Below are 56,674 nucleotides of genomic sequence, written 5' to 3'. Positions count from 1 at the left end.
GCACGGGCGCGCCATTGGTTAGCCGCTTGCCATGCAGCGTTGCGTTGGTCGCGATTCATCTGTGGCATGAGAGCCTCCATCGGTTATTCGCACCCATTGGAACACAGTAGCTCTAGCAAGTTCACTGCTTGGCCACAGTGCGATTAGATTTTTCAACTGTTACCATTAAGCTGTACAAGGCAGGTTTAGTTGTACAAGCATGCGCTTAATACGCAGTGCTTACCTAAACAGAGCTCATTTAACAGGACGGTTATATGGCTAATCATGGAGGCAAGTCGGTATTCATCGCATCGGTGGTGATTATTTTTGGCTTGGTAGTTGTTGGGGCGTCATTTCCTGAAGGATTTGCCAACGTTGCAGAGGGCGCACTGACTACTGTTACCGGGCTATTCGGGTGGTTTTATCTATTTTCGGTTTTTGGTTTTGTCATTTTTCTGTTTGGTCTGGCGCTAAGCAAGTATGGCAAGGTGCGCTTAGGCCCCCAGGACAGTCGACCCAACTATACATTCTTTTCGTGGATCAGCATGCTGCTGGCCGCAGGCTTTGGTGTCGGACTGGTCTTCTATGGCATGGCGGAACCCATGTTTCACTTCATTGAGCCGCCCTATGGCGACAGAACCGCCGAAACCGAAGCGGCCGCCCGCTACGCTATTCAATACAGCTACTTTAACTGGGGGATACACCAGTGGGCAGCTTTCTCGATTGTCGGTTTGATCATTGCCTATTTTCAGTTCCGCAAAGGGCAGGCAGGATTGGTGTCGTCCGTACTGTCATCGATAACGGCTAAGAATCCTAAAATTCGTCCCTACGCTTCCTGGCTGGATGTATTTGCCGTGGTCGCCACCGTAATGGGGGTGGCTACCTCGTTAGGGTTAGGCGTGCTGCAGATGAATGGCGGTTTAAACGCTGTGTTTGGCCTGCCGGAGAACGGTTTCTGGCAGTTTGTGATTCTTTTCGTGATGTTCTGCGCCTATATGGCTTCCACCTGGTCGGGTTTGGATAAAGGCATTAAACGCCTCTCTAACCTTAATATGATTTTATGTATCGGGTTGATGCTGTATGTGCTGTTCACTGGCCCCACCGTGGCGATATTAGAGACCATCACGGTGGGGATTGGTGATTATCTGCAGAATTTTATCGGCATGAGCCTGCGCATTTCTCCCTATGGTGACAATGAGTGGGCAAGCAACTGGACGATTTTCTATTGGGCCTGGGTGATTGCCTGGTCGCCGTTTGTAGGTACCTTTATTGCCCGGGTATCAAGGGGTCGTACCATCAAAGAGTATGTGTTTGGGGTGCTGTTCGTACCGCCGCTGCTGGCCTGTTTATGGATTGGCGTATTCGGTGGCGCGGCGCTGCACATGGAGTTGAACGGTACCGATATCGGTCTTGCTGCCGCAACCCAGGATAATATAACCGTCGCACTGTTTGAGATGTTTGAGTTGATGCCCTTTACCGGCGTGCTGTCGGTCGTTGCGATGCTGCTGATCTTTATTTTCCTGGTCACCTCCGCTGACTCGGCCTCGTATATCGTGGCGCAAATGACCGATAATGGTTCGATCAATCCGCCGCTCTATAAGCGCGTCATTTGGGGTGTGCTGATCGCCGCTATTTGCCTGACGTTAATTGCCTCAGGTGGCTTAACGGGGCTGCAATCGGCTTCGGTGCTGTCGGCACTGCCGTTCACCTTTATCTTGTATATGATGGTGTTCGTATTAGTTCAGGAACTACGCGCCGACCGCAAGGCGATGCTAACGCAGCTTTATCGCCGCCATGGCGAAACGCCGGTGGGTGCGGACGCCTTTGAAGCCGAGCTGTTAGGTGAAGAAGAGCGCTTGCGCCGTGCACCGAGTGTGGTCAATCGGCGCATTAATAGTTAGCATCAGTCATCAGCACTAATAAAAAGTAACCAAGCCTTCGATTGCGGGGCAAGGTAGTTGGGGAGCAGCGACACATGAAGCGAAAATGCTGATGGCGCGGCAAGGGCGCCATGGAGCGACACGACGGCAGGCTAAAGGAGTTGCTTTCGATCGCTGGCTAGATAGGGTAGTCACAGTAGCGGTGCTAACGGCGATGATCATTGGTCTGGCTGCTGTGGCCGCTCACTGGCTGCTTTAAAGTACCAGCTCTGTGCAATATGTGTGCTTAACGCCCGGCTTTATGCCGGGCGTTTGCGTGTTTCGACCCGGTTTCGGCCCAGCCGTTTGGCGTGGTAAAGGTGCTGGTCGGCACGCTCAATCAGCGCTTCAGCACTAATTGATAAGCCGGGCGACATGCTGGCAACACCCATGCTAACGGTAAGCTCTGAATGGGTGCTTGAAAAAGCATGAGGAATGGCCAGTGACAGCACTGCTTCGCGCAAGCAGTTGGCAACGCCCACAGCGTCGTCATGATCCTGACCTGGCAGTACACAGACAAATTCTTCGCCGCCGTAGCGGGCGAGTAAATTCCTGGCGGGGGCAATGCACTGATTGAGCGCTTTTGCTACGGCGCGCAGGGTGTCGTCGCCCATGGCGTGCCCATAATGATCGTTAAATTCCTTAAAGTTATCGATATCGATAAAAATCACCGATAGCGGCTGCTGGGTTTGCTGCGCCAAGTGCCAGTGTTGTTGATAAAACTCATCGAAGTGGCGTCGGTTCGCCACGCCCGTCAAGCCATCCATATTAGAGAGATGATGGAGCTGGTCGCGCTGCTCCAAGCCTTGCTGAAACGCGTTTAACAAATGATCCAAACTATCCACCAGATGCCCTAACTCATCATGCTGATGTCCTCGCAACATTGGCTTGGGCCACTGGCCGGGACGATTGGGATCGGTTTGGGCAATAGCTGCGTGTACCTTGAGCAATGGGCGAGTAATAAATAGATGAAAAAAAGCGATCACCACTAGGCTTAAAATAAACGCCTCTAAAATACTCACCCCGACCACCGTGTAAATACGCGCGAGGAACTGCTGGGTTAAGTAGCTTTCTGCCAGCATCAGCTCAATCTCGCCGACGACCGATTCCGGCATGTCGCTGCCCATGTAGTAGGCGAGGTCGGTTTGGTGGTGCAGTATATCGCCAAATAAATATTGGCTGAGCCAAGTCGAATCAGCCTGTTTTGGCCTCTCAAATTCAGCCAGAGCGCGCCCAAAATCGTCACGAATCGACACCCATGCGACCTCGTCAGCATTAAATAGCCCATAGGCGATTTGGTGGGCGAGGTCGGGGTTAAGCTGGAAAGCGGCCTCTGCTGCGGCGCCGTTAACGACCGCCAACTGTTGAGTAATGCGTTGCTCGGTTTCCTGGCGCATATTGGTAGCGTGGCTGAGAAGTTCAATACTTCCTGCTACACCACTAATCAGCATAGCAATGAGCAGGGTGAGTAGCGCTTGCTTAGTGGTCAGGCTGCCTTTTTTAGGCGCGACGCCAGTGGTCAACATAGGAAAGCGAGGGCGGGGACTTATCACTGGCTCTCCCCCTGCAGGGCATCCAGCTGGGCTTGCAGTCGCTCCAGCAGTGCTTTCGAAACGTTGAGGTGGCAGGCGAGATAAAGCGGTGCGCGATAAAAAGTAAATAAATGCGCTAGCGCGATGTCCTGTTCATGTGCCATAAATTCACCGGTTGCTTTGCCTGTCACAATCACATCTAGTAGCCCCGCCTTTAAACGCGCGATATTTTCTCGCTCCGAAGGAGCAAGTAGCACATTAATGCCGCTATCAGCGACGTAATCGCCTATGGCATCTTCCCTAAAACTGCCCACTCGCCAAGCGTTCAGCCCGGAAAGTGAATCAACATTGAGCCCACGCTCGGCTAAACTGAACGCTGCCCATTCATTGACGACCAGTGGCCCCACCCAGTGAAACAGCGCTTCACGCTCAAGGGTGCGGGTGGTGGAGTAGACGCAATGGTTCTCCCTTAAGCGTGCTTCGGTGTAAGCGCGTGCCCAAGGCAGCAGCCGAAAATTAGCCTCTATGTCAGCTTGGCGAAGCGCATCACGTAGCAGTCGCGTCGCACTACCGATTATTTGCCCTTGGTCGTCCGAATAATTGAACGGTGGATACTCTTCGGTATTGATCGTCAGCGGCATCGCATGAAGTGGCAGACTGCAGCTACCGATAACGGTGATCAGGGCAACGCCCATGCAGTATTGCCATCGGCGAGTTAGGTCGTTAGCCATCGTCAACTACCTCTCGACTCGTCCCGCTTGCACCCTGTTTAAGGCCTGCTGCATCAACGCTACCAGACGTGGATCCGTGGCTTTGTTGATGGCAAAGTATAGCGAAGATTTGCTGAGGGTGTGTGTGGGGATTAAAATATCTTTAGGATAACCTTCTGACTCCGCTATCCAGCCAGCCACATCCTGACTGTAAGCCCATAGATCAACTCGCCCGCAGGTTAGCATATTGAACGCGCTTCGGTTATCAATAGCGGATACGAGTAGGCGCTCAGGATAGCCAGCTTCCAACAGCGCCTGGGCGCCGATATCTTCCCGAATGACCGCTACGGTCAGGCCGCGATCAATCGCTTGAGCCAAAGAATCAACCACAATCGGTGCGTCGCGGTGGGCTAGCAGTACGACCCGGTCTTGAGCAATCGGCCCCACCCAGTGGAAATTGACCTCTCTTGAGGGCGTACGCGTAGTGGAAAATAGCACCGTATTAGGTTGGCTGCGCGCCAGCTCATAGCCGCGAATCCAAGGGTAGTGACGGACGTCATTACGGCTTAATGGTGTTTCTGTCGCCGCAAAAATAGCCTCCAACAAATCAATCGATATCCCGGTTAATTGCTGATTATCGATATAGTTATAGGGCGGGTACTCTTCAGTAATAAAGGTTAATGCCGCCAAGGTGTCGGGCTCATCAGCCTGTCCGCTTGCGACGATTGCCAGCCAGAGGCATAGCGTGGCCATCAACCTGGTTAAGGGTTGTCGGTACACTGGCCGTAGAGATGGCTGGGCTAATCCCATCGCAGTTCTATCCGTATTACTGATCAATCAATCAAACTTAGAGCAACGCTGGTCGGCTGTCATCTCTAATCTGCCAACGCAAGCCGTGGCGCCTTGGCGGTTCTATCTGCTAGCCTTACGGCTTCCCCTGTGAGAGAAAACTAATGCTGCCTGCTAACACTGCTAAGGCGACGGATGGCTACGCATCGCGTCGAGAAATTTTCGGCTGGGCGATGTTTGATTTTGCCAACCAGGCCTACACGCTTTTGATTATTACCGTGGTATTTGGCGAGCTTTTCACCACCGTCATTGTGGGGGATCGGGGCGATAATTTCCGGTTGGCCAACTTTTTGTGGAGCCTGGCCCTGGCGATTAGTTATCTAATGGTGGTGATTACCGCGCCGTTGTGCGGAGCGGTGATGGATTACCGGGCGGAGAAAAAACGCTTTCTGCTGATTAGTTATCTCGCCACCGTGGTCACTACGGGCATGCTCTACTTCGTTGAGCCGGGCTATGTCGTTATCGGCTTGTTATTGATCGTGCTGTCTAACTACGCGTACTCCATGGGGGAGTCATTTATTGCTGCATTTTTACCTGAACTTGGGCCGCCGCAGTCGCTGGGCAAAATTTCTGGCTTTGGCTGGGCGCTCGGCTACATCGGTGGACTGTTTGCGGCAGGTTTTACCCTGGTGGTGCTAGGCGAGGCCAGCGCGGAAAACTTTGAGCGCATACGCTGGGTGGGGCCCTTTGCGGCCGGCTTTTTTCTGATTACCGCTATTCCTACGTTTTTATGGCTAAAAGAGCGTGGCACCCCTCAGCCCCGTGGCGTCTCTTATCGGCATATTGCCCTGAACCGCGTCACCACCACCCTTCACGAGCTGCGCTATTTTAAAGATCTGACGGTATTTTTGATTTCACTGCTGTTCTCGATGGCCGGCGTCTACATCATCATCGCGTTCGCCTTTATTTATGGTGCTCAAGTGATCGGCTGGGATGAAAGCGTACGTAATATCATGTTTATTATTGTCCAAGTGACCGCTGCAGCAGGGGCTCTGGGGTTTGGCTGGATACAGGATCAGCTAGGTGCCAAGCGAACGTACCAAATGACCCTGGCGCTATGGGTGTTGGCGATTATTGCTATCTGGGCAACGCCGGAGATGACGCAGTGGGTAAACGGGCAGTTTGACCTGCAGTGGCAGGCACAGTACGTATTTTTGATAGTCGGCTGCCTGGCGGGGCTTAGCCTGGGTTCCAGCCAATCTGCCAGCAGGGCTCTGGTGGGGCTATTTTCACCCTTGGAGAAATCAGCCGAGTTCTTCGGCTTCTGGGGGCTGGCGAATAAGTTGGCAGGGGTGTTGGGGATCGTCATGCTGGGGGTGTTGCAGACGCTGGTTGGTTTGCAAGCGTCTATTCTATTATGTGTTGCCCTGTTCGTTATCGCGATGCTGATTTGCGCCAGGGTCAACGAGCGCCGTGGTCGGGAGGCGGCGCTCGCCTGGGAAGCCAACAGCTATAGCAACACTAATAACGCTAACGAGGCATCCTTACCTCAGTGAGGTGGAGCATGGCAACGCACCTGGCAGGTCAAACAGCGCAACGCGGTGGTATCGTTATGATGCTGCTGTTTTGGGTGCTGTTAATGGCGGTGGGCACTTGGTGGATTCACGGTGGTCTCGAAGAGATGATGCGCCCGAACGCGAATATTGTGCATACGCTACCTGCAGGTGAGCCGGTTACCTTAAAACGTAACCGGGCAGGGCACTTTGAAGCGCCGGGACGCATCAACGGCACGCCGGTGACCTTTTTGCTCGATACTGGCGCCACCTATGTCGCCATACCGGTCGATTTGGCTAGCGAGTTAGGCCTAAAACCGGGACGCCGCGCTTGGTTCAATACCGCCAATGGTCGAGTTGAAGGTACTTTAACCGAACTCGATGAGGTTTCTCTGGGCGGTCTAAAAGTGCAGAATGTGCAGGGGTCTATCAGCCCCGGCATGGAGCGTGACACCGTTCTACTCGGCATGAGCTTTTTAAATTTATTGTCGATTGAAATACAGTCGGGTGAGATGGTGTTGAGCCTTCCCGAGCAGTGAGTTCGGCTTGTGAATGTGCCACTGATATGATTGTCTAAATTAATACGAGTGCCAACATGCTAAGGAGTTGCTATGGGCATTGAAGTAGGTGGTTTATTAGGGCTAATTTGGCTCATCATTGTGATCTGGGCCATTGTGAAAGTAGCCAAAAGCGGCGCGGGTGGTCTTGCTAAGCTGATATGGATCCTGGTGCTGCTGTTTTTCCCGTTAGTCGGCTTAATTGCATGGTTTCTGTTTGGGCCCAAAGGGTAGCCGCTGAAAAGCAAAGCTGTTGAAAAGCCCGCCTCGTGCAATTGCGTCAAAATGTGTAGTCGAAAAAAGTAGTTGTAAAAAAGTAGCTAAGTAAAAAAAGGCAGGCCACTGGTGGTCTGCCTTTTTAAGTATGCTTTAGCAATAGATATACTTAACCAAACATTACTCAATGGTGTCGTTTTCTTCCCCTGGCGGCGCCTTGTAATGCCCTGGGATTTTTAACTTCTCCCCATTGGGCAGGTCGCGCACTTGGGCTGGAACGTAAACACGCTTAATGACACTTTTCGTTTTGCTACTTCCCATGGCAGGTTCCTCCTGTCAAATTGTCGACAGTTCGCGCCTTAACAGTAGCTTCCGCAGGTGCGAGAATCAAGTATCGGGCCTTGTCTACCGATCAATGCGCATGATTGTAACGACAGAAGCGGGTGTTTTGATAGTTTTGAGTTATCCTGAGTGCCAATCATAGGGCGCCTGCGTTGGTATTGGGTGAGCGGGTGAAAAAATAAACAGCCTAAGCGGAGTGCATAAAGAGGATGGTAGATCATTTGGAACAGCAATTTCAGGCGCTTGAGTCGCAAGAGTCTGTAATGCCTGACTATCCTGATCAAGATCATGTCCTGATCATTGAGGATGACCAGCGTTTAGCCGAGCTGACCCGTGATTACTTGGAAGCGAACGGCTTCCAAGTAACGCTGGAAGCTGACGGTGCGAAAGGGGTCGACCGTATTTTAACCCTACAGCCCGATCTGGTGATTTTAGACTTAATGCTGCCGGGGGAGGACGGCCTGGCGATTTGTCGTCGTGTTAGACCCAATTTTGCCGGCCCGATCATGATGCTGACCGCTCGCACCGATGATCTCGATCAGGTCTTGGGGCTCGAAATGGGCGCCGACGACTACGTGCCGAAGCCGGTTCAACCGCGGGTGCTATTGGCGCGTATGCGCGCGCTGCTGCGCCGTGCCGACGGGCCGGCACCAGACGGCGAAATGCGGCTGCGTTTTGAAAACCTGGAGATCGATAACGCCACTCGTGAAGCCTGGCTTTCAGGCGAGCGAATTGACTTAACCAGCGCTGAGTTTGACCTACTTTGGTTACTGGGCCGTAACGCTGGCCGAGTACTCACCCGCGAAGAGATATTCAGCGACTTACGGGGCATTAAGTACGACGGCCAAGACCGCTCGATTGATGTACGCGTATCGCGCATTCGACCCAAAATTGGCGATGATCCGAATCAGCCTCACCGGATCAAAACCGTGCGCAGCAAAGGTTATCTTTTCGTCAAAGACAGTTGATCATTCAGAGGGATGGCATCATGCGGCGGGTGCTCAGTAACGGCTCGTTTTTACGCTTCTATTTGCTGTTGGGCATCGCGCTATTAGTGGTTTTTGTGATCGCCTTAGCGGGGCGCTCCTTTATCGAACAGGTGCGCCGTGAAGACTATCGTGAGCAGCTCGCCGCGCTGCCTATGTCGTTGATGACGCAACAGCTCGCCGACGCACCGGTTGAACAGCGAAATGCTCTGCTTGAGCGTTTTTCGGAACAGCTCGATTTACAGCTGACCCTGCAGCCTATCAGCGATGCGGATTTGGGATTTTTCGAACGGTCACGCCTGGAGCAGGGCAAAATACTGGTGGCTGAAAGCCCCTGGCTACTGCAACAGCGTTTGCCCGGCGACACCTGGCTGCTGCAAGCACGACTCGATGACTGGAGTGAGCACCAGTGGCATGGCAGCATTGAGTTGCTTGGTGGGTGGCTCGCGGCAGCGCCCGCGGCAGAGCGTGATGGCCGCATTGCCCAATTGCGTCCAGGGAGTTGGCCGTTGCAGCTTTTGCCTTCGTTGCCTGCGGGACTAACGGCGGCGCAGCAGGCTCAGCTGGCCAGGGGCAACGTCATCACCCAACTTGTTTCTGATAAGCTTTCAATTACGCTGCTCTATCAGTTGCCAGGCGAGTCACAATGGCTGCAAGCGGGGCCTATTTCCCGCGGCGACACCTTACCGCTGAATTTGCACTTACCCCTTTTGATGGGGCTGATGATCGTTCTCAGCCTGATTATTTATTTGATTATGCGCAGTATCGAAGCCCGCATGGCGCGGCTGGAGCTGGCTGCCACGCGGATTGCCAGTGGCCGCCTGGAAACCCGGGTAAAGGTAGAGAGCGGCGACTTTTTAGGCCGCTTGGGGATGGCTTTTAATGGCATGGCCAATCAGGTGCAGAGCCTGCTGCGCGGTCAACAGGAGATGATTCGGGCGGTTTCCCACGAGCTGCGCACCCCGGTCGCGCGTATTCGCTTTGCCGTGCAGATGGTCGAGGATATGACCGACCAACCCGCCATTCGCCGCCAGCTTCAGGGGATCGATGCGGACATTGCCGAGCTTGATGAGTTAGTTGATGAAATTCTCACCTATGCGCGACTGGGTGGAGAAACGGTTAATGGCGCTGAGCTTGAAACGGCGCTGGTAGAGTGTCGGGCCATGGCGGAACGGGTGATTGATACGCTGTCGCCGCTGCATAGGGGCTTAGCGTTGGCGCTTGCGCCTGGTCCTGAAATCGAGCTGCTGGCGGAGCCGCGCTATCTTCAGCGTGCGGTGCAGAATTTAGTCGGCAACGCCTGCCGCCATGCCAAGTCCCAGGTGATGATTCACCTCTGGGATGAGCCCAATCTGGTGCGTATTGACGTTGAAGACGACGGCCCCGGCATTCCGCCGGAAGCGCGGGCGGATATTTTCAAGCCGTTTGCCCGTCTGGACGATAGCCGTGCTCGCAGCTCTGGTGGCTACGGGTTAGGGCTTTCGATTGTGCAGAAAATCATGGCCGGGCACGGTGGTAGCGTGACCATCGATACCAGTCCCTCTTTGGGCGGCGCGCGCTTTACGCTGCTGGTTCCGCGTCGCGATCCGCAGGCTTGACCCCGGATAGCACTGCAAAGGAGGTCTCCCGCGCCGTGCGTAAAAAATCCTGCATCCATGGCGCTTCGCGGGTCTCTTCGCGAATCGCCGCATACAGCGTGCTCCATACCCCATGCTCGCCTAGCTTCACCGCGCTAACGTAATCGCGCTCTAAATACTCGGTGAGTGCCCAGTTGGGTAGTGCACACACGCCACGCCCGCTGGCCACCAGCTGCATCATCATAATCGTCAATTCGGCGGTACGAATCTCCTGAGGACGCACGTTCGCCGGTTGCAAAAACTGGGTGAAAATATCCAATCGCGACTGCTCAACGGGGTAGGTAATCAACGTTTCCTCAGCCAGTGCCTGGGGCTCTATAAACCCCCGGCCAGCAAAAGGGTGCTGGCGGGCGACGGCCAGTAACCCTTCATAGCGAAACAGCGGGGCGTAGTGAATGCCCTCAAGGGGCTGGGGGTCAGCGGTGATCACCAGATCCAGCTGCTCTCGGGCAAGCGCCGGAAGCGGGTCAAAGTGGTGTCCACTGGGAATGTCGATTTCCACTTCCGGCCAGTGATCGCGAAAATAGTCCACTGTGGGCATTAGCCACTGAAAGCAGCTGTGGCACTCAATGGCCATATGCAAACGCCCCTGCTCGGTGCCTGCCAGGCGCGCCAAATCACGCTCCGCCTTGCGTACTTCAGGCAGTACCTGGTCGGCTAGGGCGAGCAGCCGCAGCCCCGCGCGGGTGAATTCCACCGGGCGGGTTTTACGCACAAAAAGTGCGCTGTCCACGCGGCTCTCAAGATCTTTAAGCTGGTGCGAAAGCGCCGATTGGGTCAAATGCACGCGATCGGCAGCATCGACCAGGGAGCCGGTTTCGCGCAGAGCCAGCAGCGTGCGTAGGTGTCGTAACTCAATCATGTAGTGGCTCAATCATCGTGAGTGTTTTTCATCTTTACTATTAGAAACTTTAGTTTGATTCATCAAAGCCTGGTGCCCAGACTGTGTGAATTATTTCACGTTGGTAGGGTTCATCATGACAGTTTCTCATATTCTCGGCTATCCCCGCATCGGCGCTCAGCGCGAGCTAAAAAAAGCCACTGAAGCATACTGGAAAGGCGAGTGTACGCGTAGCGAGCTGGAAAACACCGCTCGCGAGCTGCGTTTGCGCCACTGGCAGGCACAGCAGGACGCGGGTTTGGATTTCGTTAGCGTGGGCGATTTCGCATTTTACGACCAAGTGTTGAACGTTTCAGTGGCGCTGGGGGCTGTGCCTGCCCGCTTTAACGCCAATAATGAAGTGGCAGGTGGCGATATCGATCTCGACACCACCTTTCGTATGGCCCGCGGTAGAGCCCCCAGCGGTGAGCCCGCCGCAGCCTGTGAAATGACCAAATACTTCGATACCAACTACCACTACCTCGTCCCCGAACTGCACGAAGGGCAAACCTTTACTCTGGCATCCAACCGGCTGTTTGACGAAGTGGATGAAGCGTTACGTGCGGGTTTTACCCCGAAAGTAACGCTGACGGGGCCGCTGACTTGGCTATGGCTTGGCAAAACCAAGGGCGGTGATTTTGACCGCCTGACGCTGCTCGACAGCGTACTCGACGTGTATGGCGAAATATTAGCGCGGCTTGCCACCCAAGGCATTGAGTGGGTGCAACTGGATGAGCCTGCGCTGGTGCAGGATCTGCCGCTGGCATGGCAGCAGGCCTATGAGCGTGCCTATCATCGCCTTCAGTCTGCGCCGCTAAAACTATTGCTAGCCACTTACTTCGGCGGCTTGGGCGATAACCTATCATTGGCGACCCGTTTGCCCGTGGCAGGGTTGCACATTGATGCCGTGCGCGCCCCCCAGCAAGTCGAGGGTGTGATTGACCGCCTTGGCCCCCATCAGGTGCTATCGGTGGGGTTTGTCGATGGTCGCAATATCTGGCGGGCCGATTTGGCTGCCTTGCGAGAACGCCTGCTGCCGTTGAAAGTGCGCCTGGGGCAGCGGCTTTGGTTGGCACCCAGCTGCTCGCTGCTGCATGTGCCGGTGGATTTGGCCCAGGAGACGGAGCTTGGTGATGAGCTGATCAGCTGGCTGGCTTTCGCGCGGCAGAAACTTGACGAGGTGGTCACCTTGGCGCGCTTGATCGATAACCGCGCCACGCCTGCCGATGAGCAGCGACTGGATCAGGCCACACGGGCGCTGGATGCCCGGCGTGAATCAACGCGTATTCACCAAGCTGAGGTCAGTGAGCGTTTGGCGGCGGTTCGCCCCGCCGATAGCCAGCGCCGGGCGCCTTATGGTGTGCGTTCTGAGGCTCAGCGTCGCGCGCTTAAGCTGCCGCTATTCCCCACCACGACGATTGGTTCTTTCCCGCAAACCGATGCGATTCGTGCCGCCCGGCGTGCTTTTAAGGCCGGTGAATTGGCATTAGCCGACTACGAAGCCCGTATGCAAGTTGAAATTGCCTACGCCGTTGAGCGCCAGCAGGCGCTGGGGATCGATGTGCCAGTGCATGGCGAAGCCGAACGTAACGATATGGTGGAGTACTTTGGCGAGCAGTTGGAAGGCTTTGCGTTTACCCGTTTTGGCTGGGTACAAAGTTACGGTTCACGCTGCGTGAAGCCGCCGGTGATCTTCGGTGACGTATCGCGCCCCGCCCCGATGACGGTGCGCTGGAGCGAGTACGCCCAAACTCTGACCGATAAGCCCATGAAGGGCATGTTGACAGGGCCGGTGACGATTCTACAGTGGTCGTTTGTGCGTGATGACCAGCCGCGGGAAACCACCTGCCGCCAGATTGCTTTGGCACTGCGCGATGAGGTGTTGGATCTGGAAAAAGCCGGGATCAAAATTATTCAAATCGATGAGCCAGCGCTACGCGAAGGGTTACCGCTGCGCCAACATGAGTGGCAGTCGTACCTTGATTGGGCGGTAGAGAGCTTCCAGCTAAGCGCTGCAGGTGTGGCCAACACCACCCAGATTCATACCCATATGTGCTACTCGGAATTCAACGACATCATTGGCGCGATTGCAGCACTTGATGCCGATGTCATCACCATCGAAACGTCGCGTTCGGATATGCACCTGCTGGATGCCTTCCAGGACTTCGCTTATCCCAATGAAATCGGCCCAGGGGTTTACGATATCCACACCCCCAATATTCCCGAGGTGAGCTGGATGGTCGATTTGATGGAGAAAGCCCTGGAAAAAATCCCCGTCGAACGGCTGTGGGTGAACCCGGACTGCGGCTTAAAAACCCGTGGTTGGGCGGAAGTAGAGCCAGCGCTGGCCAATATGGTGGAAGCGGCTAAGGTGTTACGTCAACGCTATGCGTAAACGGGCAGAGGGCAGAATCCCTCCCGCTGCCCTAAGCAGCGGGGGAGTGCTGACTTTTCGATGCCTAGCTTTTTGATGCATAGGCGTAGAGCAGGGTTTCCTGGGCACTAATGGCATCGCTGTCGCCCGGATTCTGGAGTAGGTAGCTGCCGTCGGTCTGGAGCAGCCAGCTCTGGCAGTTATCCACCAGGTAGGTCTCCAGGTCTTTGCGTACCCGGGTGGCGAGCTTCTTATCCAGCAGCGGGAAGCACGTCTCCACACGGTGGAACATATTGCGCGCCATAAAGTCCGCGCTTGAGCACCAGGTCTCCGACTTGCCATCATTGTGGAAGTGGAACACCCGAGTATGCTCCAGCAGACGACCAATAATCGAGCGCACGCGAATGTTGTCGGAAACGCCCGGTACCCCTGGCTTCAAACAGCACATACCGCGAATAATCAAATCGCACTCTACCCCCGCCTGTGAGGCCCGGTAGAGCGCTTTGATAAGCTTGGGCTCGGTTAATGAGTTGCACTTAATAATGATGTGCCCGCGCTTACCCTTACGCGCTATCTGTGCTTCCCGGTCGATCATTGCCACCAACCGCTCATGCAGCGTGAATGGCGCGTGCAACAGCGTGTCGATTTTGCGTGCGCGGCCCATTCCAGACAACTGTTGGAACACTTTATGAACATCGGCACACAACGCTTTGTTAGCAGTCAGCAGACTGTAGTCGGTATATAGCTTGGCGGTTTTAGAGTGGTAGTTACCGGTGCCCAGGTGCGCGTAGTAGCAAAGATCGCCTTTTTCACGGCGCACAATGTGCAGCATTTTGGCGTGGGTTTTGTACGCCATAATGCCGTAGACAACGATTGCCCCCGCTTCCTGCAAGCGTGAAGCCAGCTGTAGGTTGTCGGCCTCATCAAAGCGCGCGCGCAGTTCAATGACCACAGTGACTTCTTTGCCCTGGCTGGCCGCTTCCACCAGTGCGTTAACAATGGCCGAGTCTGCGCCGGTACGGTAAAGGGTCTGCTTCACTGCCAGTACATTTGGATCCCGGGCGGCTTCGCGCAGCAGGTCTTCAATCGGTGTAAACGACTGGAAGGGGTGATGGAGTAAAATGTCGTTCTTGGCGATGGCCTCAAACAGGCTACCCGCTTTGAGCGCTTTGGGAATGCTGGGGGTGAACGGCCGATAGAGTAGTTCGGGGCGATCCACATCCCCCAGTACCGACATCATACGGGTTAAATTAACCGGCCCTTTGACGCGATATAAGTCGTCACTTTCCAGTTCAAACTGGCGCAGCAAAAAGTTGGTCAAGTCATCAGGGCAACTGTCGGCGACTTCCAGGCGCACACCGCTGCCGTAGCGGCGTGCCAGCAGCTCACCGCGCAGCGCAGAGGCGAGATCCGAAACCTCCTCTGGGTCAACGCTCATATCCGCGTTGCGGGTCAGCCGGAATTGATAGCAGCCGCGTACGCTCATGCCAGGAAACAGCTCCTCGGCATGGGCATGAATCATCGAAGAGAGGAAAACATATTCCGAGAATCCCTCCTCGCATAGCTCCTTGGGCAGTGCCATCAGACGCGGTAGCGAGCGCGGCGCGGGAAGAATCGCCATCCCCCCGGCGCGACCAAACGCATCTTTGCCTTCCAACTCAACAATAAAATTGAGGCTTTTATTCACCAACCGCGGGAAAGGGTGCGAGGGGTCGAGGCCGATCGGGCTAATGACCGGCATAATTTCATTATCGAAAAACGCTTTAACCCAGGCTTTCTGCTCATCAGTCCACTGATCGCGGCGACGAAAACGCAGTCCATGGGTTTCCAGCGCGGGTAACAAGGTGTCGTTGAGTATCTGATACTGGCGATCAATTTGCGCGTGGGCAAGCTGCGAGATCTCCGCCAACACCGCTTTGGGCAGGCGGCCATCGGCGGCGGTGGTGTCGTCGCCCAGGGCAATTTGATGCTTCAAACCCGCCACTCGAATCTCGAAAAACTCATCCATGTTGGAGGAGAAGATCAGCAGGAACATTAGCCGATTGAGCAGTGGGTGGGCGTCATCTAAAGCCTGCTCCAAGACGCGGATATTGAACTGTAGATGCGACAGCTCGCGGTTGAAGTAGAGCTGGGTATCGTCGAGGTCGGTTTCAGGCTGTGCTTCACGTGCCTGGACGCCGGTTGGGGTACGGTTAATCCGTAGCGGCGTATCGCCGTCGCTGCTGGTGTGATCGGTAGACGACAGTGGTAAGGAATCTGAAGCTTGCTCGTCCATAGTGGATCTCCCCGCGTTGATAGCTCGAAGGTATCATAGCCTGATACTGGTATATCAGTGCAGTATGCGGGGAGAAGATGACAAAAAGGTGTCACCAGGTTGTCATCTTTAGCGTTGCTGAAGTAACCGCGCTGCATCTAGGGCGAAGTAGGTCAGAATGCCATCTGCGCCTGCCCGTTTGAAACACATCAACGACTCCAGTATCACCGGCTCCGCTTCTAGCCAGCCGTTGTCGAAGGCCGCGCGGTGCATGGCGTACTCGCCGCTGACTTGGTAAGCGAAGGTGGGTACCTGTAGCTCGCTTTTTACCCGCCGCACGATATCTAGGTAGGGCATGCCGGGCTTGACCATCACCATGTCGGCGCCCTCGGCGATATCCATGGCTACTTCGTGGAGCGCTTCATCGCTGTTAGCGGGATCCATTTGGTAGGTGCGCTTGTCCGCTTTGCCCAAGTTAGCAGCCGAACCGACTGCATCGCGAAAAGGCCCGTAGTAGTGCGAGGCGTACTTGGCGCTGTAGGCCATAATACGCACGTTATGCAGATGTTCCTGCTCCAACACCTGGCGAATCGCACCAATCCGGCCATCCATCATATCGGAAGGGGCGACCACATCGGCCCCCGCTTCGGCATGGGAGAGCGCCTGCTTGAGCAGGGTATCCACTGTGCGGTCATTCTGGACATAGCCGTGTTCGTCAAGAATGCCGTCTTGACCGTGGCTGGTATAAGGATCCAGCGCCACGTCCGTGATAATGCCTAATTCGGGTAGCGCTTCTTTAAGGGCACGCACGCTGCGCTGAACTAAACCGCTAGCGCTATAGGCCTCTTCAGCAAACTCACTCTTGTGCTCGGAGCCAACCACAGGAAAGAGTGCCAGTGCTGGAATGCCCAGTTCATACGCTTCGCGAGCTTGCTCAATCAGCAGATCAATAGACAGCCGTTCAACGCCGGGCATGGAGGCGACGGCTTCGCGCTGATTGATACCTTCCAACACAAAAACGGGCAGAATCAGGTCGGATGGACTCAGGCTGTTTTCCTGCATCAATCGGCGTGAGAAATCGTCGCGGCGCATACGGCGCATGCGCGTGGCGGGAAAGTGGCGGGCAGTGGGTGTACTCAAGAGGGCTCTCCATTAGAGGTCGTAAAAATCAGTGATCGTGAACATTAAGGATCGCAAATCAACATGCCCGAAGGCCTGGAATCAGTATATCAGCCATGCCCTGCGGCGAAAGCCGTCTTGTGGCGACACGGCAGACTGACTAAAGTGAGCGACAGCTTTGCTGTATTGCGTTCGGCAGACCCTGGGATAAGGAGATAGGCATGACCAAACAGGTGGCAGTGATTTTAGCTGGCTGCGGCGTTTACGATGGCTCGGAAATATATGAGACCACGCTAACCCTGCTGCGCTTGGATCAGTTGGGCATTGGATACCGCTGTTTTGCCCCCGATATTGAGCAGCACCATGTGGTTAACCACCTCACCCAAGAAGTAGTGGAGGGCGAGCAGCGTAACGTGTTGCTGGAGTCCGCTCGCTTGGCGCGAGGGGAGATCAGCCCACTGAGTGAATTAGTGGCTAATGATTTTGACGCAGTGATTGTGCCCGGTGGTTTTGGCGTTGCCAAGAACCTTTCGGACTTTGCCAGTGCCAGCGACAATATGCAGGTGTTAGAAGCGCTAAAAGAGGCGCTGACGGGCTTTCACCAAGAGGCCAAGCCGATTGGTTTGATGTGTATTTCCCCCGTACTTGTGCCACGCCTATTGGATGAGGGCATTGCGGTAACGGTGGGCAATGACCCGGCGGTTTCCGGGGCGATAAGCGCCATGGGTGGGCTACACCGCACCTGTAGCGTAGAAGATATCGTGGTGGATTTTGAGCACCGGGTGGTCACCACACCCGCTTATATGCTGGCAACGCGGATCAGCGAAGCCGCAACTGGTATTTTTAAACTGGTGGATCGCATTGCAGAAATGATGGATTAAGCTCGCCACTGTGCTGATACAAAAGCCGCCGCCATTGATCATGGCGGCGGCTTTTAAATATCTGGACGTTGATCCCAGTGCTTAGAGGTCTGCTTCTTGCTCTTCGGCAGTCTCTTTCTCCTCTTTGCGCTTGCGCACCAGGCGACCAAACAACAGCCCGACTTCATAAAGCAGATACATCGGTACCGCCAGTAGGCTCTGTGAAATCACATCCGGGGGCGTTAGCAGCATGCCGACAACAAAGCAGCCTAGTAGGATATACGGGCGCTTTTTAGACAAGCTTTCCACCGACGTAGCGCCAGATAAGATAAGCAAAAAGGTCGCAATAGGAATCTCAAACGCTACACCGAAGGCAAAGAACAGCTTAAGAACGAAGTTCAGATATTGGTTAATGTCGGTCATCACGGCGACGTTTTCCGGCCCGGTTTGGGTGAAAAACTCAAACAGCAGCGGAAAAACAACGTAATAGGCAAACGCCGCGCCGCCGTAGAAAAGCGCAATGCTCGAAACCAGAATCGGAATCGCCAGCGCTTTCTCATTGTCGTAAAGCCCCGGGGCGATAAACGCCCAGGCTTGGTGTAGCACAAACGGAATAGCGATAAATACCGCGACTACCAGAGTGAGTTTGAACGGCGCTAAGAATGGCGAAGCGACTTCCGTAGCGATCATCTGCGAGCCTTCGGGCAGCAGCGCCATCAACGGCTCGGCAACAAAGGTGTAGATATCATTGGCAAAGGAGTAGAGGCCCAAAAAGACCACCAGGATAACGATCACGGCGCGCATTAGTCGTGAGCGCAGCTCGATCAGGTGCTCAATCAGGGGGGCTTGGCTCTGCTCTTCCCGCGGCTCCTTTGAATCGCCAGACATGCTCATTGGTGATTACGATCCTTATTAAGTGCAGCCGACTCAGGGTTAGGCGTTTCAGGTTCGGCCTCGCGGGTGGGCGCAGTCGAGGCAGATGATGACGGAGGTGTTTCTTCACGCACCGTTTCCTCTCGCACCGTTTGCAGGGCGTCATCCAATCGAGAGCTGGCCTGGGCAACGCGCTGCTCAGTGTCACTCTTATCAGTGTCGCTCTGCTGCGCTGGTGCAGCGTCTGACGGGCTATCGGCAATGCTCTCTACGTCCAGCTTCGCTTTCTTCAAGCTGTCATCGAGCTTCTTTTGCTGTTCATTGAGCTTTTGGCGCAGCTCTTCTGCTTCCAGTTGGGCGCTGATTTCACGCTGCATACCGGATACCGTACGCTTGATTTTACCAATCCACATGCCCGTCGTACGGGCGGCGCGGGGCAGCCGCTCCGGGCCAAGCACCAACAGCCCGACGACCCCAATCAGCATCAGTTCAAGAAAGCCGATATCCAGCATGGTTTATTTGCGCTCTTCGTTGCGGTCGTGGGCGGCTTGTTTCTCTTCGGCTTGAACGTCGTAAGTGTTGCCCGGCTCTTCATGGCTCACTTTGGCATGGGGTTGGTCGGCGTCCTCTTTGTCCGCCTCTTTATTTTTCTCCTCGTCGTGCATGGCTTTCTTGAAGCCCTTGACCGCCCCGCCTAGGTCGGTGCCCACGTTACGCAGTTTTTTGGTGCCGAAAACCAGAATGATGATGCCCAGCACAATCAGCAACTGCCAAATACTAATACCACCTAACATATGCGTGTCCTCTTGCGAGCAGGTTAACTATCGATTGAGTGCTATCTATTTTAGTGAGTGCTACCTATTTTAGCGCTATCTCTTTTACCACTGAGCCAATGAATACAAGCCCTATGGCTAGGAGCAGTACTACAGTACGCGCGTTACCACTATGCGACAGCCATATGTGGCAACTATGGTTGGCGGGCGGCTTTTTCCTCGTGTCCGGAAATGCCGAAACGCCGTGCCAGTTCGTCTAAAACGGCCTGATGATCCATCCCCAGGTGTGACAGCATCACCAGGCTATGAAACCACAGGTCGGCGGTTTCAGAAATCAATGCTTGGCGTTCAGCCTCGCTACCATGCTCGGCATCTTTTGCCGCAAGCACTGTTTCTGTTGCTTCCTCGCCTACCTTTTCGAGTATCTTGTTCAAACCCTTATGATGCAAGGAGGCAACATAAGATTCTTCTGCCGCTGCATGGCGTCGCTGCTTTAGCACCTCATTGAGCGTATCCAGCACATCAGTATGGCTAGTCGAATTGTTAGGCGATAATGCGTTGCTGTCCATGGGAATCCTCGTAAACGTTTAGTGCGTCACTCTATTGCCATACCAGCAACAGTAGGCCAATGGCGGCGGCCGCTAGTATCGGCCACTCCTGAAGTGCAATCCAGCCGCTTAAGGGCTGCCAAGCCAGTGCCAGCGCCAGCAGAATCAAGCCAAGCCGAAGGCGGTAGAGGCGTTTGCCCTGGCGCGCCATCTGCACCCGCATGTCGTTGATCGATTCGACTTGCTGGTGGCGCTGGCGATGCTCGTGCTCCATACGGCTTAGCGCCTGGTGAGCCAGTACGGGCAGTTCGGGCAACTGGTGCGAAAGCTCCGGCGCCTGGCGCTTCAGCGACTCCCATAAACCGCTGACCCCGGCACGCTCTTTCATCCACTGCTCTAAATAGGGCTTGGCGGTACTCCACAGATCTAGATCCGGATAGAGTTGGCGTCCCAGGCCTTCAATATTGAGCAGCGTTTTCTGCAACAGTACCAGCTGCGGCTGTACTTCCATATTAAAGCGCCGCGCGGTTTGAAACAGCCCCAATAGCACCTGGCCGAAGGAGATATCTTTCAACGGCTTTTCTAAAATAGGCTCACAAACGGTGCGAATCGCCGCCGCGAATTCGTTAGCGCGGGTGTTTTCACCCACCCAGCCGGATTCGATGTGCAGCGCAGCGACTTCGTAATAGTCCTGGTGGAAAAACGCCAGTAGGTTACGCGCCAAGTAGTCCTGATCTTCCCGGGTCAGGCTGCCGACAATGCCGCAATCGATGGCAATGTACTGGGGATCTTCGGGGTTGTCACAGTTGACGAAAATATTGCCTGGGTGCATATCCGCGTGAAAGAAGTTGTCACGGAATACCTGAGTAAAGAACAGCTCAACGCCGCGCTCGGCAAGCTTCTTCAAATTAGTGCCACGAGCAATCAGGGTATCTAAATCGGCGACCGGAATACCGCGAATGCGCTCTTGCACCATCACATGGCGGCGTGTGAAGGGCCAGTAGATGGTGGGCACAAACAGCAGCGGTGAGTCTTTGAAGTTGCGCTTGAGCTGCGAGGTGTTGGCGGCCTCTTTGTAGAGATCCAGCTCGTCAAACAGCGTGGCTTCGTAGTCGCGAATGACTTCCACCGGACGCAGGCGACGTGCCTCGGGGATTTTGGAGAATAGCTTGGCGACTTGGTACATCAGCGCCATATCCTGACGCATCACGCGATCAATGCCGGGGCGAATGATTTTCACCACCACGTCTTCACCGCCGTGCAGTCTTGCCGCGTGCACCTGGGCAATCGACGCCGAGGCCAATGGCACTCGGTCAAACTCAGCAAAGGCCTCTTCCAGCGACATTTCCAGCGCTTTCTCGACCCGGTCGGCGGCTTGATCACCTGGAAAGGGCGGCACCTGATCCTGCAGGCGTTTAAGCTCATCGGCGATATCCGCTGGCAGCAGGTCGCGACGGGTCGAGAGCATTTGGCCGAATTTAATAAAAATCGGCCCCAGTGCTTCCAGCGACAAGCGCAGACGTTCGCCCCGTGAGCGCTTGCCAACAGGAATCAAACGTAGCGGAGAAAACCATAGCAGCGCCCGGAGCCACCAGGGCAGCCGCTCTAGCGGCAGCAGTGTGTCAAGCCGGTGGCGACTGATCACCCAGCTTATCCGCAGCAGGCGCAGGCTCATGGGCGCGACTCCTGTGGTGCAGGCTGAAGCTGTTCTAGTCGTCGCTGTAAGCGGTTTAGACGTGCTTCCAGGCGATCGGTTGCCACCTCTAACTCGGTCAGATGCTCGCGCAGTAGGCTACGCTGCTGCCGCCCTGGCAGCAGGCGTGCCTCTTCAAAGACATATTCAGAAACATCCTGCATCAGCTCGTCTTTGGCGCGCAGCCCCCAGCGGGCAGCGCGGCGCAGGCCCTCGGCCAGGGAGTGGGCGGGCATATCGCCCAGCCAGCGGGCCAGCTCGCTCTCCCAGTCGATGTCCAGGTCGAAGAGCAGGTCTCGAGTGGCTTCAAGCAGATGGATACGCCCGCGCACCGCCAGCTTGCCGTCAAACATAAGGCGTTCAATCGAAGCACCGCTGATCCACTCGGAAAACGTTTCCGGGGTGAGCTCTACCACTGCGTCTACGTCGGTTTCATCAACGTCATCACCGCGCATCAGGTCGAGCCCGGCGTGATGGTAGTGAATGACCAGTGCTAAATGGGGCTGCTCAAGGCGCACCAGTAGACGGCTGCCCGCCAGTGCCGCTAGCCGTTCAGGGGCAGCGGGGTCGCGGGCGAGCAGGGCGTTGAGCGTGCGTTCACAACCGGCCAGCAGCAGGGTCGGGGTTACCAGCATGCTGACCTCTTGGTAGATAGCGTCTGAAACCTCATAACTTAATGCCGCGGTGCAGTGCAACGATACCGCCGGTCAGGTTGGTGTACTCAACCCGCTCAAGCCCTGCCTCTTCCATCATGGCTTTGAGCGTTTCCTGATCCGGGTGCATGCGAATCGACTCCGCCAGGTAGCGGTAGCTGTCGCCGTCCCCCGCCACCAGTTCACCCATTTTGGGCAGCAGGCGGAAAGAGTACTCATCGTAGGCCTTGGAGAGCAGCGGGTTGTTGGGCTTGGAGAACTCCAGCACCAAAAGGCGGCCACCGGGCTTGAGCACACGGGCCATGGAGCGCAGCGCGGCGTCTTTGTCGGTGACGTTACGTAAACCAAAGGCAATAGTGATGCAGTCGAAGCTGTTATCGGGAAACGGCAGACTTTCGGCATTGGCTTGAACATACTCGACGTTGCCGCCTACACCGTTATCCATCAGTTTGTCGCGGCCCACTTTGAGCATGGAGGCGTTGATGTCGGCAAGTACGACTTTGCCCCGGGGGCCAACCAAACGGGAGAACTTAAGCGTTAAATCCCCTGTGCCGCCCGCGATATCCAGCACGTGGTGACCAGGCCGCACCCCTGCGCGTTCAATGGTAAGACGCTTCCAGACTCGGTGGATGCCCATGGACATCAGGTCGTTCATCACATCGTAGCGGGCAGCCACAGAGTGGAAAACATCGGCCACTCGTGAGGCTTTTTCATCAACTGGGACTTCCTGAAAACCAAAGTCAGTGGTGCGTTTTTCTGTGGGGCTCATTGGGCAGTAGCTCCCGAATTCGAGGCGATGGCAAATCGACCTTAGGTCTTTTGACCCTGAGATCGACGCGATTAAAAGTTAACGCCATTGTAGCCTTGTCCACCCTGGCTTGTCTGCCTGGCTTCTTGTATAGGATCTGAGTCAGGTAGTCACAGTTGCTTGAATTGAATGCTGGCGGGCTCTCGCGAGGCACCGGCCTCTTTTAAACGCTGCAAGTAGTTGTTCCAGTAGGCTTCTTGATGAGTCGCGAGGTCATACAGGTAGTTCCAGCTAAACAGCCCGCTGTCATGGCCATCATCGAAGTGCAGTTTCAGTGCATAGTTGCCCGCCTGGGTAATATTTTGCAGGCCGACATCTTTTTTACCCACTTGCAGTACCGCGGTGTCGCCGCCGTGGCCACGCACTTCGGCGGAAGGCGAATAGACGCGTAAAAACTCAACCGGGAGGTGAAAACTCTCCCCATTGGCGTAGCCAAGCTCCAGCTCGCGGGCCTGTTTATGGTAGTGAACCCTAGTGGGGGTGGGCGCATTCATGATGAAACCTCATCGCTAAGTGTCCATGGCTTATGAACATAGCAGCAAGCCCGCAAAGAGCGGGCTTGCTGTTGCTGACGGTACCAATGCTGATAATAACAGCAGACGCAGCTTACAAAATATACCGCGACAGGTCTTCGTCGACCGCCAATTCGCCAAGCTGAGCATTGACATAGTCGCCGTCAATTACCAGCGGGCTCTCCATATCGCCGCCTCGGAAAGAGGCTTCTTCTAATAGCCGCTCCATCACTGTGTGTAGGCGGCGGGCGCCGATATTTTCAGTGCCTTCGTTGACCTGCCAGGAGATCTGAGCGATGCGCTCGATACCGTCGGGGGTAAACTCTACGTCCAGCCCTTCGGTGGCCAGCAGCGCTTGGTACTGCTTGGTCAGCGAGGCGGAGGGCTCGGTGAGAATGCGCTTAAAGTCGTTGGGCGTTAGCGCGTCAAGCTCAACCCGGATCGGCAAGCGGCCCTGTAGTTCAGGGATCAGATCCGACGGACGCGACAGGTGGAAAGCACCGGAGGCGATAAACAGGATGTGATCGGTTTTAACCATGCCGTACTTGGTCGAGACGGTGGAACCCTCTATCAGCGGCAGCAGATCACGTTGGACGCCTTCACGGGAGACTTCGCCACCGCTGGACTGGCCGCTACCCTTGGCGACTTTATCGATCTCATCCAGGAACACGATGCCGTGTTGCTCGACCGAGTAGACCGCGCGGGATTTGATCTCTTCCTCATTGACCAGCTTGCCAGCTTCTTCATCGCGTAGCAGTACCAGCGCCTCTTTAACCGTTACGCGGCGGTTTTCACGCTTCTGCTGGCCCATATTGGAGAACATGCTCTGCAGCTGGCTGGTCATCTCTTCCATGCCTGGTGGCGTCATGATATCGATGCCTTGGCCCTGGGAAGAGATTTCGATATCGATCTCTTTATCGTCCAGCTGCCCTTCGCGAAGCTTCTTGCGGAAGGTCTGGCGGGTGCCGCTGTCTTCACGGGGTTTATCTTCTTGACCTCGGGGCGGCGGCAGCAGGGCATCCAGTACGCGGTCTTCTGCAGCATCTTCGGCGCGGTGGCTAACTTCTTCTTTGGCCTGTTCGCGCACCATCTTGATCGCCGCTTCCATCAAGTCGCGGATAATCGACTCTACATCACGGCCTACATAACCAACTTCAGTAAACTTGGTCGCTTCGACTTTAATAAACGGCGCTTTAGCCAGCTTGGCCAAACGGCGGGCAATCTCGGTTTTACCCACACCGGTGGGGCCGATCATCAAAATATTTTTAGGGGTGACTTCTGGGCGCAGGTCGTCATCTAGCTGCATACGGCGCCAGCGGTTACGCAGAGCGATTGCAACGGCGCGTTTGGCATCCTGCTGGCCAATAATGTACTGGTCTAGAGCGTGAACAATTTCGCGGGGTGTCATCTGAGTCATATAAGTAACCTTAGTGTGCAGTGAGCGGCGCTTGGGGATCGCGTGAGTTGATTAGCGATCGTCAATCGACAGCTCTTCGAGGGTCACGTGGTGGTTGGTGAATACACAGATATCACCAGCGATCGAAAGCGACTTCTCGGTAATTTCACGCGCCGACAGCTCGGTATTTTCCAGTAGCGCCCGGGCGCTGGCTTGGGCGAAGTTGCCGCCAGAGCCAATGGCAATAATGCCGCGCTCGGGCTCGACTACGTCACCGTTACCGGTAATGATCAGCGAGGCGCTGTGATCCGCAACGGCGAGCAGCGCTTCCAGGCGGCGCAGCGCCCGGTCAGTGCGCCAATCTTTGGCAAGCTCAACCGCTGCCTTGGTCAAATGGCCCTGGTACTTTTCCAACTGCGCTTCAAAGCGCTCAAACAGCGTGAACGCATCCGCCGTGCCACCCGCAAACCCGGCCAGTACCTTACCGCGGTAGAGGCGGCGTACTTTGCTGGCGTTACCTTTCATTACGGTATTGCCCAGCGATACTTGGCCGTCGCCAGCGAGGGCGACCTGATTACCACGACGAACGGAGACAATAGTGGTCATGGAGATAACTCCTTGGGGGAGGCGAGCTCCCGATGACTGGCAGGCCACTCAATAAGCGACCATTGTTTAAGCGTTCACAACAAAATGCGGGCGGCTGATAAAAAATCAACCGCCCGCAGGGTAATCCAGGAGGGATTATTAGTTTTGCAGTTGGATAAGCAGGGGCTCGATACCTTGGGTGTTCATTAAATCCTGGGCCCGGTTCAACTCACGGGTGTCCTCGTAAGGCCCCACTTGTACCCGGTGCCAGGTATTGCCATCCGCCTTTACTTCGCTGATTTCCGCCAGCAGGCTTAAATTGCGCAGTCGGCCGCGCAGCTGTTCGGCGTCGCTGGCTTCACGAAATGAAGCCGCCTGAAGCATATAGCGCCCTGGGGTATTGGTGGCCGCTTCATTCTCCTGAGCCGCCGATACCTGATCTTCAGGTCGGGTGTTGGCGGCAATCACCTGGGCGATGGGGTCGTCGCCTGCAGCGCCAGAGGCCGCAGCACTATCGGCTGTCGGTTCGGGAGCCTCCGGGCGCACAACGCTTGAAGGCAGAGAGACGCCGGGGGCAATGACCTCGGTTTCCGGCAGCAGGGTATAAAACTCAAACGTCGGCATCGACGGTTCAGCGGCTTCCTCGGTTTCCCGAGCGGCGGCGCGTTCTTCGCTACCCGAGGGCTTGGGCAGTACCGTGGCTTGAGGTGCTTCGCTCTGCTCTTGCCAGGGGGCGGTGCCGTGCTGGTGCTGAGCCAAAAAGAAGCCCGCCGCCATACCGGCAAGACCCCACAGCCAGCCGGGTAGGCGGAAGCCGCCGCCTGAGCTGCGTTTGGACTTGCGCTGCGATGTGGCTCCGCGGCGGGGGGCGGGCTTTTTGCGCGGGCTAGCCATTGCTTACATCTCCTCTGGGGCGCTAACCCCCATTAAGTCAAGCCCGTTGCGCAGCACTTGACGGGTGGCGAGGCCCAGCGCCAGGCGCGTATTGCGCAGGGTGTCGTCTTCGACCATTACTTTGACGGCGTTGTAGCAGGTGTGGAAATCACCGGAAAGGTCGAGCAAATACTGGGCAACCTGCTGTGGCTCGCGGTTTCTGGCGGCGGTTTCCACGACTTCAGGGAAGCGCGCTAGCCGGTTAAGTACGGCTTTCTCCTGGTCGCTGTCCAGCAGCGCTAGGTTGGCCAGTGCCAAGGCGTGATCAAACGGCTGGTCTGCATCCTGGGCTTTGCGCAGCATGCTGCAGACCCGGGCGTGGGCGTACTGGATGTAGTAGACCGGGTTGTCATTCGACTGGGAGCGGGCCAGGTCGATATCAAAGGTGAGCTGCGAGTCGGCGCGGCGAGCGGCGAGGAAGAAGCGCGTGGCGTCGCGGCCCACTTCGTCGATCAAGTCGCGCACAGTGACATAGCTGCCGGCGCGCTTGGAGAGTTTTACCTCGACGCCTGAGCGGGTAACCATGACCATCTGGTGGAGCACGTAGTCGGGCCAGCCTTTGGGAATGCCCACTTCCAGTGCCTGTAAACCGGCGCGTACGCGGGTGACGGTGGAGTGGTGGTCGGCACCCTGCTCGTTGATCACGGTTTTGAAACCGCGCTGCCACTTGTCCAGGTGGTAGGCCACATCAGGCAGGAAGTAGGTGTAGCCACCCTCGCGTTTGCGCATTACGCGGTCTTTGTCATCACCGAAGTCGGTGGTGCGTAGCCACATGGCACCATCTTCTTCATAGGTGTGGCCTGCGCTCACCAGTTTTTCAACAGTGGCGTCCACCTTGCCATCTTCATAGAGTGAGGACTCTAGGAAATAGACGTCAAACTCCACACCGAAGGCTTTTAGATCCAGATCCTGTTCGCGACGCAGCCACGCCACGGCAAACTCTTGAATGGCGTCTAAATCATCCGGGTCTTTTTTGGCAGTGACTTCGCGGTCATCGGCACTGACCGTTTTGCCTGCCAGGTAGTCGTTGGCCACATCGACGATATACTCGCCGCGATAGCCGTCTTCGGGCCAGCTATCGTCGTCAGGGCCTAAGCCTTTCACCCGCGCTTGTACCGAACGCGCCAAGTTGGCGATCTGGGCGCCCGCGTCGTTGTAGTAGAACTCGCGGGTGACATCAAAACCGGTGGCTTCGAGAAGGCGGCATAGGCAGTCGCCAATCGCTGCGCCCCGACCGTGACCTACGTGCAGCGGGCCGGTGGGGTTGGCGGAAACGAACTCGACCTGCACTTTCTCACCTTTGCCCATCATGCTGCGGCCAAAGGTGTCGCCGCAGTCGAGTACCTGGGCAACGATTTGCGCTGCGGCATCGGCGGCGGCGAAAAAGTTGATAAAGCCGGGGCCCGCAATCTCGGTTTTTTGGATAGCGTCGCTTCCGGGTAGCGCTGCAACCAGCGCGTTGGCTAATTCACGCGGATTTTTGCCTGCCGGCTTGGCTAACATCAGCGCCAAGTTGGTGGCGTAATCGCCGTGGGCCTTGTCTTTGGTAGGATCCACTTTGATGGTGGGCTGAAGGTCGTTTGGCAGCACGCCTTGGTGCTTGAGCGCGGTGATCGCGCCTTCGAGCAGAGAAACTATCGTATCTTTCATGTGGGTATCCGGTTACGTCTGTGGCGGCGTGTGCTAACGCGCAGCAGTAAAGGTGCGTCGGCAAAGCGGCTATTATCGGCAATTGAGCCGCAGTTTCAAAGGCGTGTTGCTAAACAAGTGCCAAGAGATAAGCGCTAAGCGAGGGTTTGTGGGTCGATATCAATCGACCAGCGTACCTTGCGGGCCTCTCGATTGGCTTCAAGCCACTGCACCAGCCAGCTAACGGCCGGGTGTAGTTGGCTGCGTTTATCGGCTGCCAGCATAACGTGTAAATGGTAGCGGTTCTGGCGTCTTTCCATCGGTGCGGGCACAGGCCCCAGGCAGCGGGTGGCTACGCCGCTCTCTTTTAACCATTGGCGCAGGGCTTGAGCGGCCTGTTGCGCCATGGCCAAAGCGGCCTCCTCTTTGGGGCTTTCGATGCGTAGCAGCGCCATAAAACAGAACGGGGGCAGCTGGGAAATGCGCCTTTCTTCCAACATATTGCGCGCAAGGGCCCCGTAGCCATGTTCAGCCAATTGGCCCAAGTGTGGGTCGTCGGGGTGGAGGGTTTGCACCAGCACTCGGCCTGGGTGGGCGGCGCGACCGGCACGGCCCGCTACTTGTTCAAGTAGTTGGGCGCTGTGCTCCAGAGCGCGAAAATCAGCGGCGTAGAGGCCGCCGTCGGCATTGACGACCACGACAAGTGTGACGTGGGGTAGGTGGTGCCCTTTGGCGAGCATTTGAGTACCGACCAACACGCAGGGTTCGCCGCGCTGAATCTCTTTTAGTACCTGTTCAAAACTGTCCCTGCGCCTAGTACTGTCGCGATCGATGCGGTGGATAGTGGTTTTCGGGAACAGCGTTTGCAGCGTTTCTTCAGTGCGTTCTGTACCACTACCCAAGGCGCGCAGATCGCCGCTGCCACACTCGGGGCAAGCGTCCGGTAGGGCGCGGCGGCTATCGCAGTGGTGGCAAGCCAGTAGGGGAGGCTGGCGGTGTAGCGTCATGCGTGCGTCGCACTGGCCACACTCTGCCATCCAGCCGCAGGCGTGGCAGGCAAGTGTCGGTGCAAAGCCGCGCCGGTTGATAAAAATCAGCACCTGCTTGCCAGTGCTCAAGGTGCTTTTAATCGCTTTGATGGCACCGGGTAACAGGCCGCCCTGGCGGCGTTGGTGGCGTAGATCAATCAGCTCCAGCTTGGCTGGCGGGTGCTGGCTGGGGCGCTGGGTCAGGCGTAGGTGGCGGTAAGCGCCGCTAAGCGCCTGGTGCAGACTCTCCAGGGAGGGTGTGGCACTGCCCATCAGTAGCGGGATTTTATGGTAGTGGGCCCGGGCCACGGCTAAATCGCGGGCGTGGTAGCGCAAACCGTCGTGCTGTTTGTAGGAGCCGTCGTGCTCTTCATCGACAATAATCGCGCCGGGGTTGGTCAGCGGGGTGAAAATCGCCGAGCGGGTGCCGATGATAATGAGCGCCCGGCCGCTGGCGGCGGCTTCCCACACATCTAGCCGTTCGGGGTCGGTGAGGCTTGAGTGCAGCGCCACCACGGGTACCCGAAAGCGGCTTCTAAAGCGGGCGAGTGTCTGTGGGGTTAAGCCAATTTCCGGTACCAGTACCAGCGACTGCTTGCCCTTGGCGGCGACGGCTTCAATAAGCTGCAGGTAGACTTCTGTTTTGCCGCTGCCGGTGACACCCTCGAGTAAGCAGGGGTGATAGCCATCGAGTTTTTCATGCAGTGTGGCCAGCGCCGTCGCCTGTTCACGGTTAAGCGGCAGGGCCGGTGTTGCCAGTAAGTTGCCGCTGGGTGGCGTTGGGGCAGTGAGGATGTGTTCCTGGCTGGATGCGAGGCCTTTCTTCTCCAGCGCTAATAGCTGGTCGCGGGCAAAGCCGTGGGCGCTAACCGCACGGCCAGGCAACCCATGAGGGTGTTGGCGCAGCAGCGCATGCAGCTCGGCTTGCTTGGGCGCTCGGCTGAGTATTTCTTCTGCGCCTTCGCCTTGGGCAAGCCAGAGAGTCTGGGTGCGCCCAGCCATGGGGTGCCCCTGGCGTAGCCGTGCAGGCATGGCGTGGTGCAGGGTGTCGCCTAGGCTGTGTTGATAATAACGGGCGGCAAAACGGCATAGCCATAGCCAATCCTCCGGCAACGGGGCATCATCCAGCGCTTCGCTGATGCTACGCAGTTGGCTGCGCGGAAGGTCGCTGTGGTCAGCCAATTCGACGACCACGCCGACGACTTCGCGGCGCCCAAAGGGCACTCGCACTCGCAGCCCCGGCTGCCAGCCGCAGGGAGGCGTTTCCCTGGAAGGCAGGTAGTCGAACAGGCGGCGCAGCGGCGAAGGCAGCGCTACCTTGAGCACTTGATCGAGTGCTTGGGAAGATCTTTGGGACGGTCTTTGAGACTGTCCTTGAGAGTATGCCTGCGAAGAAAAAGAGTCAGCCAATTGGCCTCCGGCGTTAGTTTTGCTAGAATATGCGACCGCTCTGAATCCTAACGATCTTTATCGATCTATTTGTAAAGACCTATCGTAACGACAGAGCGGCTAACCGGTTAGTCGTTTTTTCCAAACCCGTATGCGGTACCTGGCACGAGATCAGGTGGCGGCATATAGCTTCGTGAGGCTCGAAATGAGACAAGGTATTCACCCGAATTACAACACGGTCACCGCCAGCTGTTCTTGCGGCGCCACTTTCCAAGTAGGTACGACCTCTGGTCAGGACTTCTCCTTGGATGTGTGCTCTAACTGCCACCCGTTCTACACTGGTAAGCAGAAGCAAGCGACCACTGGTGGCCGCGTAGAGCGTTTCAACAAGCGTTTCGGCGCTGCTGTTAAGCGCGGCTAATCCCAGTCGGATAGCCATATCGCCAGCATGCCTGTTCCTATCAGGCTATTCCTATAAGGCTATGCTCGCGCAAAACCCACGCCTCGGCGTGGGTTTTTTGTGAGCTGGATATGCTTGCTGCATGAGTTTTATGTGAAAAAAATTTCCATAAATTCTGTTATGCAGCAATAAGTAAAGCATTATGAGTAAAGCCTGTTTGCATAAGTTTCTGCAAATAGTGGCTAAAAGTGACGAATGTGAAGATAAAATTCGGTTAAACGAGCGTTTTGTCGTAAGTTGACGGCGCGCTTGAGGCGCTATGGTTTTTTCTATATTCTGAAACGACTTATCTACTTTATGTTAACTGGACTCTGACCATGACGGATGCAAATAAGCAGGCTGCTTTGGATTATCACGCGAAACCGATTCCCGGTAAGCTTTCGGTGGAGTTGACCAAACCCACCGCGACAGCACGGGATTTGGCACTGGCGTATAGCCCAGGCGTGGCTGAGCCAGTACTTGAAATCGCCAGGGATGCGGAAAATTCTTACCGCTATACCGGCAAGGGCAATCTGGTCGCCGTCATTACCGATGGCAGCGCTATTCTGGGGTTGGGTAATCTGGGCCCGCTGGCGAGCAAGCCAGTGATGGAAGGCAAGGGCGTGCTGTTTAAGTGCTTTGCAGGCATCAATTCGGTGGATATCGAAGTGGATGCGGAAAGCCCGCAGGCGTTTATCGATACCGTCGCGCGCATTGCCGATACCTGGGGCGGGATTAACCTTGAAGACATCAAGGCGCCGGAGTGTTTTGAAATTGAGAAAGCACTGGTTGAGCGCTGCAGCATCCCGGTCTTCCACGATGACCAGCACGGCACCGCAATTGTGACAGCGGCCGGCATGCTTAATGCCTTGGATATCGCGGGCAAAAAAATTGAGAACGTCAAGATCGTTTGCATGGGTGCAGGGGCGGCGGCGATTGCCTGTATGCGGCTGCTGGTCTCCTGTGGTGCAAGTAAAGAGAATTTGGTAATGCTGGATCGGCGTGGCGTTATTCATACTGATCGCGAAGGTATCAACGAATATAAGGCTGAATTCGCCCGCGATACCGAGATGCGCACCTTGGACGATGCCATCGACAATGCTGACGTCTTTATCGGCCTGTCAGGCCCAGGGCTGCTGTCTGCTGAGCAGGTGAAAAAAATGGCGCCAGATCCGGTGATTTTTGCCTGCACCAACCCGGATCCGGAGATCCATCCTGACGTTGCCCGGGAGGCGCGCCCGGATGTGATCATGGCCACCGGCCGTTCAGACTTCCCGAACCAGGTCAACAACGTGCTGGGCTTCCCGTTTATCTTCCGCGGCGCTTTGGATGTTCGCGCCACGCGCATTAATGAAGAGATGAAGCTGGCCGCGGTGCATGCCTTGAAAGACCTGGCCCGCGAGCCGGTTCCTCAGGAAGTGCTGGACGCCTACGAGCGCACCGAGATGAGTTTTGGCCGCGAGTACATCATCCCCACGCCGGTCGATATTCGCTTGCTGGCGCGGGTTTCCTCGGCGGTGGCGCAAGCCGCGGTTGATTCTGGTGTCGCCCGTAAGCCTTTCCCGGCGCACTACCCGCTGCAGTCAATTAATGACGTTTATGGCGGTTAAGGCACTGCTCCCTGGTTAGTCGATTTACGCCCGCTGCTTAGCGGGCGTAAATGTTTTGAGAGATTATTTATTTAGCTTTGAGAATAGCGTGTTAACCCTTCCTGAGCGGTGGAGGCCACTAAGCGGCCATCGCGGCTGTAAATATGCCCCCGCGCCAGCCCGCGAGCGCCGCCTGTCCAGGGTGAGTCGATGACGTATAACAGCCAATCGTCCAGGCGGGTGTCCTGGTGGAGCCACAGGGCATGGTCAAGGCTGGCAATGCGTAGCTTGGGGTCTCGGTACTCAATGCCATGGGGAATCAGGCTGGTGGTCAGCAGATTGAAGTCAGAGGCGTAAGAGAGCAAGTGGCGGTGCAACGCCGGGTCGTCTGGCAGCGTGCCGGAAAGACGAAACCATAAGCATTGGCCAGCAGGTGTACCGTTGTCGGGGTTGCCGGGTAGATGCACAAACTCAATCGGGTGACCGGGAAAGCGGTCATGCTTGGCCTCGCCGTTCTCGATTAACGCTTCGGGTGTCGGCACATCCGGCATGGTGCGCTGATGGCTAAAGCTCGCCTCAGCGCTTTGAAAGGAGGCGCTGCAGAAGAAGATTGGCCGGCCTTTTTGAATGGCAGTGACACGACGGGTCGTGAAGCTGCCGCCATCGCGAATGGTATCCACTTGGTAGACAACGGGGCGATGTGGGTCACCAGGACGCAGAAAGTAGCCGTGCTGAGAGTGCGGGCGGCGCTCAATGGGCACTGTGCGCGCAGCGGCTGCAAGCGCTTGGCCGAGTACCTGACCACCATAGAGCTGAGGAAAGCCTAGATCCTGACTCTGGCCACGATATAGCGTCTCTTCCAGCGTTTCTAGCTCCAGTAACGCTACCAGTTTGTTCAGCGCGTCTGTCATTCTCGGTATCCTTGCGGCTGTCTCAATCGAATGCTGTCGATGAAAGTGAGTTGCTACGACGGGGGACAACCCTTTCATACGATCGTTTAGCTACCTTAGCGGAGTTTACGTTTATGCGCAGCGATGAATTTTACATGCACCGGGCGCTTGACCAAGCACACTTGGCCGCTGCGGCAGGTGAGGTGCCCGTAGGGGCGGTTGTCGTCGATGCGCAGGGGGAGGTCATAGGCGTTGGCTGCAACGCCCCGGTAGCCAGTTGCGACCCCAGCGGCCATGCGGAAGTTCGTGCGCTGCGCGAGGCGGGGCAGCAGCAGGGGAACTATCGGCTTGAGGGCTGCACGCTGTTTGTCACCTTAGAGCCGTGCATGATGTGCGCAGGGGCGATGATACATGCTCGCCTAGCCCGTTTGGTTTACGGTGCTGCTGAGCCTCGGGCTGGCATGGTTGAATCAAAGGCTAACCTACTGGCGCAGCCGTGGTTCAACCATCAGGTCGCGGTGACTGGCGGTGTATTAGCAGCACCCTCGCAAAAATTACTGAAGCGTTTTTTCACCGCGCGACGCGATCAACTTAGCCAGAAATAGTTAAGAAGTGTTAATCAAGCGGCGGCACAAGTTCGAACAATAGCAGTGGATCATCGTTGACTGACGTTTGTTCTAGTTGGAAAAACTGCTGGCGGCTACGTTCAACATACTCAATCATTTCGTAGTAGCGACGGATATTGCGTACGTATATTACTGGCTCGCCACCACGGGCGTAGCCATGCCGCGTTTGGCTGTGCCATTCACGCTGCTGTAGCAGGGGCAGTGCGGCGCGTACATCCGTCCAGCTGTCGGGGTCACCGCCTCGCATCTCGGCAATCTTACGGGCGTCGTATAAATGCCCTAGCCCCACATTATAGGCAGCCATGGCCATAAAAAGCCGGTCATCACCGGTAATGCTTTCCGGTAGGCGGTCTTTGATGCTGCGCAAATAACGGGCACCGCCATCAATGCTTTGGGCCGGGTCGGTGCGGTCGCTGATGCCCATCTCGCTGGCAGTGGGGTTGGTTAGCATCATTAAACCACGCACCCCGGTCGGCGAGACCGCATCTGGATCCCAGTGCGACTCCTGGTAGCCCACGGCCGCGAGTAGCTTCCAATCAAAACCTGTTTCCTGGGCGGATTGCTGGAATAATTCAGTATAGCGGGGCAGGCGTGCATCCAGATGGTCAAGAAAGGTGCGGGTACCGACATACTCCAAGTAGTCGTCATGACCGAAGTAGCGGCTGACTAGCTGATCTAGCGTGCCGCTCTCCTGCAGGTCTTGGAGGAAGCGATTAGCGGCTTCGAGTAACCCCAAACCGCGACCGCTGGGCACTGCCCATGCCATGGAGAGCGGGTCGCCGAGGATAAAGCCACGCTCAACGTTGGGGAAAAACAGCCGGTTCAAGCGGAACTGATGCTCAAAAATAACCGCTGCGTCCAGGGTGCCGTTTTCAACCCGGGCCAGCAGTTCGGCGACCTCCAACTCATGGGACTCTTTCCAGCTTAGGGTGGGGTGGCGTTTCTGGAGATCGCGCAGTGCTTCGCTGGTACCCGCTTCGCTAAGCGTACCAAGCTCCAGGCCGACAAGGTCGCTTGGTTCACTAATACCATTAAGCCCGCGCCGGTATACCACTAGCGGCTGCATCTTGATAATCGGACGGGTGTAGTAAACACCAGAGGGGTTAGGCAGCAGGGGTAGCGCTGCCGCGCCCAGGTCGCCGCTCTCACGTACCGCCGGCAGCACGCTTTCAGGGTGATGGCGGGCGTTAAGGTTAAGACTCACCCCTAGATAGTCGGCAAAGCGGTGCATTAGCTCGTACTCAAAGCCGGTAGGGCCCTGGCGACCTTGGTAATAAGTGGTGGGTGTATTACGGGTGTGAACGGTAATAAAATCTTTTGCAGTGATCTGAGTCAGATGCTCGCCGGGAGGAACCAGGGAGAGGGTGGGCACCAGAGTCAGAAGCGTAATCGCTATTAGCGCATAATAAGCGCTGGCACGGGCTACAAAATGTCGGCAAATCAACGTCAGCATGGCGTCTTGTCGGCATGAAACAAGCTGCCACGATACCCAGCCAGGGGCAGGCTGTCACCTTGTTGATTTCGTGTGACGGCTGGTTTCCAGTATCATAGGCGTTTTCCGGTACCACATTATCTGTGTTTTCCGGCACCATAAAAGCACGGCCGCCTAGCGGCCCGGTGATTTCCCTGCTCGAATTTCCCTGCTCTAGAGGCTTCAGGATATGCTCGAACTGCGAGGCGCGCCCGCCCTTTCTGCCTTCCGTCATGCTCGGCTGTTAACGGTGCTGCGTGAACGTGTTCCCGAGGTGGAAGCGCTGTCTGCCCACTATGTTCATTTTATCGATGTTCACTCCCATGAGCGCCGCGAGGAACTGGATGACGCTGCCCGCGAACGTTTGGTGCAGTTACTTGATTACGGTACTCACTCGAGCGTAGAGGTTCCTGAGCGCGCCCAGCGCTTTTTGGTGGTGCCGCGCCTAGGCACCCAGTCGCCCTGGTCATCCAAGGCGACTGATATCGCCCACAACTGCGGCTTGCGCCAAATTAGCCGCATCGAGCGCGGCATCGATTACCGGGTCAGCTTCACCGCGATGCCGGACGAAGAGAGTTTGAGCGCGCTGGCGGCACTGCTACACGACCGTATGACCGAAACCGTGCTAGCCGATGCCTCGGACGCCGCTAAGCTGTTTGCTCAACACGACCCGGCACCGCTGGGCAGTGTGGATATTCTTGAGGGTGGCCGGGATGCGTTGGCAACGGCCAACCAGGCGCTGGGGCTGGCGCTGGCAGAAGATGAAATCGACTATCTTGTCGATGCTTTCAATGAGTTGGGGCGTAACCCCAGCGACGTTGAGCTGATGATGTTTGCTCAGGCCAACTCTGAGCACTGCCGTCACAAAATCTTCAACGCCGATTGGATGATCGACGGCGAGCTGCAGAGCCACTCGCTGTTTAAGATGATCAAGAATACCTTTGCGTCGTCGCCGGACAATGTTCTCTCGGCTTACAGCGACAATGCCGCTGTGATCAAGGGCAGTCAGGCTGGGCGCTTCTTTGCCACGCCGCTGACAGGCGTTGACGACGAGCGCGCACTCTACGCCACTCATCAGGAACCCATTCATATCCTGATGAAGGTAGAGACCCATAACCACCCCACAGCGATTGCCCCTTTCCCAGGCGCGGCGACCGGCTCCGGTGGAGAAATCCGTGACGAAGGTGCTACCGGCATTGGGGGCAAGCCCAAAGCGGGTCTTTCAGGTTTTACGGTTTCCAACCTGCGCATTCCAGAATTCGTACAGCCCTGGGAAGCCTTTGATTACGGCAAGCCAGGGCGTATGGAGTCGGCGCTCAATATTATGCTCGAGGGCCCCATTGGGGGCGCCGCGTTCAACAATGAATTTGGCCGCCCCAATCTAACCGGCTATTTCCGCACCTACGAGCAGGAGTCACTTAACGACGGCGGTATCGAGCGGCGCGGTTTCCATAAGCCGATTATGCTCGCCGGTGGTTATGGCAATATCCGTGCCCACCATGTTCAGAAGGGTGATATCCCTGTCGGCGGCAAGCTGATTGTGATGGGTGGCCCGGCGATGTTGATTGGCCTGGGCGGCGGTGCAGCCTCCAGCATGGCCTCCGGCACTTCCAGTGCCGATTTGGATTTCGCTTCGGTGCAGCGTGAAAACCCTGAGATTGAGCGCCGTGCTCAAGAGGTGGTCGACCGCTGCTGGGCGCTGGGGGATCACAACCCGATTCGCTTTATCCACGATGTTGGCGCGGGTGGGCTCTCCAATGCGTTGCCCGAGCTAGTAAAAGATGGCAACCGTGGTGGTCGTTTTGATCTGCGCGCGGTGCCCAACGCCGAGCCGGGTATGAGCCCGCTGGAGATTTGGTGTAATGAGGCCCAGGAGCGTTACGTGCTTGCGGTTGCACCAGAGGATTTGGATACATTTGATGCCCTGTGCAAGCGCGAGCGCTGCCCCTATGCGGTAGTCGGCGAAGCCTTGGAAGAGCACCATCTTGAAGTGCGCGACGGCCATTTTGAGAGTAAGCCGGTTGACCTACCGATGAGCGTGCTATTCGGCAAAGCACCCAAGATGCAGCGCGAATTTGAGCGTCGCAATCCGGAGCTCTCCGGCATGATGCTGGATAATCTTGACCTGCGCGAAGCACTTGATCGCGTACTGCGCTTACCTACCGTGGCCTCCAAAAGCTTCCTGATCACCATTGGTGACCGCTCGATCACCGGCCAGGTGGCTCGCGACCAAATGGTCGGCCCCTGGCAAGTGCCGGTAGCCGATGTAGCGGTGACCACGGCAAGCTTTGATACCCACACCGGTGAAGCCATGGCCATGGGGGAACGTCCCCCGGTAGCCTTGATCAACCCTGCTGCTAGCGCTCGCTTAGCGGTGGCCGAAGCGATTACCAATTTGGCGGCAGCACCGATTGCCAAACTGAGCGATATCAAGCTCTCCGCTAACTGGATGAGCGCGGCGGATCACCCAGGTGAAAATCAGGCGCTTTACGATGCGGTTTATGCGGTAGGTATGGAAATGTGTCCGGCGCTGGGCATTGCGATTCCGGTGGGCAAAGATTCGATGTCGATGCGTACCGCTTGGCAGGATGAGAACGAGCAGGGCGAATACGAAGAGAAGAGCGTGACGTCGCCCCTTTCGCTAGTGGTGACCGGTTTTGCTCCGGTGACCAACGCCCTGGCGACGCTCACGCCGCAGATCAATCTGGATCAAGACGAGTCGGATTTGATTTTGGTCGACCTGGGCAACGGTCAGAATCGGTTGGGCGGCTCCGCTTTGGCGCAGGTGTATGGCCAGGTGGGCAATGACTGCCCCGATGTGGACGACCCGGAAGATATCAAAGCGTTCTTCGAAGTCATTCAAGGCCTGAACCGCGACGGCAAGCTGCTGGCGTATCACGATCGTAGCGATGGTGGCCTGCTGGTCACGCTGCTGGAAATGGCCTTTGCTGCCCACGCCGGGCTTGAGATCAAGCTCGACTGGATGATCGACGAGCCAGTGGAGGCGTTGAACGCGCTGTTCTCGGAAGAGCTGGGTGCCGTGATTCAGGTCAATCGTGAACACACTGAAGAAGTGCTGGCGCAGTTTGCCGTGGCGGGTATCGAAACCTGTGGCGTCATCGCCCGCCCGCGTTACGATGACCAGGTGCGCGTCACGCTGTTTGAAGAGCCTTTGTTGGAAACCACTCGTCAGCTTACCCAGCGTACCTGGACAGAAACCAGTTACCGTATGCAGGCGCTGCGCGACAACCCCGAATGCGCCAAGAACGAATACGACAATCTGCTCGATGGCCGCGACCCGGGGCTATCTGCCACGCCCACCTTTGATATTAATGAAGATATCAGCGCGCCTTATGTCAACACAGCTAAGCCTGCCATGGCGGTGCTGCGTGAACAGGGCGTCAATGGCCAGGTAGAAATGGCCTGGGCTTTCGATAAGGCCGGGTTTGAGGCGGTGGATGTGCATATGAGCGACATCCTGGCGGGGCGTGTTTCGCTGGAAGAGTTCAAAGGGCTTGTGGCCTGCGGTGGCTTCTCCTACGGCGACGTGCTTGGTGCTGGCGGTGGCTGGGCCAAGTCGGTGCTGTTTAATGAGCGCGCCCAGGAGCAGTTTGCGGCGTTCTTCGCCCGCGACGATAGTTTCTCGCTGGGCGTATGTAACGGTTGCCAAATGCTCTCGCAGTTGAAATCGCTAATTCCTGGCGCTGAAAACTGGCCGACCTTTGTGCGCAATGAGTCCGAGCAATTTGAGGCCCGCGTTTCCATGGTGCGAGTCGAGAAAAGCCCCTCGATTCTGCTCGCCGGTATGGAGGGCTCAAAACTGCCCATCGCCGTTGCTCATGGTGAAGGGCAGGCGGAGTTCCGCGACAGCGCTCATCTGCGCAGCATGCAATCGAGCAACCAAATTGCTCTGCGCTATATCGATAACTACGGCCAGGCGACCACGCGCTACCCGGCAAATCCCAACGGCTCACCGGCGGGCATTACCGGTCTGACCACGCCGGATGGCCGGGTAACCATTATGATGCCCCACCCTGAGCGCGTTGCTCGGGCGGTTACCAACTCCTGGCGCCCGGCAGAGTGGACTGAAGATGGCGCCTGGCTGCGGCTATTCCGCAACGCTCGGGTTTGGCTCAACTGATTCCAGTAATGCTCCTGATAATGCGTTGGGCATAGCGCCCATGTTAACGGCGGATTTTTTTCCGCCGTTAACAGTTACGCGAGTCGTGACAACAGTTATTAAGAGTGCCGCTCGGGAGCGCTAGCCGGTGTTTTATCAGCTCCTTCGGGCGGCAATCCTAGTTTGGCCTCCAGCGTTTCAAGCTCTAACCGGTAGCGCTCAACGAGGTATTCGAAGCGCCCAAAATCATGTCCGCAATCCATGCAGAACACATGGGCTTTACCACGCCGCGTGGCGGGCAGGCGTTTTAAACGACTGCTGCATTCCGGGCACTCAGGGCTGAAATGGTTGGTAGTCATGGCTCACCTCACTAGTATCTTCTCGCTGATAAACGTTGCGATTTCTGGGATTATTTAAACCATCACTACTACGACGCGACTAAAGTCGTAATAGTTCAATAGCGGGCTAATTAATTTGTCGATACCTAGCTCCTCACTAGCCACCTCACCAACGCCCCAGCTTCGCCCCTATCAGCAGGAAGCGGTCAAGCGCGTGGTGAGCCATTTCCGAGCCTCAAGCGAGCCTGCGCTGGTGGTGCTGCCCACGGGCAGTGGTAAATCCCTGGTGATCGCTGAGCTAGCGCGTTTGGCCCGTGGGCGGGTGCTGGTGCTGGCCCATGTGCGTGAGCTGGTGGAGCAGAACCATGCCAAGTACCAGGCTTATGGGCTTGAGGCGGATATTTTTAGCGCCGGTTTAAAGCGCAAAGAGGCGAGTCGGCAAGTGGTATTTGGCTCGGTGCAGTCGGTGGTGCGTAACCTGGAGAGTTTTAACGACGCTAATTTTACCCTGCTGGTCATCGACGAGAGCCATCGTGTATCACTCAACGAAGACGCTAGCTATCGTCAGGTGATTGAGCACCTGCGCCAGCACAATCCACAGCTTAAAATACTCGGCCTCACCGCGACGCCGTACCGTTTGGGGCAGGGGTTTATCTATTATCGCCACCATCACGGTATGGTGCGGGGCAGCGAAGAGAGTTTTTTTCGTGACTGCGTCTTCGAGCAGCCGCTGCGTCTGATGGTGAAGCAGGGCTATCTGGCTGCGCCCAAGCGCCTGGATATGGCGATTGAGGGCTATGACTTCTCCGCACTCAAACCCTCTTCAAGCGGTCTGTTCCAAGAGGAAGAGCTGAATCGCGTGGTGGCGGGCAGTCGAGCGACGCCAGGCATTATCGGGCAAATCGTCGAACGTGCGGTTGATCGCCAGGGCGTGATGATTTTTGCCGCCACCGTGGCCCACGCTGAAGAAATTATCGGTTATTTACCCCGAGCAGAGGCGGCTTTAATTACCGGTGCAACACCTTCCCAAGAGCGCACTGCGCTGATCGATGCTTTTAAAGCGCGGAAACTAAAATACCTGGTGAACGTCGCGGTGCTGACCACCGGTTTCGATGCTCCCCACGTGGATTTGATCGCTATTTTGCGGCCTACCGAATCGGTGAGCCTCTACCAGCAGATGGTGGGCAGAGGGCTGCGCCTGTCGCCGGGCAAGAGCGACTGCCTGATTCTGGATTATGCCGGCAACCCCTGGGATATCTACGCACCGGAAGTGGGTGAGCCGAAGCCGGATAGTGACAGCGAGCCAGTGCAGGTGGAGTGCCCCGCCTGTGGTCATGCCAATGTGTATTGGGGGAAGCGTGATGGCGAGCTAGTGATAGAGCACTTTGGCCGTCGTTGTCAGGGGCTGGTCGAAGACCCTGATTGGACTTCCAGCGTAGCTAACGGCCAGCGCGGCGCGGCTTCGGGCGCCTATAAAAAGCAATGTGAGTTTCGGTTCCGTTTTAAAGTTTGCGAGGAGTGCGGCGCCGAGAATGATATTGCCGCCCGCCGCTGTCACGGCTGTGACAAACTGTTGGTGGACGCGGATGATAAACTCAAAGATGCCCTAAAGCTTAAAGACGCCAAGGTACTGCGGGTAAGCGGTATGCAGCTGGAAGCGACCACCAACGGCCGTGGCCTGCCGCGCTTAAAAGTCACCTATCATGACGAAGATGGCACCCATCTTGCCGAGTGGTACGCGCTGGAAACCCCCGCTCAGCGGCGCGCCTTCTATGCTGCCTTTCTGCGCTACCATCTGCGCGCACCGGGAGGTAAATGGCAGCCGCTAAGCGCCGAGGAAGTCGTCGCCGAACAGCGCCGCCTACGCCACCCGGATTTTGTCGTAGGCCGCAAAGTGGGGCGCCATTTCCAAATCCGTGACAAGCTGTTTGACTATACTGGCCGCTACCGCAAAGCGGTGGAGGCGGGGTAGTACGCTTGTGCTTACTCTCTAATAGAGCAACGCGAATGCTGACGACTTTGCTAAACTGTTCGCTTGTGCCGATTTCCATTTTCCAAGAGAGCCGACCCGCGTGAGCGAGACGCCAAGCGTTACTGTTGATTTAGCAAGCCCTGATTCCGAACCCACCGAGCCAGTGGCAGCTTCGCTTGGGCGTCTGTTTAATGAGCCGATTACGCAAATGCCGGAGGATTTGTATATTCCCCCGGAAGCACTGCGTGTCTTTTTAGAGGCCTTTGAAGGCCCGCTGGATCTGCTGCTCTATCTGATTCGCCGCCAAAACCTGGATATTCTGACCATCAACGTGGCGACCATCACCCACCAGTACATCGAGTACGTGGAGCTGATGAAGGCCATGGAGATCGAGCTGGCGGGGGAATACCTGTTGATGGCCGCTATGCTGGCTGAGATCAAGTCGCGCACCTTGTTGCCCCGCCCGCCGAAGGCTGAGGGCGATGACGAGGAGGATCCCCGCGCTGAGCTTATCCGCCGTCTGCAAGAGTACGAACGCCTTAAAGAGGCAGCAGAGACGCTGGACACATTACCGCGTATGGGACGTGACTGGTTCAGCGTGCAGGCGGGCTTACCGCCACTGGAATCCCGTGTGATTCACCCCGAGGTGGAATTGGATGAATTGCTCAGCGCGCTCTCCGATATCCTCAAGCGTGCCGAGCTGGTGCAGGCCCACCAGATCAGCCGCGAGGTTCTCTCTACCCGCGAGCGCATGCTCAAGATCATGGAGCAGCTAAGTTACGACGACGCCCATCAGCGCTATACCCCCTTTGAAGCGCTATTTACTTTAGAGGAGGGGCGCGCAGGCGTGGTGGTCACGTTTATGGCGATTCTTGAGCTGGCCAAAGAAGCCATGATTGAAATTGTCCAAAATGCGCCGCTGTCGCCAATTCACGTGCGCGCGCGACGCGCTGCCCTTGCTGACGGCGAGGAGAGCGCTTTTGATGAGGGCGAGATAGAAGATGATGCCTATGGCGAGTCCGCTTTTGAACCTGACGAGGAGACGCCATGAGTAACACCGTCACCGCGTTAGATGACATTGTTTTAGATGATATTGTTGAAGCCGCACTGCTGGCCGCTGGCGAACCCTTGCCCCTTGAGCGGTTGGAGACACTCTTTCTTGAGGGCGAATGCCCCCCGCGCAAAGAGCTTCGTGACGTCCTGGAACGTTTGCAGCAGCGACATTCTGGCGGTGCACTGGAGCTCCTGGAAACGGTCTCAGGCTACCAACTGCGCATTCGTCCGCGGCTTTCCCAGTGGGTGTCGCGGTTATGGGATGAACGCCCCCAGCGCTACTCGCGGGCGCTGCTGGAGACACTGGCATTAATTGCCTATCGGCAGCCGGTTACTCGTGGGGACATTGAGGAAGTGCGCGGTGTCAGCGTGAGTAGTTCCATTATGCGCACCTTGGCTGAGCGCGGCTGGATTCGGGTGGTCGGTCATCGTGATGTGCCTGGCCGACCAGCGGTATACGCCACCACACGCAGCTTTTTAGACGATTTTGGGTTAAAAACCCTCGATGCATTGCCGCCCATGCACACCCTGGCAAGCTGGGATGAAAACGAGATATCTGAAGAACCGGGGATGACGATGGATACTGACATTCAGGAAGAAAATGGCCCCGGTACAGACCATGAAGCACTGGACGAAACGATCAAAACGGTGCAGGATGCGCCACCTCAGAAAGAACAGATAACCTCGGCTGAGATAGCCGACACGCACGCCGAGACGGCGTTAACCCAGCCGCTGAGTTTTGCCGACCTACAGGCTCGGCTCGCGGCACGTGCCAAGCGCCAACAAGATGAGCGCGAAAGCACGGAGACTACCGATGTGAGGTCAGACGACCATGAGTCAGAGTAATAACACCACGCCCCCCACCAGCGAAAAGCTGCAAAAAGTCTTGGCCCGTGCAGGCCTTGGCTCGCGTCGTGAGATGGAAACGGCGATTTCCGCCGGCCGTGTTAAAGTGAATAGCCAGGTGGCTAAGCTGGGCGACCGCGTTGAAGCGCGGGATAAAGTCAGTTTTGATGACCGTCCGGTGGCATTGCGCCCAGAAGAAGAAGTGCCACGCCGGGTGATTATGTATAACAAGCCGGAAGGCGAGCTATGCACCCGTAAGGATCCAGAAGGTCGCCGCACGGTGTTTGACCGCTTGCCGCGCCTGAAAGGCGAACGTTGGATTGCGATCGGTCGCCTGGATATCAACACCAGTGGTTTGCTGCTGTTCACTACCGACGGTGAGCTGGCCAACCGTTTGATGCACCCCTCTACCCAGGTGGAGCGCGAGTACGCGGTTCGCGTGATGGGTGAAGTGAAGCGCGAGCATATCCTGGCCATGGTCGATGGGGTCATGCTTGAAGATGGCCCGGCGCGCTTTACCGATGTTCAGGAGTTTGGTGGCGAAGGCATCAACACCTGGTTCCACGTGGTGATTCTCGAAGGGCGCAACCGTGAAGTGCGTCGTCTTTGGGAATCCCAGGCGCTGACGGTTAGTCGTCTTAAACGCGTGCGCTACGGCAATATCTTCCTCGATAAGCGGGCGAAAGCCGGCGAATGGGTCGAACTTACCCAGGATGAGGTGGATGACTTAGCCACGCTGGCTAACTTGGAAACACGTAAAGTGCCCGCGTTGACACCGGATGAGAAGAATCGCTGGAACCGCGATAAGCACAAGCGTAAGCCGGTACAGGCACTGCGCAAACCGAAAAGCAAGGCTCGCTAAGCGCGGCTTGCAGAGCCCGTTGAACCGCTTGGTGCTCAGTCGTTAGCGGTTAGGCTGATAAGCGTGCCTGTCAGCATTGAGTGACGCCAGCGGGCACGCAAATGGTTCATTATTGTAGAGTGAAAGCGAAAAAACGCTTGCTATCAATAAGGTGTAAGCGTAGGATATGCATCCGTTCAGGCGGGTCGTTAGCTCAGTTGGTAGAGCAGTTGACTTTTAATCAATTGGTCGCAGGTTCGAATCCTGCACGACCCACCATTCAAACGACTGATCAGTTTGAATAAAGTCAGTTTGAATGCAGTGGTGAACGTTTAAAGTATGTGTAGTAACAGTATGTGTAGTAACGCTGGAAAGTGATCAGCACAGCAAGTTTGGGTCGTTAGCTCAGTTGGTAGAGCAGTTGACTTTTAATCAATTGGTCGCAGGTTCGAATCCTGCACGACCCACCAAATTCAACGCCCCTGGCAGTTTAGCTGCCAGGGGCGTTTTGCTATGTGTGACAATCTGTTTGCAGTCAAACGCTATTTCCCGCCAAAATGGTTTAGAATAAATCTGTCTAGAATAGATTTTAAGCGATGGCCATCGCGAGAGACGCAGCGGCTCATCGCTCCAACGAGCGGTGCATGTGCAAGACGCACTGCGCCGTAGCCCAGTGTTTAACAGGGGGATTCCCTGTTCGTCACAGTGGTAGACACAATGACTATTATGACTACTCAAGCGAAGCTTGAGGCCCCGCTACCCACAGCCTACTGCCCGACCCGCATTCCGGCGGAAGATCAGGCACGGGTTGAAGAGATCAAACGACTGTTGAAGGCCCATAACGCCGTTTTGGTCGCACACTACTACACCGATGATGCCATTCAGCAACTGGCGGAAGAGACCGGTGGCTGTGTCGCTGACTCGCTGGAGATGGCACGCTTTGGTGCTCGCCACGAAGCCACCACGCTGGTCGTCGCCGGTGTCCGCTTTATGGGCGAAACCGCCAAGATCCTTTCGCCTGAAAAACGCGTGCTGATGCCCACCTTGGAAGCCACCTGCTCGCTGGATATTGGCTGCCCCGCCGATGAGTTCAGCGCCTTCTGTGATGCCCATCCTGACCGCACCGTAGTGGTGTATGCCAACACCTCTGCAGCCGTTAAGGCGCGGGCAGACTGGGTGGTGACTTCGTCGATTGCAGTCGAGGTGATTGAGCACCTGCAGGCCAAAGGCGAGAAAATTCTCTGGGCGCCCGATAAGCATTTGGGCGGCTATATCCAGAACAAAACCGGCGCCGATATGCTGATGTGGGACGGCGCCTGTATCGTTCATGAAGAGTTTAAGGCCAAGGGCGTTGAAGATCTGAAGCGCATCTATCCAGATGCCGCAGTACTGGTGCATCCCGAATCGCCTGAGCCAGTAGTGAAGCTGGCGGACGTGGCAGGCTCCACCTCGCAGTTGATCAAGGCCGCGAAAGAGCTGCCCAACGATAAGCTGATCGTGGCAACTGATCGTGGCATCTTCTTCAAGATGCAGCAGGCAGTGCCGGATAAAACGCTGTTTGAAGCGCCGACGGCAGGCAACGGCGCCACTTGTCGTAGCTGTGCACACTGCCCCTGGATGGCCATGAACGCGCTGGATAATCTAGCCGGTGCGTTGCGTGAGGGAAGTGGAGAAATTCAGGTGGATGAAGCGCTGCGTCTGCAGGCTTTAAAGCCCCTTGAGCGCATGCTTAACTTCAATGCTTAGCGAGAAAAGATTAACCGAATGTCATTGCGAACAAAGTGAAGCAATCTCGGGGTGACTGCCACCGCTGGTTAAGATTGCCGCGTCGCTGCGCTCCTCGCAATGACATGTGGGGTGTCATTGCGAACGAAGTGAAGCAATCTCGGGGGTACTGCCACCGCTGGCTGAGATTGCCGCGTCGCTGCGCTCCTAGCAATGACATGTGGTGTGTCATTGCGAACGAAGTGAAGCAATCTCGGGGTGACTGCCACCGCAGGTTGAGATTGCCGCGTCGCTGCGCTCCTTGCAATGACACAGGTTTAGTTAAAATCATCCAGCGCTTCGCGATACTCAATGAAGTCCTCGCGGCGCTGCTCGATTCTTGCCAGCGCCTGCTGATCATTTTCCCGCTCAGCAGCATCCCGAGCGATAGAAAGTTGGCGAATGCCGCGATCGACGCGGCCGGTCAGTTGAAGATACTCTGCGCGGGCTAAGTGCCCCCAGCTATCATGCCCACTGCGCCCGGCGGCTTCGGCCAGCAGGTTAAAGACCTGCGGGTTTTCCAGGTTTTGGGAAGTGATGTCGCGCAGCAGGTCATAGGCCGCCTGCGGGTCGCGCTGCAGCTGTGCTTCGGCCAAGATCAGTTGGGCAGGTAGGTAGTTGGGCATAAAACGTAGCAATTGCTGACTGCGCTGAATGGCCTGATCGTAGCGGCCAGCTTCCAGGGCGACGCTAGCCGAAGAGGCGGGCAGCATGGCAAAGTCGGGATGCTCGTTGGCAAGCCTATCCAGTTGCTCCAGGGCGCTATCGGTTTGGCCGTTGCGAGCATCGATCAGTGCCGCTAAGTAGTCCTGAGCGGCTTGTTCGGCGCCTTCCTGAGCAAGGCGCGAAGCAGCTTGCTGCGGCGTATTAGTGTAAATGCTTAGCAGCGCCCGGGCGCGCATCATGTCGTAGAGGGTGTCGCTGGTATATGCATCGGCAACATTGAGCTGGGCAGCGCGGGCTTGTGCGGCGCTTAAACGATTGTCGGTGACCGGGTGGGTCAGCAGGAACTCGGGGGGTGTATCGCCCTGAAGGCGCGCCATACGCTGCATGGCCGAGAACATGCGCACCATTGCCTCGGGGTCATAGCCCGCATCGGCCATGGCCTGAAGACCGATATTGTCGGCTTCCTGCTCAAACAGCCGTGAGTAGCTGAGCTGATCCTGGATCAGCGCCGCCTGTGAGCCCATGGCGGCCGCCATTCCAGCGTCGCCGCCGCCACTGGCGGCAATCAGCATACCCGCCAGCATGGCTGCCATGGCGGGCAGTTGGGTCTGAGCCGCGCGGGCACTGCCTCGGGCATAGTGGCGTTGAGAGAGGTGGCCCAGTTCGTGAGCTAGCACCGAGACAAAAGCGCCTTCATCTTCGGCAAACGCGAAAAGTCCTGAATTGATCCCTACTACGCCGCCAGGGACGGCAAAGGCGTTCAATGAAGCGTTATCGACCATGACGGTGATCGTGCGCAGACCGTTAATATCACTATGCGGGGCCAGCCGGGCAATCAGGCTTTGCAAATAATCATTGGTTATGGGGTCTTGCCACTGGGGGGCTTGGGCACGAAACTGGCGCAACCAGGCGCGGCCCAAGCGGTACTCTTCGTTGCTGACAGAGGTAGACGCCGCCCCTAAGCTCGGCAAGCCGTAATCGCTGGAGGCAATGCTTGGTGGGCTAAACAGTAGGCTGCCACAGGCACAAGCAAACGCACATATCCAGCCTGGGTAAGCGATACGAAGGGTTGGCATGGCATCCTCATAAATAATGAATAAGTACAGTGGTCAGGGTATGGCATTGGTGAAGAGTGTGACATTGATAAACACAGGGAAGTGCCGTTAAATCGACTGCCTAGTGAAATCAATCGCTAAAAAGATAGTTTATGTAACAATGCCGTGAGTATGCAGGTCATTTTGAGGGAGTGTATATGTCTGAGCAATCCGAGGGCTTTCAACCCGACACGGTGCTTGACGCTTGCGGGCTGCATTGCCCGCTGCCTTTGCTGAAGGCTAAGCAGGCCTTGGCAGGTTTGGCGGCTGGTCAGTTACTGGAAGTGCGTTCCACCGATGCGGGTTCGTGGCGTGATATGGCGTCGTTTACCGACCAAAGTGCACATACGCTGGAAGGTCGTGAGCAGCGCGACGAGGTGTATGTTTATTGGATTAGAAAAGCTGGGGATGCGCACTCATGACCCTGCGCACGATTTTAAAAAGCTGGGTTGAACGCTATTTCTCGGATGAGGAGGCGCTGATCCTGCTGATAGTACTGGTGGCGGGCTTTGCCGCGATTATCTGGTTTGGACGCATGCTGGCGCCGTTTTTTACTGCACTGGTGATTGCGTTTCTTTTGCAAGGTGTAGTGAGTGCGTTTACCCGGCGAGGGGTACCGCACCTACTAGCGGTCATTCTGGTCTTTTTGGCCTTTATCAGCGTGCTGCTCACCCTGGCGTTTATTCTGATGCCGTTGATCTGGAATCAGCTAGTGGGGCTGGTGCAAGAGACACCGCGGATGTTCGCCAGTGGCCAGGGCTGGTTGGATGAACTGCAGGCGCGCTATCCGAATATTATTACGCCGGATCAGATGCAAAGCTGGATAGGCGTGGCGAGCCGCGAGATTAGCCAGCTAGGCCAGCGCGCCTTAACGCTTTCGCTGGCTTCGCTCGGCAATATTATGTCGCTGATTATCTACCTAGTACTGGTGCCGATCCTGGTGTTCTTTATGCTCAAGGATCGCGACGTGTTGGTCGGTTTTATTCTTTCGCTGCTGCCCCAAAAGCGTACGCTGCTATCGCGTATTTGGCGCGAAATGGACGATCAGATTGCCAACTATATCCGCGGCAAATTTATTGAAATCATCATCGTTGGCACCGTGGCGTTCTTTACCTTTGCGTTCTTTGGCTTACCGTATACAGCGCTGCTAGCGGTGTTGGTCGGCCTTTCGGTGTTAGTGCCTTATATCGGTGCTGCGGTGGCTACACTACCGGTCGCCGCGGTAGCGGGGTTCTATTTTGGTCTTAGTGAAGATTTTGTCTATGTGCTGGTGGCTTATGGCGTGATTCAAGCCCTGGATGGCAACGTATTGGCACCGGTATTGTTCTCTGAGACCAATAATATTCATCCGGTTTCGATTATTGTGGCGGTACTGTTCTTCGGTGGGATTTGGGGCTTCTGGGGGATCTTCTTTGCGATTCCCTTGGCAACACTGCTCAAGGCATTGATTTACGCCTGGCCACGTAGCATGCATGAGCGGGAGGAGCGTCGGAGTATACCAGCCACAGCTAGCCAGGAAGCCGAATAGCGCTCACCCACTGCCCGCGCAAGAGATCACTATGGGCAGTGGGCTGAACTGAAATAGAGCCCTGGTTGAGATAGAGCTCTGGTTGAGTTAGTTGGAAGCGTTCAGCTTTTCAGCCGCAGCAAGTACTTCTTCCGCGTGGCCAGGTACTTTAACGCCGCGCCATTCGTTGGCTAGCTTGCCCTCCTTATCAATCAGGAAGGTGCTGCGTTCGATGCCCAGGTGCTCCTTGCCGTACATTTTCTTGAGCTTGATAACATCAAATAGCGTGCAGATGTTTTCGTCCTTATCTGAAATAAGGTCGAAATTAAAATCCTGTTTGGCCTTAAAATTCTCCTGGGCGCGCAAGCCATCTCGAGAAACACCAAGAATGACCGTATTAGCGGCATCGAAGGCGGGTTTGCGGTCACGGAAGTCACCGCCCTCGGTGGTGCAGCCAGGTGTACTGGCTTTGGGATAAAAGTATATGACCACTTGTTTGCCACGCATTTCCGACAGTGTCACGGTGGTATCACCCGTGGCAGTGGCGGAGAAGTCAGCAACGGGTTGACCAATTTCAACAGGCATAAGGCATCCTTTTAAGGGTGGGTGTTAATATTGCTTGTTACGCGTGATTACACGTAAGCCAGCGGCCGTTGTCAAAGCTCAAAACAGGGTGACGACAAACTCACACCGCTTTACGCTGTACAGGCTCGAATCGCCTGAGTACCATTTGGCCTCTGTGCGGTGTCGGCGCTTGATGCAAAATAGCGTGATCGCGCTCGGTTTTGAAAAAAACTCTCGTATTCAAAAACACAGATAGTTGATATCACAATTTGGCTGGTGAGGAATAAACGGATGATCACAGGCAGCATCGTCGCCCTGGCGACGCCTATGAAGGTCAATGGCGACATCGACTGGGAGGCGCTTCGTCGTCTGGTGAACTTCCATCTCGAAAATGGCACCGATGCCATTGTCGCCGCTGGCACCACGGGCGAACCGACTACCATGTCGTTTGCGGAGCACTTTGACGTGATTCGTAGCGTGGTGGAAGAGGTCAATGGCCGTATACCGGTCATAGCCGGTACCGGCTCGAACAACACCACCGAAGCAGTGGAGTTGACCCGCTACGCGAAAGAGGTGGGTGCAGATTACTGTCTGACGGTGGCTCCCTACTACAACAAGCCTACTCAGGAAGGCCTGTTTCAGCACTTCAAGGCCACAGCCGAGGCCAGCGACCTGCCGGTTATTCTTTACAATGTGCCTGGTCGCACCTGCTCGGATATCTACAACGAGACCGTGTTACGCCTGGCCGAAGTCGATAATATTATCGGTTTAAAAGACGCCACGGGGAACCTGGAGCGTGCGGAAGATCTAATCACTCGCCTGAAGGGCAGTGGTTTTATGCTCTACTCCGGTGATGATGCGACCGCCTGCGACTTTATGTTGATGGGTGGCCATGGGGATATCTCCGTCACCGCCAACGTTGCCCCCCGGGCGATGCATGAGCTTTGCTCGGCAGCGGTGGCCGGCGACTCCGATAAGGCGCATCAGATTAATACGCTTTTGATGCCGCTGCATACCAACCTGGGTATAGAGTCGAACCCTATTCCAGTGAAGTGGGCGCTGAACCGTATGGGGTACGCGGATGCGGGTATTCGCTTACCGCTAACCTGGCTGTCGGAAAAGTACCACGCCACGGTGAGCGAAGCGCTGCAGTTGGCGGGTGTCGTAGAGGAGTAGTCCGACGCAATACCCTTTGCTACCCAGCTCGCTTACCGTTGAGCTGGGTACCCGAATTGTTGACTTAAGGTGGCTTGATGAGCTCTGTGCTTGAAATACGTGCGCTTAAATGGGTTCCGCTGGCACTCGCAGCGGCTGTCGCGCTTTCTGGTTGTGCGCGGGATGGTTTTTACCACGACCGTAATTTGGACTACACCGAGGCCGCTCCGGCGCCGCCTTTGGTGCTGCCAGAGACCCGCAACACCCAGCGCTATCGCGATGCGCTGCCGGTTCCTCAAGCCGCCACCCAAGGTGCACGGCTTGACGAAGCAGCAGAGATTCGCCCGCCACAGTCATTGGCGATTGGCAGTGGGATGGAACCTGAGTATGTCGAGCGTCGCGAAGTGGGCGATCAAACCTGGCTAGTAGTGGCCGCCGACACCGGTACGGTCTGGCCGCAGTTGGAAGAGTTTGTACGTAGTCGTCAGTTGGAGGTGCAGCAGAGCAGTGCTTCTCAGGGCGTTATCGTCACGCCCCAGGCGGAAATTCGCCTGCAAAGTGCACTACGCGCAGGCAGTAGCGAAGTTCGCTGCGAACGCGGCGGGCAAACCATGGCGAGCTGCCTCGATGCGTTAGAGAGCCATTTAAGCGCGCGCAGTGCATCTGCCAGTGTCTCTTCTTCCTGGACCGCTCAGCGCCTCACCGGTGAGCAAACGCTGCAAATCCGCCAGCAGGACGACGAGTGGGAAGTGGTGATCCCGCAGCCGGTCGATCGGGTATGGGCAGAGTTGAACCACTATCTTGAGCTGGATTTTGCTCAGGAAGGTCAGCGTGATTTGCTGGCCGTCGACCCTGCCAGTCATGAGTTTATGGTTGAGTACATGACTGAAACCGAGCGCAACCGCAACCCGTTGCAAATCGTCTTCAGCCCGGATGTGCGCAAAATGTCCCAGCAGATTCGTCTTGCCCTGCAGCCTAACGGCGACCAGACGATTCTGCGTGCCATCAATGCCAGCGAGCGGGCATTCAGCGCCGATGATCAGCGCGAGCTGCTTGAGCGTGTCTCCGGCTATTTACGTTAATTTGTTGATCCTTGACCCCTTACGGAGCCCCCATGGAAAAGCGCCAAGAACTCTACGCCGGTAAGGCGAAATCTGTGTACACCACCGACGATCCGGATTTGTTGGTGCTCAATTTTCGTGATGACACCAGCGCCTTCGATGGCAAAAAAGTCGAGTCGCTGGCCCGCAAGGGAGTGGTCAATAACATCTTTAACGCTTTCATTATGGAGCGGCTGCAGGAAGCGGGCATCCCCACCCACTTTGAAAAACAGCTCTCCAACACCGAGAGTCTGGTCAAAAAGATGCAGATGATCCCGGTGGAGTGTGTGGTGCGCAATATCGCCGCGGGTGGGTTGGTAAAACGTCTCGGCGTTGAAGAGGGAATTGCACTGACGCCACCCACCTTCGAGTTGTTTCTGAAGAACGACGAGAAGGGCGACCCGATGATCAATGAGTCGCTGGCGGAGACTTTCGGTTGGGCAACGCCTGAGCAGTTAGCCAAGATGAAGGTGCTGACCTTCAAGGTTAACCATATCCTCAAAGCGCTGTTTGCTGAGGGCGATATGCTACTGGTGGATTACAAACTTGAGTTTGGTGTATTCAAAGGCGAGGTGGTGCTGGGGGATGAGTTCTCTCCGGATGGTTGCCGTCTTTGGGACGCCAACACCCGTGAGAAGCTCGATAAAGACCGCTTCCGTCAGGGGTTGGGCGGTGTGATTGAAGCGTATGAGGAAGTTGGCCGCCGTTTGGGCATTACCTTTCCTGCTTAAGCCGGCACGTCAGATTTATTGCCCGGCGTAAGGTTCGATAGCCATCACCTCTAAGGTGGTGGCTTCGCCATTTTGGCGAGGGCAAAACTTAACGTCCACGTCGCGCAGGCGTACGCCGTAAAGACGCTCAGAATCCCTGTCCTTTTGCTTATAGGCGGGCCTGGGGTCTTGGCTGAGTACCTGCTCAATTAATGCCAGCAGTGTGGCGCTGTCGTGGCGCTGAGCAAGCGTATCCAGTGCCGCTGGATGAAAGGTGACGTCCATGAGTGGCGGTGTTTCAGGGGCGAAACCGGCCTGTGCGTTAGGCTCGGATTCGGCCCAGGGCAGGTAGGGTTTGATATCAATCACTGGGGTGCCGCTGACTAAATCGCAGCCCTGGAGCTGCAGCGTAACGCCGTGCTGGGTGTCGATACCGACTAATCTCACCAGTGAGAGCCCCAGGCGGTTAGGGCGGTGGGTGCTGCGACTGGCAAAAACCCCCACCTTTTTATTGCCCCCCAGGCGCGGCGGCCTTACCAGCGGCGACCAGCGCTCGGGGCTTTGATGAAAAATAAAGCTCAGCCACAGGTGGCTGAAGTCTTCCAAACCGCGCACCGCGAGTGGATCGTTGTAGGGCGCAGTGAGTACAAGCCGGGCATCGGCCGCAGGGGCGAGCCCCGGCTGGCGGGGAATACCGAATTTATCGGGGTAGTCGCTAACCACATGACCAATGGGCGTCAGCGTAAAGTGCTCGCTGTTAGGGGCATCGTCCATCACACTGCCTTCTGCTGGGGTTGATTCGCGTAGAATTGATCCAAGTAGTATAAAGCAGGCCAATGGCTTAAGCGTGACCAAATGGGGCGTGATCGAATGTGTCTTGATCAAATGATAGCTGAACAGCTCAGAGGTGACGCATGACCAATACCGAGGAGCAGCAAGCGCCAACCAGTACGCGAATAACCTATCGCGCGGCGCTAGCACGGGATGCCGCCGACCAAGCGGAAGTGTTTTATCACGCTGTTATGCAGGGAGCGGCCACGCATTACACGCTGGATGAGCGGCGTGCGTGGGCCAATGCGTTGCCCCGCGAAGGCAGTGCATGGGGAGTGCGCCAAGCGCTCTACACAACCTTAGTGGCTACCTGTGATGGTCGCTGCGTGGGGTTCCTGGAGTTGGATTTAGTCGCTGGGCGGGTTGAAACACTCTACGTATGGCCCTCATTAGCCGGTCGCGGTATCGGTACCACGCTGCTGGTACATGCCGAACGGCTGCTGCTTGAGCAGGGAAAGGGGCAAATCGAGATAGAGGCGAGTTCAATGCTCTATGAGCGCCTGCTGCGCCGTGGTTGGAAAAACCACGGCGAGGAGTGGGTCGAGCGAAGCGGGGAGCGACTGCTGCGTTATAAACTTTCCAAATCGCTTAATGCTGTCGAAACCTAATCATCAAACGCTATAGCTGCGGGTAATGCGCATGGAAAGATCGATCGAGGCGATGTCCTTGGTCAGTGCGCCGCTCGATATACAGTCAACACCGGTATCGGCAATTGCCCGCAGGGTGGCAGCATCCACATTGCCTGAAGCTTCCAGGGTGGCTCGGCCGCCGTTAATTTCCACGGCAACGTGCAGGTCTTCGATGGCGAAATTGTCGAGCATGACAATATCAGCACCCGCGGCCAATGCCTGATCCAGCTCTTCAAAGGTTTCTACCTCGACTTCCACGGGCAGGTCGTTGGCTAACTTGCGCGCTTGCGCAACCGCCGCTTGAATGCCTCCACAGGCGGCAATATGGTTCTCTTTGATCAAAAACGCGTCCCATAGGCCAATGCGGTGGTTGTGGCCGCCGCCGCAGGTGACCGCATATTTCTGCGCCAAGCGCATGCCGGGCAGCGTTTTACGCGTATCAAGCAGGCGAACGCCGGTGTCTTCAATCAGGTCGACATATGCGCGGGTGGCGGTGGCGGTGGCAGACAGCGTTTGCAATACGTTAAGCGCCGCCCGCTCGCCGGTAAGCAGGACACGGGCGGGGCCCTCCAGGGTTAAGAAACACTGTTCAGCCTCTAGCTTATCGCCGTCAGCGGCGTGCCAGGTCAGGCTTACCCGACTATCCAGGCGGCGAAACAGCTCATCTACCCAGGGTGCGCCACACAGCACTGCGGTTTCACGGGTAATTACGTCGGCGCAGGCCCACTGGTGTTCAGGGATCAATTGCGCGGTAATATCACCTGGGCCAACGTCTTCTGACAGCAAGCGGGCGGCGCTGGCGCGGATTTCTTCAGCAAGAGCGGATTGATAATGCATGGCCGTGAATTCCCTGAACGTCGTCTTCGATGACGTGCATTGTAGTGAAAAACAGCGGTGAAGGTGAAAGAGAACAGAGAAAGAAAGCGCTAACGTAAAGGAGCCCTTGCCAGTGGAAAATAAACAACCCCTTGACGGGTGGTGGGAAAGCGCGCGTAAAGTCGTTTCACCGAACTGTGACCCTCGGCCCACCGGTGAGGTGTCGTTGCTAGTGATTCATGCGATCAGTCTTCCGCCTGGTCAGTTTAGTGGTAATGCTATTGAAGCGCTATTTACCAATCAATTGGCGGTAGACGAACATCCATTTTTCGCCGAAATTGCCCACTTAAGAGTCTCCGCACACCTGCTTATCCGTCGCGATGGTGAGTGCGTGCAGTTTGTTGATACAGATCAGCGTGCTTGGCATGCTGGGCGCTCCAACTGGTGGGATGCTCGCCAGCTAAGCTGGCGAAAGGCGCTCAACGATTTCTCGGTGGGGATTGAACTTGAAGGGGATGACGTTACCCCCTATCGCAAAGCACAGTATGACACTCTGGTGGAAGCAGTGGTGTGGCTAATGGCGCGCAACCCTCAGCTAGATAGCAGTCGTATTACCAGCCATGCCCATGTGGCGCCGCTGCGCAAAACGGATCCTGGTCCGGCGTTTGATTGGGCGTATTTCCAGCAACTGCTGACATCGCGTGTTGAGCGTTAGCGGTTCGATTACGTTTTCCCCCGTGTGCTAAGTATTTCACTAATAACGCAATAAAACGGTAGTTTAATTACATCGGATGACTATTTGGTCGCAATGGCAAATGCTCTATGAATTGCTTATGTTGCAGTGCAATAGTTTGTTTTCGATAGGCTTTTCCGCTGCGACGGAATTGGCAGCGTGGCGACTTTGAGGTATCTTCGCCTATACAAAAGGCTAACTTCTAAGAGAATTGTGTAGCTTTACTACATCAATAGTTACGTAGCTTGTTGAATGTAGAGCTAAAACCCCTATCCGGCGTTTAATCACCGGCTGAATGTTGGCGCGTGGTGTAGTGCCACGCCGCCGCCCCAGGCCCTTCAGGGTAGCGGGGATTTTTGTCATTTATCGTCATTCGGAGAGACCTCTATGAGT

Annotated in this window: 52 protein-coding genes and 2 tRNA genes (1 of these 54 cut by a window edge); 26 read left to right on the top strand and 28 right to left on the bottom strand. The window is 56.2% G+C overall.

Translation table 11 applies throughout. The features are described 5' to 3' along the window. Positions 1 to 68, bottom strand: partial view of a hypothetical protein gene (locus K7H09_RS12250; RefSeq protein WP_041159402.1) — the 5' portion only. Its footprint begins 316 nt before the window's first position; 68 of the gene's 384 nt are visible here — the first part of the coding sequence; it begins with the start codon at positions 66 to 68; the stop codon falls past the left edge of the window. A gap of 186 nt (positions 69 to 254) precedes the next feature. Here K7H09_RS12250 and K7H09_RS12245 point away from each other — a divergent pair, with 186 nt between their 5' ends. Beyond that, complete coding sequence (locus tag K7H09_RS12245) at positions 255 to 1,880, top strand: BCCT family transporter (protein ID WP_009287453.1); 1,626 nt, start codon at positions 255 to 257, stop codon at positions 1,878 to 1,880. A 278-nt stretch (positions 1,881 to 2,158) separates the two neighbouring features. On the opposite strand, the gene K7H09_RS12240 is transcribed toward K7H09_RS12245, so the two are convergent. Genes K7H09_RS12240 through K7H09_RS12230 form a run of 3 tightly spaced genes read right to left on the bottom strand, consistent with a single transcriptional unit; the run spans position 2,159 to position 4,893 of the window. Then, positions 2,159 to 3,451 carry a GGDEF domain-containing protein gene (locus K7H09_RS12240; protein WP_230804810.1) on the bottom strand — a complete coding sequence of 431 codons (1,293 nt, stop codon included), beginning with the start codon at positions 3,449 to 3,451 and terminating at the stop codon, positions 2,159 to 2,161. Then, positions 3,448 to 4,161 (bottom strand): substrate-binding periplasmic protein, encoded by a 714-nt coding sequence (locus tag K7H09_RS12235; protein WP_230804808.1) that lies wholly within the window; start codon positions 4,159 to 4,161, stop codon positions 3,448 to 3,450. The genes K7H09_RS12240 and K7H09_RS12235 overlap by 4 nt, the downstream gene beginning before the upstream one ends. Before the next feature lie 6 nt (positions 4,162 to 4,167). Then, positions 4,168 to 4,893, bottom strand: a complete 726-nt coding sequence (locus K7H09_RS12230; RefSeq protein ID WP_230804802.1) for a substrate-binding periplasmic protein — start codon at positions 4,891 to 4,893, stop codon at positions 4,168 to 4,170. Between the two features lie 200 nt (positions 4,894 to 5,093). On the opposite strand from K7H09_RS12230, the gene K7H09_RS12225 reads away from it, so the two are divergent. The 3 genes from K7H09_RS12225 to K7H09_RS12215 all read left to right on the top strand — a co-directional run bounded on the left by K7H09_RS12225 (position 5,094) and on the right by K7H09_RS12215 (position 7,273). After that, a complete protein-coding gene (locus K7H09_RS12225) occupies positions 5,094 to 6,485 on the top strand; it encodes an MFS transporter (protein ID WP_022522090.1) in 1,392 nt (463 codons plus the stop codon). 8 nt (positions 6,486 to 6,493) lie between these two features. After that, positions 6,494 to 7,021: a retropepsin-like aspartic protease family protein gene (locus K7H09_RS12220; RefSeq protein WP_022522091.1), complete on the top strand. Its 528-nt coding sequence runs from the start codon at positions 6,494 to 6,496 to the stop codon at positions 7,019 to 7,021. Positions 7,022 to 7,093: 72 nt separating this feature from the next. Continuing rightward, a complete protein-coding gene (locus K7H09_RS12215) occupies positions 7,094 to 7,273 on the top strand; it encodes a PLDc N-terminal domain-containing protein (protein ID WP_022522092.1) in 180 nt (59 codons plus the stop codon). 162 nt (positions 7,274 to 7,435) lie between these two features. On the opposite strand, the gene K7H09_RS12210 is transcribed toward K7H09_RS12215, so the two are convergent. Next, positions 7,436 to 7,576, bottom strand: coding sequence for a hypothetical protein (locus K7H09_RS12210; RefSeq protein ID WP_162836279.1), 141 nt, complete (start codon positions 7,574 to 7,576; stop codon positions 7,436 to 7,438). 230 nt (positions 7,577 to 7,806) lie between these two features. On the opposite strand from K7H09_RS12210, the gene K7H09_RS12205 reads away from it, so the two are divergent. Beyond that, complete coding sequence (locus K7H09_RS12205; protein WP_007113866.1) at positions 7,807 to 8,565, top strand: response regulator; 759 nt, start codon at positions 7,807 to 7,809, stop codon at positions 8,563 to 8,565. Positions 8,566 to 8,585: 20 nt separating this feature from the next. Beyond that, positions 8,586 to 10,181, top strand: a complete 1,596-nt coding sequence (locus K7H09_RS12200; RefSeq protein WP_041159400.1) for an ATP-binding protein — start codon at positions 8,586 to 8,588, stop codon at positions 10,179 to 10,181. On the opposite strand, the gene K7H09_RS12195 is transcribed toward K7H09_RS12200, so the two are convergent. Continuing rightward, positions 10,144 to 11,082: a LysR family transcriptional regulator gene (locus K7H09_RS12195; protein WP_022522094.1), complete on the bottom strand. Its 939-nt coding sequence runs from the start codon at positions 11,080 to 11,082 to the stop codon at positions 10,144 to 10,146. The two genes, K7H09_RS12200 and K7H09_RS12195, sit on opposite strands and share 38 nt — an antisense overlap. 115 nt (positions 11,083 to 11,197) lie before the next feature. Here K7H09_RS12195 and metE point away from each other — a divergent pair, with 115 nt between their 5' ends. Beyond that, positions 11,198 to 13,495: a 5-methyltetrahydropteroyltriglutamate--homocysteine S-methyltransferase gene (gene metE / locus K7H09_RS12190; RefSeq protein ID WP_041159399.1), complete on the top strand. Its 2,298-nt coding sequence runs from the start codon at positions 11,198 to 11,200 to the stop codon at positions 13,493 to 13,495. Between the two features lie 64 nt (positions 13,496 to 13,559). Here metE and ppk1 read toward each other — a convergent pair whose 3' ends face one another. Both ppk1 and hemB read right to left on the bottom strand, forming a co-directional pair. Next, the gene (gene ppk1 / locus K7H09_RS12185) at positions 13,560 to 15,749 is read right to left on the bottom strand and encodes a polyphosphate kinase 1 (RefSeq protein WP_041159398.1); all 2,190 of its coding nucleotides are present in this window, start codon (positions 15,747 to 15,749) and stop codon (positions 13,560 to 13,562) included. Between the two features lie 108 nt (positions 15,750 to 15,857). Beyond that, a complete protein-coding gene (hemB, locus tag K7H09_RS12180) occupies positions 15,858 to 16,868 on the bottom strand; it encodes a porphobilinogen synthase (RefSeq protein WP_022522097.1) in 1,011 nt (336 codons plus the stop codon). A gap of 200 nt (positions 16,869 to 17,068) precedes the next feature. On the opposite strand from hemB, the gene elbB reads away from it, so the two are divergent. Continuing rightward, positions 17,069 to 17,728, top strand: a complete 660-nt coding sequence (gene elbB, locus K7H09_RS12175; RefSeq protein WP_009287444.1) for an isoprenoid biosynthesis glyoxalase ElbB — start codon at positions 17,069 to 17,071, stop codon at positions 17,726 to 17,728. An 81-nt stretch (positions 17,729 to 17,809) separates the two neighbouring features. Here elbB and tatC read toward each other — a convergent pair whose 3' ends face one another. The 13 genes from tatC to K7H09_RS12110 form a co-directional block, all read right to left on the bottom strand. Further along, positions 17,810 to 18,601 carry a twin-arginine translocase subunit TatC gene (gene tatC, locus K7H09_RS12170; protein ID WP_009287443.1) on the bottom strand — a complete coding sequence of 264 codons (792 nt, stop codon included), beginning with the start codon at positions 18,599 to 18,601 and terminating at the stop codon, positions 17,810 to 17,812. Further along, positions 18,598 to 19,092: a Sec-independent protein translocase protein TatB gene (gene tatB, locus K7H09_RS12165; RefSeq protein WP_022522098.1), complete on the bottom strand. Its 495-nt coding sequence runs from the start codon at positions 19,090 to 19,092 to the stop codon at positions 18,598 to 18,600. Before tatB ends, tatC begins: the two co-directional genes overlap by 4 nt. A 3-nt stretch (positions 19,093 to 19,095) precedes the next feature. Beyond that, positions 19,096 to 19,374 carry a Sec-independent protein translocase subunit TatA gene (gene tatA, locus K7H09_RS12160; RefSeq protein ID WP_022522099.1) on the bottom strand — a complete coding sequence of 93 codons (279 nt, stop codon included), beginning with the start codon at positions 19,372 to 19,374 and terminating at the stop codon, positions 19,096 to 19,098. A 173-nt stretch (positions 19,375 to 19,547) separates the two neighbouring features. Beyond that, entirely contained in the window at positions 19,548 to 19,922 is a 375-nt protein-coding gene (locus K7H09_RS12155) for a phosphoribosyl-ATP diphosphatase (RefSeq protein WP_027958642.1), read from the bottom strand. Positions 19,923 to 19,953: 31 nt separating this feature from the next. Further along, a complete protein-coding gene (ubiB, locus tag K7H09_RS12150) occupies positions 19,954 to 21,576 on the bottom strand; it encodes a ubiquinone biosynthesis regulatory protein kinase UbiB (protein WP_027958643.1) in 1,623 nt (540 codons plus the stop codon). Beyond that, positions 21,573 to 22,229, bottom strand: a complete 657-nt coding sequence (locus tag K7H09_RS12145) for a ubiquinone biosynthesis accessory factor UbiJ (protein ID WP_141440696.1) — start codon at positions 22,227 to 22,229, stop codon at positions 21,573 to 21,575. Before K7H09_RS12145 ends, ubiB begins: the two co-directional genes overlap by 4 nt. A gap of 31 nt (positions 22,230 to 22,260) precedes the next feature. After that, complete coding sequence (ubiE, locus tag K7H09_RS12140; protein ID WP_009287442.1) at positions 22,261 to 23,016, bottom strand: bifunctional demethylmenaquinone methyltransferase/2-methoxy-6-polyprenyl-1,4-benzoquinol methylase UbiE; 756 nt, start codon at positions 23,014 to 23,016, stop codon at positions 22,261 to 22,263. Between the two features lie 149 nt (positions 23,017 to 23,165). Beyond that, complete coding sequence (locus tag K7H09_RS12135) at positions 23,166 to 23,549, bottom strand: gamma-butyrobetaine hydroxylase-like domain-containing protein (protein ID WP_027958645.1); 384 nt, start codon at positions 23,547 to 23,549, stop codon at positions 23,166 to 23,168. Positions 23,550 to 23,661: 112 nt separating this feature from the next. Next, positions 23,662 to 24,984 (bottom strand): ATP-dependent protease ATPase subunit HslU, encoded by a 1,323-nt coding sequence (gene hslU / locus K7H09_RS12130; protein WP_009287441.1) that lies wholly within the window; start codon positions 24,982 to 24,984, stop codon positions 23,662 to 23,664. A gap of 51 nt (positions 24,985 to 25,035) precedes the next feature. Continuing rightward, a complete protein-coding gene (gene hslV / locus K7H09_RS12125; RefSeq protein ID WP_007113850.1) occupies positions 25,036 to 25,569 on the bottom strand; it encodes an ATP-dependent protease subunit HslV in 534 nt (177 codons plus the stop codon). Between the two features lie 138 nt (positions 25,570 to 25,707). After that, a complete protein-coding gene (locus K7H09_RS12120; RefSeq protein ID WP_039859439.1) occupies positions 25,708 to 26,442 on the bottom strand; it encodes an SPOR domain-containing protein in 735 nt (244 codons plus the stop codon). Between the two features lie 3 nt (positions 26,443 to 26,445). Beyond that, on the bottom strand, positions 26,446 to 28,131 hold the full coding sequence (gene argS, locus K7H09_RS12115; RefSeq protein ID WP_041159397.1) for an arginine--tRNA ligase: 1,686 nt from the start codon (positions 28,129 to 28,131) through the stop codon (positions 26,446 to 26,448). A gap of 134 nt (positions 28,132 to 28,265) precedes the next feature. After that, the gene (locus tag K7H09_RS12110; protein ID WP_041159396.1) at positions 28,266 to 30,464 is read right to left on the bottom strand and encodes a primosomal protein N'; all 2,199 of its coding nucleotides are present in this window, start codon (positions 30,462 to 30,464) and stop codon (positions 28,266 to 28,268) included. Positions 30,465 to 30,732: 268 nt separating this feature from the next. Here K7H09_RS12110 and rpmE point away from each other — a divergent pair, with 268 nt between their 5' ends. Both rpmE and K7H09_RS12100 read left to right on the top strand, forming a co-directional pair. Continuing rightward, positions 30,733 to 30,948, top strand: a complete 216-nt coding sequence (gene rpmE / locus K7H09_RS12105) for a 50S ribosomal protein L31 (protein ID WP_081742600.1) — start codon at positions 30,733 to 30,735, stop codon at positions 30,946 to 30,948. Between the two features lie 356 nt (positions 30,949 to 31,304). After that, positions 31,305 to 32,576: a malic enzyme-like NAD(P)-binding protein gene (locus tag K7H09_RS12100; protein WP_041159395.1), complete on the top strand. Its 1,272-nt coding sequence runs from the start codon at positions 31,305 to 31,307 to the stop codon at positions 32,574 to 32,576. A gap of 71 nt (positions 32,577 to 32,647) precedes the next feature. Here K7H09_RS12100 and K7H09_RS12095 read toward each other — a convergent pair whose 3' ends face one another. Further along, positions 32,648 to 33,466, bottom strand: coding sequence for an acyl-CoA thioesterase (locus K7H09_RS12095; RefSeq protein ID WP_022522108.1), 819 nt, complete (start codon positions 33,464 to 33,466; stop codon positions 32,648 to 32,650). Between the two features lie 113 nt (positions 33,467 to 33,579). Here K7H09_RS12095 and tadA point away from each other — a divergent pair, with 113 nt between their 5' ends. Continuing rightward, on the top strand, positions 33,580 to 34,050 hold the full coding sequence (gene tadA / locus K7H09_RS12090; protein ID WP_027958651.1) for a tRNA adenosine(34) deaminase TadA: 471 nt from the start codon (positions 33,580 to 33,582) through the stop codon (positions 34,048 to 34,050). 10 nt (positions 34,051 to 34,060) lie between these two features. Here tadA and mltF read toward each other — a convergent pair whose 3' ends face one another. Beyond that, entirely contained in the window at positions 34,061 to 35,524 is a 1,464-nt protein-coding gene (gene mltF, locus K7H09_RS12085) for a membrane-bound lytic murein transglycosylase MltF (RefSeq protein ID WP_009287436.1), read from the bottom strand. A 208-nt stretch (positions 35,525 to 35,732) separates the two neighbouring features. On the opposite strand from mltF, the gene purL reads away from it, so the two are divergent. Beyond that, positions 35,733 to 39,683 (top strand): phosphoribosylformylglycinamidine synthase, encoded by a 3,951-nt coding sequence (gene purL, locus K7H09_RS12080; RefSeq protein WP_141440697.1) that lies wholly within the window; start codon positions 35,733 to 35,735, stop codon positions 39,681 to 39,683. 98 nt (positions 39,684 to 39,781) lie between these two features. On the opposite strand, the gene K7H09_RS12075 is transcribed toward purL, so the two are convergent. Next, entirely contained in the window at positions 39,782 to 40,021 is a 240-nt protein-coding gene (locus K7H09_RS12075; RefSeq protein WP_027958654.1) for a hypothetical protein, read from the bottom strand. 115 nt (positions 40,022 to 40,136) lie between these two features. On the opposite strand from K7H09_RS12075, the gene K7H09_RS12070 reads away from it, so the two are divergent. From K7H09_RS12070 to nadA, 7 genes are all read left to right on the top strand, one after another. Next, the gene (locus K7H09_RS12070; RefSeq protein ID WP_141440698.1) at positions 40,137 to 41,972 is read left to right on the top strand and encodes a DEAD/DEAH box helicase; all 1,836 of its coding nucleotides are present in this window, start codon (positions 40,137 to 40,139) and stop codon (positions 41,970 to 41,972) included. Between the two features lie 100 nt (positions 41,973 to 42,072). Continuing rightward, positions 42,073 to 43,023 carry a segregation and condensation protein A gene (locus tag K7H09_RS12065; RefSeq protein WP_141440699.1) on the top strand — a complete coding sequence of 317 codons (951 nt, stop codon included), beginning with the start codon at positions 42,073 to 42,075 and terminating at the stop codon, positions 43,021 to 43,023. Beyond that, positions 43,020 to 43,871 carry an SMC-Scp complex subunit ScpB gene (gene scpB, locus K7H09_RS12060; protein ID WP_009287432.1) on the top strand — a complete coding sequence of 284 codons (852 nt, stop codon included), beginning with the start codon at positions 43,020 to 43,022 and terminating at the stop codon, positions 43,869 to 43,871. The genes K7H09_RS12065 and scpB overlap by 4 nt, the downstream gene beginning before the upstream one ends. Beyond that, the gene (rluB, locus tag K7H09_RS12055) at positions 43,858 to 44,733 is read left to right on the top strand and encodes a 23S rRNA pseudouridine(2605) synthase RluB (protein WP_009287431.1); all 876 of its coding nucleotides are present in this window, start codon (positions 43,858 to 43,860) and stop codon (positions 44,731 to 44,733) included. The genes scpB and rluB overlap by 14 nt, the downstream gene beginning before the upstream one ends. 182 nt (positions 44,734 to 44,915) lie before the next feature. Further along, positions 44,916 to 44,991, top strand: a tRNA-Lys gene (locus K7H09_RS12050). A gap of 115 nt (positions 44,992 to 45,106) precedes the next feature. After that, positions 45,107 to 45,182, top strand: a tRNA-Lys gene (locus K7H09_RS12045). A gap of 247 nt (positions 45,183 to 45,429) precedes the next feature. Beyond that, entirely contained in the window at positions 45,430 to 46,458 is a 1,029-nt protein-coding gene (gene nadA / locus K7H09_RS12040; RefSeq protein WP_027958657.1) for a quinolinate synthase NadA, read from the top strand. Positions 46,459 to 46,754: 296 nt separating this feature from the next. Here nadA and K7H09_RS12035 read toward each other — a convergent pair whose 3' ends face one another. Next, on the bottom strand, positions 46,755 to 48,218 hold the full coding sequence (locus K7H09_RS12035) for a M48 family metalloprotease (protein WP_022522113.1): 1,464 nt from the start codon (positions 48,216 to 48,218) through the stop codon (positions 46,755 to 46,757). Between the two features lie 176 nt (positions 48,219 to 48,394). Between K7H09_RS12035 and K7H09_RS12030 the strand changes: the two genes are divergently transcribed. Continuing rightward, the gene (locus K7H09_RS12030; RefSeq protein ID WP_022522114.1) at positions 48,395 to 48,658 is read left to right on the top strand and encodes a sulfurtransferase TusA family protein; all 264 of its coding nucleotides are present in this window, start codon (positions 48,395 to 48,397) and stop codon (positions 48,656 to 48,658) included. Beyond that, on the top strand, positions 48,655 to 49,764 hold the full coding sequence (locus K7H09_RS12025; RefSeq protein ID WP_009287428.1) for an AI-2E family transporter: 1,110 nt from the start codon (positions 48,655 to 48,657) through the stop codon (positions 49,762 to 49,764). Before K7H09_RS12030 ends, K7H09_RS12025 begins: the two co-directional genes overlap by 4 nt. Before the next feature lie 87 nt (positions 49,765 to 49,851). On the opposite strand, the gene K7H09_RS12020 is transcribed toward K7H09_RS12025, so the two are convergent. Continuing rightward, on the bottom strand, positions 49,852 to 50,328 hold the full coding sequence (locus K7H09_RS12020; RefSeq protein WP_022522116.1) for a peroxiredoxin: 477 nt from the start codon (positions 50,326 to 50,328) through the stop codon (positions 49,852 to 49,854). 270 nt (positions 50,329 to 50,598) lie between these two features. Between K7H09_RS12020 and dapA the strand changes: the two genes are divergently transcribed. The 3 genes from dapA to purC all read left to right on the top strand — a co-directional run bounded on the left by dapA (position 50,599) and on the right by purC (position 53,293). Continuing rightward, on the top strand, positions 50,599 to 51,483 hold the full coding sequence (dapA, locus tag K7H09_RS12015; RefSeq protein WP_022522117.1) for a 4-hydroxy-tetrahydrodipicolinate synthase: 885 nt from the start codon (positions 50,599 to 50,601) through the stop codon (positions 51,481 to 51,483). A gap of 77 nt (positions 51,484 to 51,560) precedes the next feature. Further along, entirely contained in the window at positions 51,561 to 52,544 is a 984-nt protein-coding gene (gene bamC, locus K7H09_RS12010; protein WP_022522118.1) for an outer membrane protein assembly factor BamC, read from the top strand. A 32-nt stretch (positions 52,545 to 52,576) separates the two neighbouring features. Beyond that, complete coding sequence (gene purC, locus K7H09_RS12005; protein ID WP_230804801.1) at positions 52,577 to 53,293, top strand: phosphoribosylaminoimidazolesuccinocarboxamide synthase; 717 nt, start codon at positions 52,577 to 52,579, stop codon at positions 53,291 to 53,293. Between the two features lie 15 nt (positions 53,294 to 53,308). On the opposite strand, the gene tsaA is transcribed toward purC, so the two are convergent. Then, the gene (gene tsaA / locus K7H09_RS12000; protein WP_141440700.1) at positions 53,309 to 54,046 is read right to left on the bottom strand and encodes a tRNA (N6-threonylcarbamoyladenosine(37)-N6)-methyltransferase TrmO; all 738 of its coding nucleotides are present in this window, start codon (positions 54,044 to 54,046) and stop codon (positions 53,309 to 53,311) included. Between the two features lie 140 nt (positions 54,047 to 54,186). Between tsaA and K7H09_RS11995 the strand changes: the two genes are divergently transcribed. Beyond that, entirely contained in the window at positions 54,187 to 54,711 is a 525-nt protein-coding gene (locus K7H09_RS11995) for a GNAT family N-acetyltransferase (RefSeq protein ID WP_022522121.1), read from the top strand. A 3-nt stretch (positions 54,712 to 54,714) separates the two neighbouring features. Here the strand turns inward: K7H09_RS11995 and nadC are convergent, their stop codons facing one another. Next, positions 54,715 to 55,569: a carboxylating nicotinate-nucleotide diphosphorylase gene (gene nadC, locus K7H09_RS11990; protein ID WP_041159389.1), complete on the bottom strand. Its 855-nt coding sequence runs from the start codon at positions 55,567 to 55,569 to the stop codon at positions 54,715 to 54,717. Positions 55,570 to 55,681: 112 nt separating this feature from the next. On the opposite strand from nadC, the gene ampD reads away from it, so the two are divergent. After that, complete coding sequence (gene ampD / locus K7H09_RS11985; RefSeq protein WP_022522123.1) at positions 55,682 to 56,263, top strand: 1,6-anhydro-N-acetylmuramyl-L-alanine amidase AmpD; 582 nt, start codon at positions 55,682 to 55,684, stop codon at positions 56,261 to 56,263. Positions 56,264 to 56,674 lie beyond the last annotated feature (411 nt).

This window comes from Halomonas sp. IOP_14, from assembly GCF_021021315.1.
GTDB classification, from domain to species: domain Bacteria; phylum Pseudomonadota; class Gammaproteobacteria; order Pseudomonadales; family Halomonadaceae; genus Vreelandella; species Vreelandella titanicae.
Note: the sequence above shows the minus strand (reverse complement) of the source record. Positions and strands in the feature narration are given on the sequence as shown.

Coding starts and splice junctions, on each gene's coding strand:
- K7H09_RS12245 (WP_009287453.1), top strand. CDS start 255: ATGGCTAATCATGGAGGCAAGTCGGTATTCATCGCATCGGTGGTGATT.
- K7H09_RS12235 (WP_230804808.1), bottom strand. CDS start 4,161: ATGGCTAACGACCTAACTCGCCGATGGCAATACTGCATGGGCGTTGCC.
- K7H09_RS12230 (WP_230804802.1), bottom strand. CDS start 4,893: ATGGCCACGCTATGCCTCTGGCTGGCAATCGTCGCAAGCGGACAGGCT.
- K7H09_RS12225 (WP_022522090.1), top strand. CDS start 5,094: ATGCTGCCTGCTAACACTGCTAAGGCGACGGATGGCTACGCATCGCGT.
- K7H09_RS12220 (WP_022522091.1), top strand. CDS start 6,494: ATGGCAACGCACCTGGCAGGTCAAACAGCGCAACGCGGTGGTATCGTT.
- K7H09_RS12215 (WP_022522092.1), top strand. CDS start 7,094: ATGGGCATTGAAGTAGGTGGTTTATTAGGGCTAATTTGGCTCATCATT.
- K7H09_RS12210 (WP_162836279.1), bottom strand. CDS start 7,576: ATGGGAAGTAGCAAAACGAAAAGTGTCATTAAGCGTGTTTACGTTCCA.
- K7H09_RS12205 (WP_007113866.1), top strand. CDS start 7,807: ATGGTAGATCATTTGGAACAGCAATTTCAGGCGCTTGAGTCGCAAGAG.
- K7H09_RS12200 (WP_041159400.1), top strand. CDS start 8,586: ATGCGGCGGGTGCTCAGTAACGGCTCGTTTTTACGCTTCTATTTGCTG.
- K7H09_RS12195 (WP_022522094.1), bottom strand. CDS start 11,082: ATGATTGAGTTACGACACCTACGCACGCTGCTGGCTCTGCGCGAAACC.
- metE (WP_041159399.1), top strand. CDS start 11,198: ATGACAGTTTCTCATATTCTCGGCTATCCCCGCATCGGCGCTCAGCGC.
- ppk1 (WP_041159398.1), bottom strand. CDS start 15,749: ATGGACGAGCAAGCTTCAGATTCCTTACCACTGTCGTCTACCGATCAC.
- elbB (WP_009287444.1), top strand. CDS start 17,069: ATGACCAAACAGGTGGCAGTGATTTTAGCTGGCTGCGGCGTTTACGAT.
- tatC (WP_009287443.1), bottom strand. CDS start 18,601: ATGAGCATGTCTGGCGATTCAAAGGAGCCGCGGGAAGAGCAGAGCCAA.
- tatB (WP_022522098.1), bottom strand. CDS start 19,092: ATGCTGGATATCGGCTTTCTTGAACTGATGCTGATTGGGGTCGTCGGG.
- tatA (WP_022522099.1), bottom strand. CDS start 19,374: ATGTTAGGTGGTATTAGTATTTGGCAGTTGCTGATTGTGCTGGGCATC.
- K7H09_RS12155 (WP_027958642.1), bottom strand. CDS start 19,922: ATGGACAGCAACGCATTATCGCCTAACAATTCGACTAGCCATACTGAT.
- ubiB (WP_027958643.1), bottom strand. CDS start 21,576: ATGAGCCTGCGCCTGCTGCGGATAAGCTGGGTGATCAGTCGCCACCGG.
- K7H09_RS12145 (WP_141440696.1), bottom strand. CDS start 22,229: ATGCTGGTAACCCCGACCCTGCTGCTGGCCGGTTGTGAACGCACGCTC.
- ubiE (WP_009287442.1), bottom strand. CDS start 23,016: ATGAGCCCCACAGAAAAACGCACCACTGACTTTGGTTTTCAGGAAGTC.
- K7H09_RS12135 (WP_027958645.1), bottom strand. CDS start 23,549: ATGAATGCGCCCACCCCCACTAGGGTTCACTACCATAAACAGGCCCGC.
- hslU (WP_009287441.1), bottom strand. CDS start 24,984: ATGACTCAGATGACACCCCGCGAAATTGTTCACGCTCTAGACCAGTAC.
- hslV (WP_007113850.1), bottom strand. CDS start 25,569: ATGACCACTATTGTCTCCGTTCGTCGTGGTAATCAGGTCGCCCTCGCT.
- K7H09_RS12120 (WP_039859439.1), bottom strand. CDS start 26,442: ATGGCTAGCCCGCGCAAAAAGCCCGCCCCCCGCCGCGGAGCCACATCG.
- argS (WP_041159397.1), bottom strand. CDS start 28,131: ATGAAAGATACGATAGTTTCTCTGCTCGAAGGCGCGATCACCGCGCTC.
- rpmE (WP_081742600.1), top strand. CDS start 30,733: ATGAGACAAGGTATTCACCCGAATTACAACACGGTCACCGCCAGCTGT.
- K7H09_RS12100 (WP_041159395.1), top strand. CDS start 31,305: ATGACGGATGCAAATAAGCAGGCTGCTTTGGATTATCACGCGAAACCG.
- K7H09_RS12095 (WP_022522108.1), bottom strand. CDS start 33,466: ATGACAGACGCGCTGAACAAACTGGTAGCGTTACTGGAGCTAGAAACG.
- tadA (WP_027958651.1), top strand. CDS start 33,580: ATGCGCAGCGATGAATTTTACATGCACCGGGCGCTTGACCAAGCACAC.
- mltF (WP_009287436.1), bottom strand. CDS start 35,524: ATGCTGACGTTGATTTGCCGACATTTTGTAGCCCGTGCCAGCGCTTAT.
- purL (WP_141440697.1), top strand. CDS start 35,733: ATGCTCGAACTGCGAGGCGCGCCCGCCCTTTCTGCCTTCCGTCATGCT.
- K7H09_RS12075 (WP_027958654.1), bottom strand. CDS start 40,021: ATGACTACCAACCATTTCAGCCCTGAGTGCCCGGAATGCAGCAGTCGT.
- scpB (WP_009287432.1), top strand. CDS start 43,020: ATGAGTAACACCGTCACCGCGTTAGATGACATTGTTTTAGATGATATT.
- rluB (WP_009287431.1), top strand. CDS start 43,858: ATGAGTCAGAGTAATAACACCACGCCCCCCACCAGCGAAAAGCTGCAA.
- nadA (WP_027958657.1), top strand. CDS start 45,430: ATGACTATTATGACTACTCAAGCGAAGCTTGAGGCCCCGCTACCCACA.
- K7H09_RS12035 (WP_022522113.1), bottom strand. CDS start 48,218: ATGCCAACCCTTCGTATCGCTTACCCAGGCTGGATATGTGCGTTTGCT.
- K7H09_RS12030 (WP_022522114.1), top strand. CDS start 48,395: ATGTCTGAGCAATCCGAGGGCTTTCAACCCGACACGGTGCTTGACGCT.
- K7H09_RS12025 (WP_009287428.1), top strand. CDS start 48,655: ATGACCCTGCGCACGATTTTAAAAAGCTGGGTTGAACGCTATTTCTCG.
- K7H09_RS12020 (WP_022522116.1), bottom strand. CDS start 50,328: ATGCCTGTTGAAATTGGTCAACCCGTTGCTGACTTCTCCGCCACTGCC.
- dapA (WP_022522117.1), top strand. CDS start 50,599: ATGATCACAGGCAGCATCGTCGCCCTGGCGACGCCTATGAAGGTCAAT.
- bamC (WP_022522118.1), top strand. CDS start 51,561: ATGAGCTCTGTGCTTGAAATACGTGCGCTTAAATGGGTTCCGCTGGCA.
- purC (WP_230804801.1), top strand. CDS start 52,577: ATGGAAAAGCGCCAAGAACTCTACGCCGGTAAGGCGAAATCTGTGTAC.
- tsaA (WP_141440700.1), bottom strand. CDS start 54,046: ATGGACGATGCCCCTAACAGCGAGCACTTTACGCTGACGCCCATTGGT.
- K7H09_RS11995 (WP_022522121.1), top strand. CDS start 54,187: ATGACCAATACCGAGGAGCAGCAAGCGCCAACCAGTACGCGAATAACC.
- nadC (WP_041159389.1), bottom strand. CDS start 55,569: ATGCATTATCAATCCGCTCTTGCTGAAGAAATCCGCGCCAGCGCCGCC.